This window comes from Shimazuella sp. NTD247 (genome assembly GCF_059510415.1).
Map to the genome: position 1 here is coordinate 171,969 of NZ_JCAJZU010000007.1, position 57,168 is coordinate 229,136.

The window sequence follows — 57,168 nt, forward strand, 5'->3', positions numbered from 1 at the left end:
TAATTTTGCTCCAAATTGATGGGCTTTTTTGGCAAATGACGCTAGATCTTGTTTTGCCGCATTGTAATATCCAACATGATGGATGGAGACAAGTGCCGTATTTTCGTCAATAATATGCTCCAGCTGATCGGCAGAATACAGCCCATCTTCAGAAGAAAGAAAAGTAACATCTAGTAACCCTTTTTTGGTAAAGCTATTCCATACATGTCCAACTGATGGAAACTCCGCCTCTGTAGTGATGATTTTTTTTCGATTCTGCCAAGGCAAGGTTGTTGCAATACTTGTAACAGCATCGGAAACACAACTAACTACAGCTATTTCTTCCGGCTCAGCATGGATTAATTTTGCAAAACTAGCCTTTGCTCTTTCTACTCCGGTCATCCAATAGTCCCAATCCATACCGATTGTTCTCCAGTTATGAAAATAAACTTCCATTGCGTTTAAAACTGGTATGGACTGCGGAGCTTGGGAACAGTTTCCTAAGTGGATTTTTTCATTTAAGATTGGGAACAGATCACGATATGCTGTTAGACTCATTGGTGAGCTCTCCTTCCATAAATACGATAAGAAAGTAAGACAAGGATGATCCAAGGTATGCCAAAATACCAAGCGTACTGCCAATCAGGACTAAATAACATGGTGATAATGATGCCTACCAGTAATAAAAGTCCGATTAGAGCCGGAAATGGATACATTGGTGAGTAATAGGACAACCCTGGAATTTTTCCATTTTCTTTACGAAATCGTAGAAAGGTAATGAAAATCATAATCCATACGAATATACCGCCGAAAATGGATATCCCGAATAATTGTCCAAATGCATCTGGTGTCAAGACGTTGAGTAACATTGCGATTGCTAGTCCGATACTTGAAACCAACAAGGCATTTAATGGTACACCGCGTTTGCTCAATTTCCCTAACGCTTTTGGAGTATAACCGCCACGACCGAGGGAAAACAGCATTCTGCTGCACAAATACAAGTTTGTATTCATGCTGGACAGTGCAGCAGTCAGTACAACAAAGTTCATAATTCCAGCTGCATATGGAATACCAAGGTGTGAAAATACTTTAACAAAAGGACTTTCCGTTACGGTTTGTGCTCCGGTATGTTCCCAAGGAACGACAGCGAGCATGATCCCAAGCGATAAAATATAAAACAAGATCAATCGCAATACCATGGAGCGCATTGCTTTTGGAATTGCTTTTTGCGGATCTTTTGCTTCTCCTGCTGTTACCGCTACTACTTCCACTCCGTAAAAGCTAAAGATTGCCATTAATACAGCCATCCAGACACCTGAAAATCCATTAGGCATAAACCCGCCGCTGGATGTATAGTTGCTAAAACCAGTAGGGGCAGAACCTAAACCGAAAATGGCACAGATTCCTAGAAGAATAAAAACGACGATTGCTGTTACTTTAATAGTTGAAAACCAATATTCAAACGCGCCAAAGTTGTTGACTGATCGTGCATTCACGAAGATGATGATGGCAGCAAAGATAATGATCCACAGCCAAGTAGGTGAACCAGGGAACCAATATTGCATATAAAGGGCAACTGCTGTCGCTTCTCCACCAATGGCTATCACTTGCGCTGCCCAGTACGTATAGCGAACCAAGTATCCAGCCCAGGGACCTATATATCTCTCTGCATGGGAGCCGAATGAACCAGAGGTTGGATGGGCGAGTGTCATTTCAGATAGACACATCATCATGGTCAATGCGATAATAGCCGCAATAGCATAGCTAATCAACACACCAGGTCCAGCATAACCAATGGCAATTCCTGATCCCATGAATAAACCAGTACCGATCGCTCCACCGATTGCGATCATGGTCAATTGACGTTGTGACAGCTTCCTCTGTAAATCGTTTTCTCGTTCAAAGATTGCTTCTTGTTGTTTGGACATGGTTGTCACCTCAATCGAATATGAGTATATAAAGAGGCAGATCAAATGCAAAATAAGAAACAAACATCGATGTGGATTGAAAATTTACAATTTGATTGGACATCGTTTTACACTCAGTCAAAATTGATATCGCTAGCAAAACATCAAATGATTTTTGGACAAGAGGAACCAACTGACCAAATTTATGTGGTGATAGATGGTCGAGTTCGACTATCAATTACCAATAAGTTGGGGGAAGAAAAAGCGATCATGATTATTGGTAAAAATGGTATCATCGGTGATCTCGGTCTTTATGCGACAAATACATATCTTACAAGTGCGATTACTGTTTCTCCCAGTCAATTACTTGTATTTCCCGCGGATGTGTTTCGAAAACTGCTGGAAACTCATCCACATCTCCTCCAGTTCTATCTCATGAATGTTGGAATGAAGTTCCAAGTAATGACTATGCAAATTGTGGAATTATCCTATCGCAGTGCGAGAGCGAGAGTGTTACAACTTTTCATTCAGCTTGCCCAAACTTACGGTATAGAAGAACATGGGAAAATCCGGATATCCATTCGTTTTACCCAGCAAGAGATGGCAAATGTTGCAGGTACTTCACGGGTTACTGTCGCCCAGATTTTCCAATCTCTCAAGGATCAAAAAGTTATAACAAAAGAAAACGGTTACATTGTTTTATCTTCGATTGCTACATTAGAACAATGGAGAGAGAAGTTTAAGTGACTAGCTCAATTGTAAACATTATGTGACATTGGTTCTGTAAAGTGCTTTACATTTTAGTTGGTAATAATTTGTGTAAATATAATTTGGAGTATAATAAAAATAGGATACGGCTAGAACTAGAAGGGTTGTACTCATGATCATTTTAGAGAAGTGCAAAACGGATTCACGAATGGACGAAGAGCTTCTGTCTCTGCTCGAATCAAATGTGGAGAGTTTGGTAAAAAGATTGAAGCATGCTGGTTTCCGTTATGTGGGGTACAAGAAGGCTTACCGAGAGTTCGGCAATGATGATAGTGGATCTCCTTACTATCAGACATGGAAGCTCACCTTCTTTGATCCGTGTACAGGATATCAGTGGGAATTAAGGCAGCTCTGGTATGATGGGAATGGAACATATATATACCAAACCGAGTACACAAATGAACGAGAGATCACTTGTGATACGCTTAAACTACTTGTAGAAAAAAAAGAGTATCCGGTCTATCGAGATCAAAATCTCCGCGATTTCGAAGTAGTGAATGCTATTTTGGCAACTCGTCCAAAGTCCAAAATCAAACGGAAGAAGTAATGCCAATCCTAAAAAGGACCACATCTGTGGTCCCCAAAAATTATGAACAGCAAAAGTAATTTATATGGTAATGAAAATAAATTTGGTTGGTCTGTTTTTTCCAATAGAAGCAGTCCACGTATAATAAGCAAAAAAGCTGTTCCAAAATATAATTTGGAACAGTTTTTCAGCTATTTTTGTTTAACAGAGAGGTTTTCATTGTATGCTAAGACCCAATCAACTGCATCGGAAACAGAATCTACAACGATATTTCCTTCTTCTTTGACAGAAGGTTTTGCAACACTCATTACGAAATTATGAGGAATGGCTTGAAACATAGGAATGTCATTTTCTGAGTCTCCGATACATGCTACTTCGGTTATGTCGATTCCGAGATGTTTGGCAAGATGACGGAGTCCGTTTCCTTTGTTTACTCCGAGTGGCATTACATCTAGACAGTGTGGTGCAGAGATAAATGCATCAATTTGTCCTGGGAAGGTTTGCAGCAATAATTGTTTTAGTTGTTGTAATTCTGGTCCATCACCAAGATAACAAAACTTGCTGGGGCGGAAGTTAACTCCGATTTTTTGGTCTATACTAGGATCAAAGACCAATTCGATAGCGACTTGTTCAGATTTTCGTTCTATGAATTCATTTTCTTCAGCGATATACATGGTACGAGCAGTACCGATAAAACAATACATCCCAGCTTCTTTACCAACTTTGTAAATTTGTTGAGCTAGTGCTGTTTCAAAATAACCATCATAAATTCTTTCTTCTGTATTTAAATAAATAAACGCACCATTTTGACAAACGCGATGGAAATCACCTGGCACGTTATGAATAACTTGATCTATTTCTACTTCATTTCGTCCCGATGCAACTGCAACTTCCACACCATTTTTTTGTAATCTTTCCAGTGCGTCAAGGTTATGTTGATCAATCTGTTTTTCCGCATTTAACAATGTATCGTCTAGGTCAGTAGCAAAAAGCCGTATCATAAACATAAATCTTCCTTTCCGAAGGTAAGACTGCAATATTTTATTTTTGAATGATTTGTGATATATTTATTCGCTTTCCTATGCTATTTTAAAATAAGTTAGGATAACTTGCAAAAGGAGTATGTTATATGGAAATAATCGGTTGGGCACTTCTTGCGATCTTAGCACTGTGTCTACTGAGTATTGCTCTGTTTTTGTTGATGCGTTGGCGTTTCAGTCCAAAAATTCCCTTTCAAAAACCAAATCAATATTTACAACCAACTGCGTGGAATTCTGATGAAGTGACTGTCGGCTGGGTAGGACATTCGACGATTTTGATCAATTTGTATGGATATCGTATTTTGACTGATCCTGTTTTTGGTAAAAAAGTTGGTGTTTCTCTGGGATTGTACCAAATTGGAATGAAACGGCATGTCGCTCCAGCCTTAAAGTTAGAAGATATTGGCGTAGTTGATTTAATTTTGTTGTCTCATGGTCATATGGATCATTTTGATCTTCCATCTCTCAAAAAAATAGCAAATAAAAATACAAAAGTAATCACCGCTGTTGGTACATCTAAATTGCTAAAGCGATTGCCATTTGGCGAAGTTTACGAACTTGGCGGGAAAGATAGTTTAACCATCAATGAAGATGTTACCATTCAAGCAGTTCCGGTCCGACATTGGGGAAATCGATTTCCATGGAATTCCGATTATGGATACACTGGTTATTTAATAGAACGCAAAGATACACGTATATTCTTTCCGGGAGATACCGCATATACTCCTGAATTTACTTGGCTTGCGGAAAAAGGAGAAATTGACTTGGCGTTTATGCCGATTGGAGCATATTCACCAGATGCATTTCAGCGTCATCATTGTACACCAGAACAAGCTTGGAAAATGTTTTTGGACACTGGGGCAAAGTTATTAATTCCTATCCATTGGAACACATTTGTGTTGTCCCAAGAGCCGGTGGATGAACCATTGCAAAGGCTACTCGCAGCAGCAGGAGAAGAACAAGATAAAATTGTTTTAACAGAGCATGGGCAGATTTTTCAATTTGCAAAAGGTCATGTTATTGCTTCTGGTTGAATGAAAAATGTCGCACCCGGATACATAATTGTATCCGGGTGCTTTTAGCATCCGATTGTTTGTTTTTGTAGGGTGCCTGTACACATTACTCCATATCAGAGATTTTTTGAGAAGCCAAATCCATTGCATGGAGTACGGCTTGATGATCACCATTGCTCTTCACAAGTGCATGGTATGCCCGAAGAGCCTTGACCAATTCTTCCGGAAGTATTACCGTTCTCTTTTTGCATTTGGTGACATACATCCAGATCAGCCCAAAAAGTTCATGCTGAATAAACTCGATTCCATTTTTGACTGGAATCTGTATCGTTTTTTTCTCGCATGAACGAATTGCGATAGTGATAGAGTCGGGAAGTCTGATCTGTGTTGAATGTGGATTGGAACTAATGAGCCGTACAAGTCTTTCCAAAAGGCTTTGTGCCACTGACTTTCTCATAATGAAACCTTTCCAAGTTGAAAACAACCTTATAACCTATTTTAATAAAAAAGAAAATAAAAAGAAATAATGGAAAAATAAATGTAATTTTATTTTGAGATTTTATGTGCTTGTTTCAGATAAGATCTTCATTAATTCAATCTCGAAAGCTATAAATTGAACCTTTGCTTATGCTATACTGGAGGCAATGTTTACAGATTGAGGTGAACGGAAATGAGTATAAATCGCACGCAAGTGGAGCATGTGGCAAAACTTGCTCGATTGTCGTTGTCAGAAGAAGAAAAAAATCAATTTACAAACCAACTAAATGATATCCTCCAATTTGCTGAGAAACTAAATGAGTTGGATACCGATCAAGTGGAACCAACGAGCCATGTTTATCCAATTGCTAATGTGATGCGGGAAGATACAGTGAAACCATCATTGGATAGAGAAAAAGTACTGCTTAACGCACCTGATAAAAAAGAGGGTTCATTCCGCGTTCCTGCGGTGTTTGAAGAATAGGAGGAATATCGATTGTCCATACGTGAAGTGCACCGTCAATTAGCGAAGAAAGAACGAAAAGTTAGTGAGATCGTAGAAGAATCGTTAACAAAAATCAAAGAAGTACAACCAGAAATAGGTTCTTTTCTCGCTATTAATGAAGAAGGTGCAAGGGAAAAAGCAAAAGAACTTGAAAACAAATTACATACTACTTCTGAAAGAGGATTGTTAGCTGCTATTCCTGTTGGAGTAAAAGATAATCTCTGTACCGAAGGGATTACGACAACTTGTGCAAGTCAATTACTTGCAAACTATCAACCGATCTATAATGCTACAGTTGTAAACAAATTGCTCGCCTCCGATGCGATTATTATGGGAAAAACCAATATGGATGAATTTGCGATGGGTTCTTCTAATGAAAACTCCAGTTTTCATCCTGTGAAAAATCCTTGGGATCTGACACGTGTTCCTGGAGGATCAAGTGGAGGATCTGCGGCGGCAGTTGCTTCAGGAGCGGTGACGTTTGCGCTGGGATCAGATACAGGTGGTTCCATTCGTCAACCTGCTGCCTTTTGTGGTGTTGTCGGATTAAAACCAACGTATGGACGTGTATCTCGTTTTGGTCTGGTTGCATTTGCTTCTTCTTTGGATCAAGTGGGACCTGTTACACAAAATGTAGAAGACGCTGCTTATGTTTTACAGGCGATCGCAGGACATGATGAATTAGATTCAACTTCTGTAAATAAAGAGGTTCCAGATTATTTGTCAGCATTAACAGGGGATATCAAGGGATTAAAAGTTGCAGTTCCTCGTGAGATGCTGGGGGAAGGGATCGATCCATCTGTACGGGAAAATATTGAGAAAGCTGTAAAACAATTAGAAGAATTAGGTGCACATATATCTGAGGTTTCCCTTCCGAATCTGGAATACGCTGTAGCTACTTACTATATACTCGCACCAGCAGAAGCGTCTTCCAACCTCGCGCGATTTGATGGAATTCGTTATGGTGTGCAACAAGGGAAAAATTTATTAGACATTTACGAACAAACACGTAGCAAAGGGTTTGGAGCAGAAGTGAAACGTCGAATTATGTTAGGTACATATGCGCTCAGTTCTGGTTATTATGATGCTTATTATCTCAAAGCGCAAAAAGCACGTACCCTTATTATACAAGATTTCGATCGCATTTTCGCTGACCACGATGTTATCATAGGACCAACTGCACCCACCACTGCATATCGTATTGGAGAAAAGATTTCTGATCCTTTGACGATGTACATGGATGATATATGTACGATTCCCATCAACCTAGCAGGTTTACCTGCAATCAGTGTACCAGCAGGGCTTGCTGACGGTTTACCTGTTGGGCTGCAAATTATTGGTAAGGCCTTTGCAGAAGAGACTGTCCTTCGTGTTGCACATGCTTATGAGCAATCAGCTGGGACACTTGCAATACCTGCATTAGGAGGAGTACAAGCATGAGCAAGTATGAAACAGTAATTGGCTTAGAAGTTCATGTAGAACTTGCGACAAATACAAAAATATTTTGTGGATGCTCCACTTCTTTTGGAGCTCCGCCAAATACACAAACATGTCCAATTTGTCTAGGACATCCAGGGGTTTTGCCTGTATTAAATGAACAAGCGGTTAATTTTGCCATGAAAGCGGCGATGGCACTTAATTGCCAAGTGGCTGAGAATACAAAGTTTGACCGCAAAAACTATTTTTATCCTGATTCACCGAAAGCATATCAAATCTCACAGTTCGATCAGCCGATTGGGGAACACGGTTGGATAGACATTGAAGTGGATGGAGAAACCAAACGTATTGGTATCACTCGTCTTCATCTCGAAGAGGATGCAGGTAAATTGAATCATGATGGGGATTCTTCGCTGGTGGACTTCAATCGTGTTGGGGTGCCGTTAATCGAAATTGTTTCGGAACCTGATTTGCGCTCCCCAAAAGAAGCAAAAGCATATTTAGAAAAAATTCGATCCATTATTCAGTATACAGGTGTTTCTGATGTGAAAATGGAAGAAGGTTCCTTGCGCTGTGATGCAAACATCAGCTTGCGCCTTGTTGGGGCAGAAAAATTTGGAACCAAAACAGAGTTGAAGAATCTAAATTCATTCCGCAATGTGGAGAGAGCTCTGGAATTTGAAGAAGTTCGTCAAGCTGAATTGCTGGATGACGGCGAAAAAGTCGTGCAGCAAACGCTTCGGTGGTCAGAAGAATTAAATACGATTAAGGTTATGCGTTCCAAAGAGGAAGCGCACGATTATCGCTATTTTCCTGAACCAGATCTTGTTCGTCTGCATATCGATGAAGCATGGAAGCAAGCGATTCAAGCACAACTCCCAGAACTCCCAGATAAGCGTATTGCCCGATATAAAGAAGAGTTTGGATTGTCTGCTTATGATGCTGGTGTGTTGACTTCCACTCGAGCATTAGCAGATTTCTTTGAAGACACCGTTGCAAAAGGTGCTGATCCAAAGCTGACTTCTAACTGGTTGCTTTCTGAAGTGCTTGGATATTTAAATAACAATGGATTCGAACTAAAAGATACTCCTTTAACTTCTAATCACTTGGCTGAAATGATTACACTTATTCAAAAAGGTACAATCAGTAGTAAGATAGCAAAAGATGTACTCAAAGAGGTTTTGGCAACAGGTCATACACCATCGGCGATTGTCGAGGAAAAAGGTTGGGTACAGATTAGCGATGAAGGTGCAATAAAGTCAGCTGTAATTGAGGTATTGACTGCTAATCCTTCTGTTGTGGAGGAGTTAAAAAGTGGGAGAGACAAAGTTCTGGGATTTTTGGTTGGACAAGTAATGAAAGCTACCAGAGGCAAAGCAAACCCACAATTAGTAAATCAATTAATACGTGAAGAAGTTAGGTAATAGGTTGAGATGATCATCATATAGCTCGTTCCACACTGGAACGAGTTTTTTCTAAGTAATGATGTATTATATTTTACAGTCTAGATTCCCAAAAAGTAGTTATGGCAATAATTTTGATTGCTTTTTCATTATAGGGAGAGACTTGGGAGAAGAGATACTATTGGTATATTTGGTCTATCTATTATTTGGTCTATATTTTCTCATTTATGATCCGACCATTGCGATAATTCTTTTCGTTATGTCTATCTATCATTTATTTTCTTGGATGGAACAAAAAGAAAATCGTTTTTCTAGAAAAGCATATCTATTGTTGTTGATTGGACTAATAGTGAATGCCCTCTTTTCTTTCTCACATTCTGGTTTAGTCTTCATTGCTTTAGGATTTCTAACGATTTTATATGCTGTATCAATTTGGTTTGTTTATCAGCAAATTAAAATTGAAGAGAGGAAGGAAGAAGAATGAAAAAACAAGGTGTTTTGGTTATATGTCATGGTTCGAGCAACCAGCATTGGGTGGAACAAGTGGATCGCTGTATGGAAAAAGTTAATATTTCAGTTCCGTTGGAAACAAGTTTTTTGGAAATGGTAACCGATCGAACAATTGAACATGGAATTCAAAAGCTAGAATCAATGGGTGTGTCTGAAATTATTGCCATTCCCTTGTTTGTTTCTTCCGGCAGTACCCACATAGAAGAAATAAGTTATCTATTAGGTCTGCAATCAGATCCACGTATTGAAATAGAGGAAGAGCCAATTTCACATCATGCGTCTATGGAGCTCCTCTCACCAATGAATGATCATCCGCTCATTTTAGATATATTGGTAGAGCGTATTCAATCCCTTATTGTCGCGACCAAAGAAGCAAGCATCGTATTAGTGGGGCATGGAAGTGATCTCCCTTGGTTTCAAGCGGAATGGGAACGAGTTGCAGATCGAATCGTTTCCGGCTTATATGAAAAATTGGATGCAAAATCAATATCTTATGCATTTACCCTGCCTAATAATTTACGAGAGCATCTCGAAGAAAAGATACAATCCGGTGAGGAAGTATTATTAGTACCATTATTTTTAAGTGAAGGATATTTTACCAATAAAAAGATTCCGGGGCGATTGGAAGGTCTTTCCTATCGGTATGATGGAAAAGCCTATCTTCCGCACCGTAACGTATCGCGTTGGATTGAATCAGTCGCATTAGAAAGTTTAGGTTCATAGGAGTGGAGAAGATGAAACAAAAACCACCTGTTCAGAAAGGGCAAATAGTTGAGTGTACTATATACGGATTTGGACACAGTGGGACTGGTGTTGGCCGATACGATGGCTTTGCGATATTTATTGGTGGTGCATTACCAGGCGAGCAAGTTAGCGTGAAAGTAACGAAGGTGAAAAAAACATACGCAGAAGGTAAGTTGCTTTCTGTACTTACTCCACATGCAGAGCGTATTGAACCGATTTGTCCGCATTATGAGACTTGTGGAGGATGTCAACTGCAACATATTTCATATGAGGAAGAATGCCGTTTAAAACATCAGCAAGTAACTGACCAATTAAAGCGGATTGGATTATTTTCAGATGTAATCATCCATCCGGTCAAAGGAATGGAAAATCCGTGGAATTACCGAAACAAAGTACAAGTTCCATTTGGTATGGTGAATGGAAAAGTAGTAGCAGGTTTTTATCAATTAAATACGCATCAAGTCGTTGATATGGAAACTTGTTTTATCCAAAACGATGTCCAAACACAATTAACCAAAAAAATAAAAGCAGTGGTAGAAGAATTACATATACCCATATATAACGAAACGACACACAAAGGAATTTTGCGTCATGTTCTTTTGCGTCAAGGCGTGTATACAAACGAAATGATGGTTGTATTGGTGACAAATGGAGAGCATCTTCCAAATAAAAATACATTCATTGAAGAAATGAAAGAATCGTTTCCGGTGATAACTTCTATTTATCAAAATATAAACCGAGAACGGACAAATGTTATTTTAGGTGCTAAGAACAACTTATTGTGGGGAAATCCGGTCATTTATGACATGATTGGTGACATTCGTTTTGCTATTTCTCCGCATTCCTTTTTCCAAGTTAATTCTATGCAAACCAAAATTCTTTACGATCAAGCCAAAGCATATGCAAATCTTTCAGGTGAAGAAACGGTCATTGATGCTTATTGTGGAATTGGTTCTATTTCACTCTATTTAGCTGATCAGGCCAAAAAAGTACTGGGAATGGAAGTAGTTCCTGCTGCGGTTGAAGATGCGAAACAAAATGCAAAATTGAACAATATAAAAAATGTGCAGTTTGAACTGGGAAAGGCAGAGGAGGTACTGCCTAAATGGCAAGCTGATGGCATACATGCAGATGTGTTAGTAGTAGATCCACCACGTAAAGGGTGTGATGAGGCATTTTTGGAAGCAGCCACAAAAATAAAACCGAAACGCATTGTGTATGTATCTTGCAATCCTGCAACATTTGCGCGGGACGCCAAGTATTTATCTGAAAAAGGATATGATCTAAAAGAGGTACAGCCAGTTGATATGTTTCCGCAGACGAGCCATGTGGAAGTAGTGGGATTATTCGAACCTAGTGTCTAGTGCTTTTTGCATGTTTCTAGATTATTTCCAATTGTTTTGCTAAACTTAAAGTGATTAATCGTCCCATTTTCAGGAGTGGTTATGAGTGAAGCCAAACTGAGCCTCTCACAGTATCGAAGATGGAGGTACCCCGATAAATTTACTCTCGAAATGCTGATTGAGAGAGTAAAGAGTGTGTTGTGGGATTTTGATATTCCCATCTGCAGCTTGTTCCACGAGCTTCTAGCTTCAGAAATAGCCCAAGATCTGAAGGATTATCTCGACAATCGTGGACTTCTTCAAGAGGAAGATACAACAGATAATAATCCGCTTGCTATTTACCGGCGGGGAGTAAATGTTCATACCAAAGACAATGAAGTTTACTTTAAAAAGCTTCATCAGCTTCTTGCCGAACGAGAATGTCTCGCAGCGAAAAATGCTAGACCTACTCCTTGGGCATTCTACACGATTCGTGAACTAGTCAACGAATATAACATTACACAAGCAGTAGTTACTAATAATTGTCCACAGGCAGTTGAAATTTACTTCGATAAATTCGGTATTAGTCCCTTTATTAAAAAAGAAGCAATCTTTGGTCGTTCTACTTCCGATCCTTCTTTGTTGAAGCCGAGTGCATACTTCCTAGAACAAGCGATCACTTGGTTGAATCGAGAACCTGAAGATTGTTTGATGATTGGAGATTCGGTTTCTGATTTTCAGGCTGCGGAGAAAGCAGGGGTTCCTTTCTTGGGCTTTACTTATACTGCCGACCAGTGTGCTTTGCTGCTGCAAGCAGGAGTTGAGCATGTGATTAGTGATTATGATCGATTGAGGTCTGCATTTTATATCCGAAAAAACAGAATTCGATACTAAAATAAAATTTTTATGGGATGATTAGGCACAGGTTTGCGGTTTACCCAAATTTGTGCCTAAATATATTGTTATTTTGCAAGTATAAAGTAATAAATGAATAAGACACCCAAAACAATTGCAACAAGATAAATGATACTTAGGAGAATAAGTGTCTTTTTTCTGCTTTTATCATAATGCTGATTGTGTTGTTTGTTTTGTTTTACTCCTAGGAAAAAAGTGGAGATGAGAGCAAATAAACAAATGATGATAATGAACGAAATCCCATAAACGAACATAAGCTTTCCACCTTACCTACTTCTCAAGAAATGGAGGCTACCATTTGGTAGCCTCTGCATTTTACTCAATTTTCTTCCCAAACTTGTACTTCTTTCATTATTTCCCCTTGCTTCATGTTTAAAACATGGTCTAGGCCAGAAGTAACTTTTCCAAAAACCGTATGTACACCATCGAGATGGGCTTGATTTTCATGAACGATGAAAAATTGGGATGAACCAGTATCTTTACCTGCGTGAGCCATGGAAAGAACTCCAGGTACATGTTTATGAGGGTTTCCTTCTGTCTCACATTTGATTGTATAACCAGCATTACCGTATCCAGTTCCTTGAGGGCAACCTCCTTGACTTACGAATCCAGGGATGACACGGTGGAAAGTAAGCCCATTATAGAAACCTTCATCAGCTAATTTTTTAAAGTTAGCTACAGTGTTTGGAGCTGCTTCTGGATAAAATTCTAGTTCGATTGCCTTTCCATCTTCCAGTGAAATTTTTCCTTTTACTGACATTTTGGAGCCTCCTTACAATAATCATCGTCTATTGTATCTCAATTGAACTTAGATTCATAGAGTAAAGAAAAACTCAATAAATGTGTGTTGGCCAGAAGGGTAATCTTCTGACCAACATTGGAAAGCTTTTATTTCATTTTGCTTTCTGTATTTATTAGTGCATGATCAGCACAGAGGAGCTGGTAGAAGTTCCATTTTCCAGAGCGTCCAATTGCTGTATCTTTTCATCGCGGAACATATAAAGCATGGTGATATGTTCTTCTGTATCTTCACGAATCAAGTACGGCACTGGAACGATCAATTGATTCGTTTCCACCGCAACTTTGAAAGGAAGCTTCTTTGCCCACCAGTACCAAAATTGTTTCTGGGTGAATCGCAGCATAGGGTTGACCCAGCGCAGGAAAAAGTTATTATCTGCCCCATTGATCAGGATAAAGGGCATGTTCATTTGCTTGGTCGTAAACATCCACTCTTTATTTTTGGGAAGCTTATGTGTGACCAAGAACAGAATCCACGCGTTCCACTGCTGCTGCTTGTATTCTTTCCCATACTCTCTGGAAGTGAGGCGAGCGATGATCCGGCTGAAGTTGTCGATTTCACGCTTGTACTTCTGGATTTGTTCGTGTAGGTCCATAGCTCCTACTTCTGTGAGTTGGTTGTTTAGATAGAGTATAACAAAATTTCGAGAAAATAAATATATTTCCCACCGGATTACTATGTTTTGTTTTTGTAAAGGCATACCTTAAAACGTGCGATTGAATTAGAAATTTGATAACATTTGTTGAAGCGTTTTGTATGCTCGTGTAGAATAAAAACTAATCATATTAATTGGGATCGGAAGCGGAGGACACATATGCAGCTTGATAAACTGAGCAGGCGTGAAGTAGAGCAATTATTTCAGGCAATTCTGAACCTCAGAGATATGGAAGAATGCTATGCTTTTTTTGAAGACCTGTGTACAGTAGGAGAAGTGAAATCTCTATCTCAGCGATTGGAAGTAGCAAAAATGTTGCGAATGGGAATAACATATACGCAAATCGAGAAAGAGACAGGTGCAAGCACCGCTACTATTTCACGAGTGAAGAGATGTCTAGCATATGGGATGGATGGCTACCATTTGGTGCTAGATCGCATAGAAGGTAAGTCATAGAAAAAAGCGACTATTGCGAAAGTCGCTTTTTTCTATCTTTTATCGTTTATTTTGGTTTTCTTGCTCCGTCTTATTCAGGGAGAAGGTTTGACAATTCCATACAGCTAAAGCCGTTGGTTTTTTGGGACTATAGCCTCATGACTATTTTATTACCAAGTTAACCCCATATGCCCCATGGTTTATGTTTGTTAATTTTTACTTTGCCTCGAGCAAACTTGGTTTTCGTCTGTCGCGACTATACGTATATTGCGATGGGAATGTTTGTCTGTGAACTTGCTTTTTCCGAAGGTTGAACGGCTGAAGGAAAATTCCTTACCCTCGTTCAATGCTCGCTTTCATCCTACGATTTAAACCGTGGGTTTTCTCGCTCGCAATGCTATAATGGGTGCGGAGGTTTTTGATCATGTTGCGAGAACAAGTAAAAAAATGGAGACATGTGTTTAAGTTAGATCCTGCAAACAAAATATCAGATTATGACATAGGGAAGCTAGCAACATCAGATACAGATGCTATTATCGTAGGTGGAACGGATGAGATAACATTCGAAAATTGTTTTTCCCTTCTTACCAAATTACAAAATTATTCGATTCCTATTTATCAAGAAATATCAACTCCCACTTCATTTGTGCCTGGTTTTTCAGGATATTTAACCCCAAGTGTTTGGAATACGGATGATGCGAGATGGGTTTTAGGAATGCATCATCAGACCATTAAGACATTTGGAGACTTTATTCCTTGGAATCAGATATTGTTAGAAGCTTATGTTGTATTAAATTCCGCTGCGAAAGTAGCAAAAAAAACAAATGCAAATGCATATCAAACGATTGAGGATGTAATTGCTTATGCCCAAATGGCAGAATGGTTGCAAATTCCCATTTTTTATGTAGAATATAGCGGAACGTATGGTCTATTAGATATAATTCGTAATGTTGCTCCTTATTTAAAACATACTCATTTCTGTTATGGCGGGGGAGTTACCAATCAGCAACAGGCTGAAGAGATGGCAGCATGGGCAGATATGATAGTGGTAGGAAATTTGATTTATGAAGACTTAGACCAAGCACTACACACAGTGGAATGGGTAAAATCGACGAAAAAGAGAGGAGTTTCATAAAAGTGCAGTCTGTAACAATTTCTTTAGAGGGTTTAAATGATGAACAAAGACAAGCAGTGCTCACGACAGACGGAGCAGTTCAAATAATAGCTGGTGCTGGGAGCGGTAAGACAAGGGTTTTAACTCATCGAGTAGCATATCTTTTAGGGGAAAAACGCATTCACCCATGGAACATTTTGGCAATCACCTTTACTAATAAAGCAGCAAAAGAAATGAAAGAACGGATTGCTAAACTCATTGGTTCTGCGGCACAAGATATTTGGGTTTCTACTTTCCACTCGATGTGTGTCCGTATATTACGAAGGGATATTGACCGAATTGGTTATTCTCGTAACTTTACGATTTTAGATACAACGGATCAATTATCTGTCATCAAGCAAGTAATGCGGGAAGAAAATCTGGATTCAAAGAAGTTTTCCCCTCGCAATATCTTATTTCAAATCAGTCAAGCGAAAAATCAGCTGATTGATGTACATGCATTTGAAATGAAAGCTTCTAGTTTTATGGAAGAAATTGTGGCAAAGGTATATGGTAAATACCAACAAAAACTACGAACAAATGAATCTTTGGATTTTGATGATCTTTTGATGGTAACAGTAAGTTTATTTGAGCAAGTTCCAGATGTACTGGATTACTACCAAAAGAAGTTTCAATATATCCATGTTGATGAGTATCAAGATACAAATCATGCCCAATATATGTTGATGAAACTGCTTGCTGAAGGGCACCAAAATATTTGCGTGGTGGGGGATTCTGATCAATCCATCTACCGCTTCCGCGGGGCAGACATTCAAAATATTCTACGCTTTGAAGAAGACTATCCAAATGCAAAGATAATCAAACTAGAACAAAACTATCGCTCTACCAAGCATATTTTAGATGTGGCCAATGAGATTATTGCCAATAATAGCGAACGTCGACCAAAGAACTTGTGGACCGATAAAAGCGAAGGCGAAAAAGTCGCTCTTTTTGTAGCGGAAAATGAACAGGAAGAAGCATATTTTATCGTAGATACAATTGCAAGGTTGAGTAAAGAAGGCAAATCATATCAAGATTTTGCGATTTTGTATCGAACAAATGCCCAATCTAGGGTATTAGAGGAATTTTTATTAAAAGCAAATGTTCCCTACCAGGTAGTAGGAGGGATAAAGTTTTATGATCGAAAAGAGATTAAAGATATTTTGGCTTATCTTCGTGTAGTAGTAAACCCTCATGATGACATTAGTTTAGAACGAATTATTAATATTCCAAGACGCGGAATAGGCGGAACTACGATGGATAAACTCCGCGCTCACGCTGCCAATGAAGGAGTATCTCTATTTTCGGCGATACTGGAAGTAGATTATATTAATCTTTCCAAACGAATAAAAGATGCCTTGACTGGGTTTGTGCAAATGATTCAGGCTTTCCATGGAATGGCAGATTACTTGTCCGCCGTAGAAATGACAGAAGAAATATTATCAAGATCACAATATCGTGCAGAATATCAAAAAGATAATTCGATTGAAGCACAAGCTAGATTAGAAAATATTGATGAATTCATTTCTGTAGCAAAGGAATTTGAAAATAGAAGCGAAGATAAAAGTATTCTTGCTCTTCTTACAGAATTGGCGCTTGTGTCCGAAGTCGATAACGAACCTGAAGAAACAGATGCTGTCTCTCTGATGACCGTTCATAGTGCAAAAGGTCTAGAGTTTCCACATGTATTTCTTGTTGGAATGGAAGAGAATATTTTCCCTCATAGTCGATCATTAGAAGATGAGTTTGAAATGGAAGAGGAGCGGAGACTGGCATATGTTGCAGTAACTCGTGCAGAGGAAATGCTTTATTTATCACGTGCGAGAAGTCGGACTTTATATGGATATGCTAGTATGAATACTGCATCACGATTTCTAGCGGAAATTTCTCCAAGTATGCTTCACGAAATTGGGAAAACGAATCCAAAAGTAGAAAAGCGAGTTTTTCAACGTCCAACTCCTAAACCAACAGGATTTTGGACAGTAGGAGATCAAGTAAATCACAAAAAATGGGGATTAGGTACCGTTGTAAAAGTAGATGGTGAAGAGCTTAATATCGCATTCCCAGCGCCAGTAGGAGTCAAAAAGCTTTTGGCTCAGTTTGCTCCAATTGAAAAAGTATAGGGAGGATTTTTATGCAATTTGATGATGCGAAAGCACGTGTACTGACTTTGCATCAACAACTTCAAGAGCACAACACAAGGTACTATGTGTTGGATGACCCCATTATAACAGATGCAGAATATGATAAATTGATGCGAGAGTTGATACAAATAGAAGGAGAGTTTCCTGAACTGCAAACTGCAGATTCTCCAACACAAAGAGTAGGAGCTGAACCACTGCCTTTTTTTGAAAAAGTAGAACATACAACACAGATGTTATCACTTGGAAATGCGTTTGATCGAGAAGATCTAGTAGATTTTGATCAACGAATAAAGAAATCGACTGGATTGGATCACATTACGTATGTATGTGAATTAAAGATCGATGGTTTAGCTGTCTCTGTACGATATGAAGATGGAGTGTACACACTTGGTGCGACAAGAGGAGATGGACAAACAGGGGAAAATATTACCCAAAATGTAAAAACCATTCGTTCCCTCCCATTGAAACTCGCTGAAGCTCTGACATTGGAAGTTCGTGGAGAAGCATATTTGCCCAAAAAAGAGTTTGAAAGAATTAATGCTCAACGTGCAGAACTTGGAGAAGCATTATTTGCAAACCCACGTAATGCTGCTGCAGGCTCTTTGCGTCAACTCAATCCGAAATTAGCTGCAGATCGTGCTCTTGACCTGTTTATTTATGGAATGGATGGAGAATCTGCCGAAGCATTTCAAACTCATCAAGAAACATTTCGTGCAATCAAAAAGCTGGGTTTAAAGGTAAATCCAGAATGGAAAGTAGCCTCGAGTATTGATGAGGTTTGGGAATATATTGAGCATTGGCAGTTGGAGAGAAGTAATCTCGGTTACGAGATCGATGGTATTGTTATTAAAGTCGATGATTATGCTACTCGCGAAAAATTGGGTTATACAGCAAAAAGTCCACGCTGGGCTATCGCATATAAATTTCCTGCAGAAGAAGCAATTTCTATTTTACAAGATATCGAATTGCGTGTAGGCCGAACTGGCGTGATCACACCAACAGCAATATTAAAACCAGTAATATTAGCTGGTACAACCGTAAAACGTGCATCACTACATAATGAAGATATTATTCGCGAAAAAGGGCTTTTGCTGGGAGATCATGTGGTAGTAAAAAAGGCAGGAGACATCATACCAGAAGTAGTTAGTGTGATTACGAAAGAACGTACAGGAAACGAAGTGGCGTTTCAAATGCCTACACACTGTCCGGAATGTGATAGTGAGTTAGTGCGATTGGAGGGTGAAGTCGCTCTCCGTTGTATAAATCCTGCATGCTCAGCTCAGATTCGAGAAGGAATTATTCATTTTGTATCTCGCGGTGCAATGAATATGGAGCGATTAGGGGAGAAAGTCGTTATCCAGCTTTATGAACATGGTTTGGTATCATCTGTTGCTGACTTGTATTATTTACAGAAAGAAGATTTGCTGGCATTGCCAAGAATGGGTGAAAAATCTGTAGATAATATTTTAACTTCCATTGAAAAAAGCAAAGCGAACTCACTGGAAAGATTATTATTTGGATTTGGTATTCGTTTTGTTGGGGCAAAGGGAGCTAAAATGATTGCTCAACATTTTGAAACCATAGAAGCGATTGAAAATGCAACAGAAGAAGACTTGCTGGCAGTGGATGAAGTTGGGCCCAAGATGGCTACGAGTATCGTGACATACTTTGAAAAACCGGAAGTGAAACAATTGTTAACGCGCCTAAAAGAGGCGAATGTTAATATGACTTATAAAGGTCCAAAAGTTCCAAAAAGAACAGAAGAAAATCCCTTTGCCGGAAAAACATTTGTAATTACAGGAACGCTTTCGAGTATGACCCGTCAGGAAGCAGGAGAAAGATTAGAACAACTAGGTGCACATGTAACCAATAGTGTCAGCAAAAAAACAGATTATTTGCTTGCAGGAGAAAAGGCAGGTTCGAAACTGACAAAAGCGCAGGATTTAGGTATTACCATATTGGATGAAACCGCTTTTTTAGCCGCGTTTGAAAAATAGTTAGTTGAAATGTAAGCTTTGCTCGATTCATTCATTTACAATCTGCCTCCAAACCATGTATACTATTTGTGGTGATTTATCAAAGATGACCATCATCTTTGTTACAATCACATTAGGAGGCTTTCCTTTTGGAAAGTATGAACTCAATTCTGATCTTTAGTGTTTATATATTGGGAGAATTGTCGCCTTCTGACGGTCAATTCTCTTTTTTGTATAGAAAAAGGATTTAATGGCAGTAATATGGAATGGGATAAATTGGTGGATTGGTTGTGTTTAGAAAGGTGAGGAAAACCGGTGAAACGCATCATTTTGTTATTATTCACCCTCGTTACATTTTTAGTGAGTTGTAGCAATCGATTACCTGATCTTAGCACAATGGAGCAACATTTTTATTCGAGTTTGGAAAAAGCACCTATTGATATTACCTCATTTGGAAAACAAGTAGGTGGAAAATTAACCTCTCCTAAGTATGCAGAATCCAATGTTGAGTCCATGTTACAGATTGAGGGAACAATTAAAGAGTATCGTAAGTTAGCTCTGCCATATATATGGATTCAAGTGAAATCATTAGGGTCATCAGATGTTTCATTATCCAGGACCTTTGATTACTACTCGGCATTAAAGGGAGGCAAATTTTCTGAATCTATAAAGTTATTCGCAGGGATTGGTGATTATCAAGTAAAAGTTTATGCTCCTGGAATGGGAACAAATCAAGCTTTTTACTTGTTTTCACAGTTTACGGTAACCAACCAGAGTCCTGATATACAGGCAGATGTGGTCTACAGTTTGCTCGCAAAACAACAACAACTGCAAATATCTAGTCCCTCTGAAGGTTTCCAAGCAGGTAATGGAGCAGTTTTAGTACAAGGAAGCGTAAGCGGGAAGTATGCTAAAAAGAAAATATTGATTCAAGTTCAAAAAGGAAGCAAGAAGTGGCAGCGAGTCATTTCGGTTTCCAAACAAGCTACCTTTCAAGAGAATATCCCTTTACTATACGGAGAAGGTGTTCATACAGTAGAAGTATTGCTTCCAGATGACCATCGCTCTAACTATTATTTAGATGGAGCCAAATTTTTTGTTTTAAACAGGGTAGCAAATAGTGGTTCCCCCATCCAATATTCTGCTATGTATGAACAAAGAGGCATTCATATGACAACCCCAATCGCAGGTGGAGGTCAGGGAGAGTATTACTATCGAATAAAAGGATATTTGGACAGGTCGGCAAATCAGGCAAAGGAAACCACACATCTCATTGTGCAAACGAAAAAAAATGGATTATTGGCGACTTATTTTGTACCGATTAAACAGTTTTCTTTTAACAGTTTTATTCCACTTCGATTTGGATCAGGTGACTATGATGTAATGGTATATGTCCCAGAAATAACCACGCAAAAACGAGATTATTTTCGATTTTTTATGGTAACAAAATTTCAAGTTTCCAGTTATGCAAAAGAGGATAAACGTGACCTGTTACCTAGCAGAGGAATAGAATCAGATAATCCGAAAATAATCAAGCTCGCAAAGAAAATTACACGTAATGCGGATACCAATTATGAACGTGCTAAACTCATTTATCGTTATGTTGCAAAAAATATGAACTATGATGTTAGTAAATTTGAACAAAATAGCTTTGAATGGGATGATAGTGCACTGAAGTCATTAGAAAGAAAGGAAGGGGTCTGCCAAGATTATGTATTCCTTACTCTTTCTCTACTTCGCGCACTGCAAATACCTGCTCGATTTATAGAAGGTATAGCAAATGGTCAAAATCATGCGTGGGTAGAAGCCAAAATCGATGGGGAATGGTTGATCATGGATCCTACATGGGGTTCTGGTTATATTGATCCGGGGCAAGGATTTATCAAACATTATGACAGTAAATTTTTTGACATTTCCAAGAGAATCTTAGCAAAAACACATAAACGTACTGGAATTGTCTATTGATTGCTGGTCTATTCATTAAAATTCAGTATAATAGACATAATCACTGGTTTTACATTCGATTGAGGCATCATGGAACTTTACGAGATCCGCGGCGAATCCGAACTGTTGGTCATGACAGACGACGGGGACTACTCCTTCGCTCTGGAGTACCGTGCCAGAAGCATCGTTTTGGCCAACGACGCTGTGATCACATGGTCTCCGGAATGGCAGATCCAGCCGGGTGAAAGGGAGGCGTTTTCCGATGCCACCCTTCTCTACCAAGGCGAGGTGATCGCAAGCGGTAAGACGCTCCTTATTTCTCAGTGCGGAAACAAGGTAGTTCTGCGTGTGCACAACGGACAGTACCGTAACGGATCGAAATTGGTTTCCGTGCCGTACATCGCCAATGGACCACTACTGAATAGTCTTCCTCGGTAGCAGGTCTCGCCCTCTCGCGAGGGCACAAATTCAAAAATAATGATGAACATAAATGAGAACTGGTAATAGAGCATTACCAGTTCTTTGCTTTTTCTAATATTAATGAAGAAATCATTGTTCGTTTTATTTATGTAGATTGGATATAGTCTTGTAGAGATGATTGTTAATTTTCATTAAGGATATAGTATAATGATTTTATGGAATGATTAAAAATCATATTATTGGTGAAGAAAAGGGGGATAGGATTGTTCATCCTAACTATTATTAGCTTTTTTGTTTTTGCAATCAGTGGTCTGCAACTGGTTGCTGGAGGTTATTTGGCAACCGGAGTTCCAGCGTTGCTCGTATCTGGAGCTATGCCCCTTTTTTCTTCTTTTTGGAGTAATCGACGAAAAAAGCATCATCAGTCAAGTGAAAGCAGTGGGAAGAAAAAACATGGCTGTTTGGATGACATATGCGATGGATTAGATTTGTGTGATTGTGGATGTGACTGTGATTGAGTTTTTACAAGATTCTTTATAAAATTCCATGTCATAGAAGAGCAGATCGTTCATTATTTTTTCATGGAAAACAATTTCCACTCTGTGCCCGCTGTACTGCCATTTATGCCGCATACTTAACTTTGCCGTTTTTTGCTTTGATTCAGAAGAATATTTACTTTCTTATATTTGGAATTTTATTTCAGCTTCCTATGTTTATTGATGGATATACCCAATTGTTAAAGTGGAGAGAAAGCAACAATATACTGCGTCTATTGACAGGTTTTATTAGTGGCTTAGGTCAATGTTTGTTTATATGGTTCTGGACTGACGTTATTACAAGCCATTTCAAGTGGTAGATTCCTTTTGTGCAACAGTTGTAAAAAAATAAAGGAGGAATTCTCTTGATCGGTACAATCGTCGGATGCCTTGTTATTATTCTCGTCATTGGCTTGGTGCTGGGCATTGCTGCTCTTTGGATCGCTGCATACTTTTTTGGTGATGCACTGCAATGGTTGCAAAATCCTTATATTCCCAATTGGGTTGGGGATATTTTACATTGGATTCTCACATTTAATTAACTCGTCATCAGAAATATCCCAAACGAAGTAGTTTTTGTTAGTGAAAAGCGTCTTTGTTTTTTGGAGATGAAAGATGCATAGAAATGGCTAGAAACAATATTTCGTGAACGTGCACATATTTCATTAATAGTTTAAAAACAGAGCCATAAAATAAAGCATGGCTCTGTTTTTTTCATGATTTTACAGTACTTCTAGTAGAAAACTGGTAATTTTTCTTTCTTGACATTGATTGCAGTCGCTAATAATATCCATAAAAGGGAAAACGCATACGTCTAGCGAATTATTCGTAACATTACTGTAATATTTTTTAGTCAGAAAGCACCCAAAAAATTATCTTTGCGTTATAATGTTATCATGCCAAAATGGGCATAAGTTTTAGACGGCAATTTTATAATTTAATAAGAAATTGAAATGGAAAAGCATGTTTCCCAATAAAATAGGAACCAGGTTTGGCAGGTAAGAAGTTTTATAGGAGGTAAATTGGATGGATGATTTTCAACGTGGCAACAATCACCGTCGAAATAACCAGCAATCATTTCAACCGCGAACGAGAACAGAACGATTAGGTTCGCGCGTAAGTAAGATGTCAGGAAAAAATGGCAAGAAAGGGAAGTATAGCCGCTTCTTTAATAAGAAATGGTTTATTCTTGTTGGATTAACATCATTGCTGTTAATTGTTGGCGGTTGTTCCGCAGTGATGATGTCTGCTAATACGTTTGATCTAAAAGAAATTGAAAAATTGCAGTTTTCTACAAGTGTATACGACCAAGCTGGGAATCAGATTGGAAGAATTGGTAGTGTTTATCGCGAGAACATCACGATGGATCAATTAAAAAAATATAATCCGGATCTCCCCAAAGCGTTTGTAAAAGTAGAAGACCAACGCTTTTACGAACATCATGGTGTGGACTGGTATGGTTTAGCCCGTGCAACGATTAAAAACGTTATCTCGCTCGGTAAAGGTGAAGGTGGCGGTACCATCACCATGCAGGTAGCTCGTAACGTACTGTTAAAAGACCGTGAGAAAACATACACAAGGAAATTAAAAGAAATTGGTGCAGCACTTAATGTGGAACGGAGATATTCAAAAGATAAGATTTTAGAAACCTATCTCAACTACATCGACTTTGGAAACCAAGTGGCTGGGATCGAAATGGCAGCAAAAATATATTTTGGGAAAGATTTAAAGACCCAAAAACTCGAACCGCAAGAAATTGCTTTTTTAGCTGGATTACCAAAGGCCCCATCTACGTATAATCCATATAGAGGTCCAGAAGGAGTTAAAAAAGCAATTGAACGAAGAAATGTTGTATTGATGAAAATGGCGGAAAACAATGAAGTTCCTCCGCTCATCACGGAAGCAGAAAAAGAAAAACTACAAAAATTACCATTAGGGACGAATGAGGATTATCTAGCGAAATATAGTAAACGATCCAAGTATCAAGCATATACGAACCAAGTTATGAAAGAAATCGAAAATCGATATAATCTCGATGATGAACAATTAAATTCGAATGGGTTTAAAATCTATACTGGTATTGATACAAAAGCACAAAAAGTTGTTGAAGAGGCAATGAAGAATGATGATCTATTTAAAGGAAAGCAGAGCTATGAAGGACAAGTTGATTCTGGTGTGACACTTATGGACTCGCATACTGGTTTAATTCGAGCTATTGGCGGGGGACGTAACTATAAGCCAGGCAGCCGAAATCGAGCTCGTGAGTTAATTCAACCAGGTTCTTCGATTAAACCGATTACTGTATTTGCTCCTGCGGTCGAGAAGAAAGGATATAACCCATATACTCCATTTAAAGATGAGAAATATACTTTTGGGGGCTGGACACCGAAAAACTTCTCGGGAACATATACAGGTGATGTAACTTTAGATGAAGTAGTTTATGACAGTATTAACGCTGTAACTGCGAAAATATTAATGGACGATGTTGGTTTGAATACAGCTTATAGTTATGCAAAAGATAAACTGAAACTTCCTTTGGATGCAAAAGACGAAGCTCCAGCTGCCATGGCATTAGGTGGATTAACACATGGTGTAAATACACTCAATATGGCCCAAGCATACTCGGTTTTCCCTAACGAAGGAAAAATGGTTACTGCACACACGATTACAAAAATTGTAGACAAAGATGGAAATGTAGTACAGCCAAAAGATGGGCAAGAAATTGATGCCAAGGGTAACCCAAGCGAAGTGTTCTCACCAACTACTGCTTGGTATATGATTCTAATGATGCGTGATGTTATCGAGAATCCACATGGTACAGCACACAGTGCTATTAAGTTAGGAAGACCAGTTGCTGGTAAAACAGGTACAATTCAGGAAGAAAATGCAGGTTGGTTTGTTGGTTATACTCCTGATCTTGTACTTGCAGTAAATGTTTTCAATGATACAGTGAATGGTGTAAAAGGTACTGCAAAGATTACTGGTGGATCTATGCCAGCAAAAGTATTTAATTATATTTTGAAAAACACCTTAAAAGGTACTGCTGAGAAAGACTTCCAAAAACCAGCAGGTGTAAAAGATCCAGTACCACCATTCCAGTTAAAAGCACCAAATGTATCTGGCAGCTACAATGCAGATAGCAACAGTGTTCAGTTGAGCTGGCAACAACAAGATAGCCGTGTTGCCTACACTGTTCAACGATCAGAGGATGGTGTGAACTTTACAGATTTACAATCGAACATCACTGGAAATTCCTATACAGATACAAGTGTTCAGGCACCAACTGGTGGAATCTTTGGCGGTGGCTCAGAGAAGTCTTATTACTATCGAGTAATTGCTACAGATACACAAGCTACTGATTCTACTACATCACAGCAAACATCTGGTACAGTACAGGTAAAAGTGAAAGCAAAACAACAAGAACCACAAAAATGTGATCAGTTTGGCCAACCGGAGGGTTGTGTTCCTCAAGATAATGGAACAGACCAAAATGGCAAAAATAACAATGGAAATGGCCCCAATAATGGCGGTCAAGATGGAACAACAAATGCCGGCCAGAACAACAACGCAGGCACAACAGATGGCACTACAAATGATAACAGTGGATTCTTTGGCGGAAACCGCAAAAATGGTGGAGGTTAAGAATATACAAAAAAAGACCAGTTTTTACTGGTCTTTTTTTGTTCTAACTTATTTGATAACGCATATCTATTTTATGAAAAAAACAGGACAGGATGTTGTTAGATGATCATTGTAACAACTTTACTTGCTATTGGTATTGTTATATTACCTATGTCAAAGTGGATTATCTTTCAACCGAGATATTATCGAGCATCGATAATTTTTTATTTGTTAATAGATATTGCGAAAGGGATGATAGCAACTTTTTTTGCTTATCTTATTGCTGGTTGGGTTGCTGCCTATTTAGCAGCTATTATTGTTGTACTGATCAGTTTATTTATGACGGCAAATAATACAATTGCGGTTGCTGTTGGCGCTACTTTGTCCCTTAGTCCTTTATTGATTGCATTTGCAGCAATTGTATTTTTGTGCAGTTTATTTTTTACAAGATATTATTTTCTTTCCACGTATCTTACCGTTGCAGCAATAAGTATCCTAGGATTTGTTTTTGTTGCGCATGTAGCTGTCTGGGGGACGATTGTAATTCTCGGATTGATGGTATGCTACGAACAACGGCAGCCTTTTCGCCGATACAAGCGTGGATTGGAGAAAAAGATCCATTGGTAAACTTTCGGATTGTAACCTTTTGTTCATAATATGTATAATGAAGTGAACGACAAATGTAAAAAGTAGGTTATAAAGGGAAGCTGGTGAAATTCCAGCACGGTCCCGCCACTGTGATGGGAGAGGCGACTAGTTTTTAAGCCACTGTCGATTAACTTATATTTAAGATGGGAAGGCTCTAGAAGCTAATGACCCCAGAGTCAGGATACCTGCCTATTTTTTTGGTTCGTTCTCCTTCGGGGTAAAAGGAGATGCGAATATAATCGCATGTAACCTCCCAGAAATCACACAAAAATGAGGAGGAAATAATGAAGAAGTTTGTTTTTAGTTTATTTATATTTTTGCTAACTTGGGGTTTAGTAGGGTGTCAGGCGAATATATCACAGGATGACTCTCCCGTTGATCCTGGTGATGTTCATTATCCTTTAACCATTAAAGATCAAGCAGGAAATAGTGTAACAATACCGAAAATACCGGAAAGAATTGTTTCCCTTGTTCCTAGTGATACAGAAATATTGTTTGCTATTGGAGCTGGAAACAAAGTAGTAGGAGTAACTACAAATGATGATTATCCGCAAGAAGTAAAGAAACTGCCGAAAGTCGGCGATATGACGATAAATGCAGAAAAGGTAGTAGCTCAGAAACCGGATGTAGTATTTGCATCCAGTCTCAATGGAAAAGAAACGATTGATAAATTGAAGAAATTAGGATTAAATGTCTTTGTTTTAGATGCAAATTCGATTAAACAAGTGTATCAATCGATAGATTTAGCTGGTCAAGTAACCAATGAACTTCATAATTCTGATCAACTAATAGGAAAAATGGAAGCAGAAAAGCTAAAGATTTTTCGGGAAGTTTCCCAAGTAAAAAAAGGTCAAGCTGTGAAAGTGTGGCTGGAATCAGATCCTTCATTATATACCGCTGGTAATGGCACTTTATTAAATGAGTTAGTAACCATAGCTGGCGGGAATAACGTGGCAAAAAAATTGAATGGCTGGCCACAAGTTTCATCGGAACAAGTGGTGAAGTGGAATCCTGATGTGATCATCTCCATGTATGGCGATACGTCGACGATAACGAATCGCGCAGGTTGGAATACGATAAATGCAATACAACATAAGAGGGTAGTTTCCATCGATCCAAATATCGTATCAAGACCAGGACCACGAATTATCGAGGCGATGAAACAATTAGCGAAATCTTTTTATCCAGGTCAGGTTAAATAAAAAAATGAGAAATAGGACAATGATGTGGTGGGGAGTATTTTTTTTCCTCACTCTTTTTCTAACAATGAGTATTGCCCTATCCATTGGAAGTACAGCAATTCCAATTAAAGAGGTATGGGGAAGTGTATTTGGAGTATCTAAAGTAGATCCTGCAACACAGGCGATTATTTTAAAGATCCGCTTTCCAAGAGTTTGCGTCGCAGCATTGGTTGGAGGTTCGCTAGCATTGGCTGGTGTTATCTATCAATCTCTTTTACAAAACCCATTAGCCGATCCTTATATTTTAGGGATTTCTTCAGGTTCGGCAGTTGGGGCTGTAATCGCGATAACAAGCGGGTGGGGAGCTGTATTATTTCATCAATGGCAGATCCCTGCTTTTTCATTTATTGGAGCTAGTATAGCTTTATGTACGGTATTATTACTCAGTCGAAAACAGCTGCACACGCATTCGCTGCTTTTGTCTGGTGTGGTAGTAAATGCGTTTTTTGCAGCGATTCTCACTTTTTTGTTGTCAATTTCGCAGACAGAACTTGCACGTATTCAGTTTTGGCTGATGGGGAGTTTTACCCTGCGCGAGTGGGAGGATGTCTTTTTATTATTTCCGGTCAGTTTGATAGGATCTTGTATCCTGTGGTGGAAAAGTAAAGAGTTAAATATTTTCTTGTTGGGCAATTCTTCTGCTTCTCATTTGGGTGTTGCAGTATTTCAGACGCGAATTTTACTATTAATTACGGCGTCTTTTATTACTGCCATTGCAGTATCTATTTCTGGAATGATTGGTTTTGTAGGACTGGTTATTCCTCACTTTATTCGAATGCTAATCAAGACATCCGATCATCGTTATCTCATTCCGTATGCGTTTCTCATTGGAGCTACTTTTTTGGTTGGGAGTGATGCTGTTTCTCGAGTGCTGTTTGATCCAAGAGAAATACCTGTAGGAGTAATTACAGCTAGTATAGGTGCCCCTGTCTTTGCGATTTTATTGCAGCAAACAATGGCAAGAGGTGCAAAGAAATGAAAAAGATTCTCCAAGCAAAAAATATATATAAATCTTATGGCAATAAACCGAGCTTAGTTGATATATCTTTGGAAGTATTCAGTGATGAATGGATCAGTATTATCGGACCTAATGGAAGCGGGAAAAGTACTTTATTATCTTGTATCGCTGGAAGTATGAAAGTGGATTCAGGTGAAATTTTACTTAAAGAAGTGAATATCGGTCAATATTCTGCAAAAAAAAGAGCGGGTATCATTGCCTATTTAACCCAAGAAGCATTACCTGAGCTGCCGAATACAGTAGAAGAGATTGTAAAGATGGGCAGATATCCATATCAAAAAGGTCTTATTCCATGGACCGACAATGAAGAGAGAAAAATCATTGATGAAGTATTGCATTTCACAGAGACGATCTCCCTTCGAGACAGACAAATCAATTCGTTAAGTGGAGGGGAGAAACAGAGAGTTTTAATGTCTTTGGCTTTAGTGCAAGAGCCTGAAATCCTCCTTTTGGATGAACCGACGACTTATTTGGATATTTATTACCAGCTTACATTATTTGATTTGTTACGAAGATGGAAAGATAAAAAGAAAATAACGATTATATCTGTCCTTCATGATGTCAATTTGGCAAGTTTATATAGTGACCGCTGCTTTTTACTAAAAGAAGGAAAAATAGTGAAAAATGGTGTAACTTCAGAAATGATCACTTTAGAAAATATGAAACAAGTATTTGAGATTGAACCAATTGTTATTTCGCATCCTTACCACGGGGTACCACAAATCTTGTTGAAAGGGAAAAATTTATGAGAATATACACACGAACTGGAGATGAAGGGGAGACAGGTTTAGTAGGAGAGCGGAGAAACAAAGATGATTATCGTGTTGAAGCGTATGGAACGATTGACGAGTTAAATGGCTTTATTGGTAGTGCTATAGCGACACTAGACGAATCAAATAAAGACTTAATCGATGATTTATTAGTCATTCAACACCATTTGTTCGATGCAGGGGCTGATTTAGCGAAAGTAGGTGAAAATGTAACTTATGAAGTGAAAGGTCAAATGGTAATGGATTTAGAAAAACTGATAGATCATTATACGCAAGAATGTACTCCGATTCAATTTTTTATTTTGCCAGGAGGTGACCAACAAGCATCTGCTCTGCATATATGTCGGGTTGTCGCCAGAAGAGCGGAGCGAAGAGTGGTTACTCTTTGCCGTTTGGAATCAGCAAATGTGGAAGTCAGACGATATCTCAATCGATTATCGGATCTTTTTTTCACGATGGCTCGTGTTACCAATGCACGTTCAAAAAATGGGGATATACCATACAAGAACAATCAAAAATTTAAAAAAGGACGAATGTAGAACATATGTTAATTTTTTTACAATATCCAAAGTGCGGAACTTGTCGCAAGGCAAAACAATTTTTAGATAATCATCAAATTAATTATGAGAGTAGAAATATTACAGAAGAAATTCCAACTACGAATGAACTCAAAGATTGGATTCAAGCGAGTGGCTTACCAATACAGAAATTTTTCAACACAAGTGGACAAGTTTATCGGGAGATGCAGCTGTCCCAAAAATTACCTGATATGACGGAAGAAAGTAAAATTGAATTATTGGCTTCTAATGGAATGCTTATAAAACGCCCAATACTAACAGATGGAAAGCAAGTATCTGTTGGATTCAAAGAAGAAGAATGGAAAGAAAAATGGGTATAAAAAAAGAGCTACAATAGTAGCCCTTTTTTTATATTAGTTTGTTTCGCGACGACGGTAAGCAAGTACTGCTACACCAGCTAGCGCAAGTGCTGCACCGAAAGCTACGGAACCAGCAAAATCGTTAGCGGTTTTTGGTAATTTACCACCTGGAGTTTTACCAGCATTTGCTGACCCAGCGTTACCAGCGTTAGCACCAGCATTAGCACTGCCATTACCAGCGTTAGCACTACCATTACCAGCATCAGCACCACCATTAACAGTACCAGCGTTAGCATTACCGTTGCCATTACCAGCGTTACCAGCATTAGCGCCACCGTTGTTACCAGCATTGCCAGCGTTAGTACCACCGTTGTTACCAGCATTACCAGCGTTAGTACCACCGTTGTTACCAGCATTACCAGCGTTAGTACCACCGTTGTTACCAGCATTACCAGCGTTAGTACCACCATTATCGGTACCACCGTTGTTGTGACCGCCGTTGTTGTTACCATGACATGGCTCGTTAATTTTCACACGAACAATAACTGGGATTTTAGATTGATGTTTTCCGATAACAAGATATATTTTTAATGCATAGTTACCAGCAGGTCCTTGTGGATTAGCAGTAGGATCATAAGTAATGGTGTAGAAGTCACCTTTTTGTTTGGTAGAAACTTCACCGTTTGCTACTACTTTACCTTTAAGTGCATCTAGTTTGATATCATGGTAGATATCATATTTAAGGGAAACTTTTAATTTACTAATGTCAACAATTTTATTCAATTCTTTTGTTCTTACTTGTACATAGATTTTGTCACATTTGCCGCCGACTTTCAAAATATTTAGTACATTAGCCTCGCCTAGGATTTTGAGGGTCACATCTTGTTTCACTTCAGTTGCATGAGAAACAGATGGTAAAAAGCTAAATGCAAAGATAGCCATAAGAGCTAGTAAAGAGTAACGCTTAACAAAATTTAACATTAAAGTTATACCTCCTCGTATGCCTATATATATTTGGCATACGCAGGGAATTTCCTCCCTGCAATTGAAAATAATTTACTGAAATTGCTTAAGATTAACAATTTAGACATAAAAATAGGTTATATTGTTATTTTTACAGTCTAAATATGCTTACTTTCAATGATTTTACTAATGTTTTTGTTTGTAAGGAGTAGAATCTAGGTTGAATAGTTACACAATTTCAGGAACTTTCACAGTCTAGCAAAAAAAGATTAGGAAGGGAATACTTATTTTGACTTGTACATAAAATATTTTCCAATTTGTTGCAAAATTGTGATCAAGGTAGTGATTCCATTGATAAAAGGTCAAAAGAAAAAACCATCAACAATTCGTTGATGGCAGGAATAATGCAGTTATCTCGTTGGGTTAACAACAGGAGGATGATAAATCGGATACGTAGGAGCAACCCAGACGGTTCCAGTACCTGTGAATGTTTGCAAGTAACCTTCTCCGCTGGTCATAGATCCAACAATTGATTTTGCGGAACGTTCGACTGTAAAATTGATATTTCCATTTCGTAAGATAGCAAAGTTGCCATCAACTTGTAAACGCTCATTGTTTAGTTGTAATTTCATGATTTCATGTGCAGGTACTGGACTTAACAATACTACCAAACCATACCCTTTAAGACTTGTTTGAAAGAGACCTTCTCCGCCTTTTAATGCTGCTGAGATTGATTTTTGCGCAGCTACTCCTACTGATACAGAACTTTCACATGCAACAAACATACCTTTGTCAACAATAATTTCTTCATTATTCAATTGATAAAGAAGAAAATGGTCAAAACTTGGTTCCAAATAAACTTCTCCAGAACCTGTATAGCTCGGTTTAAAAGTAGATTCTTGGGTCAGCATGGAGCTAGCTAAATTTTTAAGTAAGCCAGCAGCTCCTTTTCCTCCACCAACAGAGTTATCTGCTGAGATATGTCCTTTGGCGAATTGTAAAGCTCCTGCTTCTGTGATAACACTGCCGTTTTGTAAAACTACACGTACTTGGTGGAGACGAGAACCAGCTTTTTGTGCACTGTAAAGGCTTGCAACTTGAAGTGGTTTATAACGCAGAATCTCAAATCTTGCAGCTGCACCTTGCACAGATTCGACAACATCAAACATTTCGGACATAAAAGATTTTTCCTCCTTGAATGAAAAGAAAATAAATGGATTTCTTCTTCTATGATACATGAAAACAGGCGGGAAAGAACGAAAAATTTAACTAGTTTTTAGAGTTTGTCCCGTTTCATTAATAATAAGAAACCGTTTCTGATAAAGAGCACCTTTTTTGAATTTGATAAAAACTCTAGCGGGTTTGGCGTTTTTTGCTCCAGACTCATCCGTTTCCTTTAATTGAAGCGTTATTTTTAAAACTTCTGTACCAATTTGATCTACAGCAACAGGAAAAACATCATATCCTTTATATTTTTCCTCTCCTAATTGGATGTATAGAACCTCATCTTGATTCCAATCAAAATCATCGGAGATAGAACCAGAGTGATTATCTTTTGTATTTGGCCAAATTCCACCACTAGATCGAATAGGATACTTATCTTCTGAGGGAGGATAAGTAATAGGCTCAAACCAAACTTCTGCTCCTTGTGCATTTGGAGGAATAGCAACCGGTCCTTTTGGTACAAAATGGACTTGTGGAATAGTTTGTTCTTTATCTGCTTGAAACAAAGAACAGCCAGTCAATAGAAGTAAACAGATGAATACAATAATCAATTTTTTCAATAAAGCACACTCCTTTCCTCTATTCTAAAGGATTTTTCTATATGGAAAAACAATAATATTCACTTTAGATGAGAATGCTTTTCAAATTATATTAACTCTAACTTAGGATTGACTATCATTTAATTAGTATGTTATCGTAAATCTGCATGCCATCCGATTGGAATGGTTACTAGAGATAAGCTTACTTTGTAGGAGGAATAGAAGAAATGGCATCTCGTTTAGTCGGTTTACCAGCACCAGCGTTTGAATTGGAGAGTACAAAAAATTTAGAAACATTAGATGAAAAAGTAACATTGGCTGATTATGAAGGTAGATGGTTAGTGTTATTTTTCTATCCATTGGATTTTACTTTTGTTTGTCCAACTGAAATCACTGCTCTAAGTGATCGTTATGATGAATTTGCAGATCTCGATTGCGATATTCTCGGAGTAAGTACAGACAGTAAGTACTCACACCGTGCATGGATACATACATCTCGTGATGATAATGGATTAGGTGAAATCAATTATCCTTTAGGCGCGGACACTACACATCGTGTATGCAAAGATTATGGAGTTCTTTTGGAAGATGAAGGAATTGCACTGCGTGGATTGTTTATTATTGATCCAGAAGGAATCGTACGTTATCAAGTTGTGACTGATAATAATATTGGTCGCAGCGTTGATGAAACATTGCGTGTGCTAGAAGCTCTGCAAACTGGTGGACTTTGTGGTGCAGACTGGAAGCCTGGTCAAGAAAATTTATAAAACTGATTTGCGGCTGCTGTAAGGAGTCGCTAACTCTTTTTTTATTTTTATTAAAGGAGGACTTTTTATGCCAATGCGTTTACGTACAGAAATGCCAGCACTTTCCGGTATAACAGAATGGGTTAATGGAGAAGTTAACAAGAATGACCTAGCAGATAAACCAGTGCTGGTTCATTTTTGGTCTATCAGCTGTGGGATGTGTAAAGAAAGCCTGCCTCAAATAAATAAAATGCGTGAAGAATATCCCGATTTACAGATTGTTGGATTTCATATGCCACGATCCCAAAAAGATACAGATCTAGAAGCTGTGAAAGAAACAATCAACAAATATGAATTGAAACATCCACAAGGGATTGATAATGAGCATAATGTCGTGGATGCTTTTCAAAATGAATTTGTACCTGCTTTTTATTTATTTGATGAAGAGGGTTTATTGCGCCATCGTTCTGCAGGTGAAAAAGCATTATCGATGTTGAAAAGACCACTTGAAAGAGTGCTGCAAATGGAGGGGGCAACTTCATGAATCTACCGTCAGAGCTGCGATATACAAAAGAACATGAATGGGTAAAAGTAGATGGTAAAACAGCTATAATCGGTATCACGGACTTTGCCCAGTCTGAGCTGGGAGATATTGTGTTTGTAGAGTTACCAGAAGAGGGCTCTGAGATTCATGCGGGGGATGTGTTTGGTAGTGTCGAATCCGTAAAAACCGTCTCTGAGTTATATGCACCTCTTTCAGGAAAAGTGGTAGCAGTCAATGGTGACTTGGAAGATACACCTGAAAATGTCAACGAAGCTGCTTATGGCGAAGGTTGGATGATCAAAGTAGAGATTGCAAACGAAGGTGAGTTAGAAGATTTGCTTTCTCCTGATCAATATCAACAGAGTGTATCTGAATAAAAAACAGGAGGTTCACCGATGAGCGATTATCGTGTTAATATTACAAGAAAAATTACCGGTAAATTAGAAGACGGCAAGTTGATCTTGTATCATAATCATCAACCAGTCGGTGAGTTGCCTGTACAAGGTCAAGATATGATGATGTATGATGGGTTTGAAATAGAATCGGATCAGGCTCATGTCTATGCAGTTGGTTCATATGCTTTTGAAGACCAATATGCGGAAAATTGTGATATGGGCTGGTGTTAGCAGGTTTATAAGAAGAGTAGCAAGCTTATCATAGCTAATGGATTTTTCTTTACGAAATATATTCATTAGCTATGATTTTTTTGGTTTGATAAACGATATTTTGTGGTAAAATATTAGAAACAAACAAGTTCTTCAGACCTTTTTTGATCTATTTTGATCATTGAGGGGTAAGGAGGGAATATACATGATCTACTGTTGTGGAGCTAGCATGATTGGGATGGTTGGATCACTGAAACAAAAGTCAGTGAAAGTTCATCAAGTACCGTTGCTATTTTGTCCTGTATGCCACAATGTCGAGGTTCACCCAGCAGCCAAAGAGCAGTTTGATTTGGTGCTAGAGTATGCTTTAGAAGATCGTGTGAAAGAAACGTCCCTCTACGAACAAGTCGACCCTGAGCTGATGGCTACTTGGAAGGAATCTTGCTTTAGTTTCCAAGAAGATGATGTAGAGGCAGTGTTAAGAGAACAAATTGACTTATCTCTTGATCTTCTGCTCATCTCCAAACCTGATCAGTCGTGGGCCAATGAACTGAAGAACCGCCTCCGCGTGCTGAGTAAACGGTTAATCCAGTTGGAGAGACAAAAGGAGAGCAGTTTGTAGTACTATTAGCCCTTTGAGGGCTTTTTTTAATTCTGTTAATTCTTAATTTAAGTTCTTGTTGTTCACTTTTCTTATCCTATAAAAAAAGAGAATGGATTATCACCATTCTCTTGACGGAGACTGTGTATGGATTGTTTTGAATAGCACAGATGATGTTGAGCGAAAAAAGACTTTGAGAAAAATATAGCCTAACTGAACCCTTCAGCTTCCTAGTTCGACTTGTATTTAAGTTGCACATATATTTTGTTCCAATTTTTATATTCATCAGTTAAAAACTAAATTTTGGTTTAAAATCACCTTTATATGGCTGATGTTATGTTTGTCCAATTTTATTTTTACCAATGGAAGATCTCGTTGGCAATATTCAAGCTTACAAAATGTGGAACTAGCTGCATCGACAAGTTTAATATGGTTGAAAAACATTACCTCTCTCAAACCGCGCAAAACTTTGTAAATCGTTTAACTGTACTTAAGAGCGATTGATATGTCGGGTATAAATAATTGTGAATATTGTTTATAAGATAGAGTTATGTTAATGTCAATTTGTAAGTACGAATCTACTGCTAGGAGAAGTAATGGCGAACAAGACTTATGAAGGTGTGCTGACACTTTCTGCCGATACCGATGGGATTGCCAAGGGTAAGTATGTAGTCAGTCTTGTTGACTATGGTTATGCAATTACCATCTCAGTTCTGGAGAGTCCAACTGGAATTACTCCTAATGAAAAAGATAAAAAGGCAATCGTCAAGAATAAATTGACGCATTGGAATCCACGCCTTCCTAATGAAGTAAAAGATCGGTATCTGGAACAGAAGTAGCACAAAACCTATGGCTTAGTGAAAAAGAGAAATCTTCTAAGCCATAGGGAAAATATGAAGTGAAAAATAAGCTCAATTATTTGGGCTTTTTAATTTGGATTTCAACGATAAGAACAAGGAGATTCCTATTCATAATATTTGAAAATATATTTGCTTATGATAGAATTTATTATGCAATTGTTCGATCTCTGCTAGGAGTAGAAATGGAAAAGACTTACACTGGTACCCTTATCGTTCGCATTCCTAAGTCTCTCAATATCAACAATATTCCTAGGGGAGAGTATGTGGTTACTCTCACTGATTATGGTACTGCAATTGGTCATAATGTAACAAAGAGTCCAGTAGGCGTTCCAGTGCTGGTTGCAAGTGTTGTTGGTGCAGTTGTTAGGAATGGCAGTTGGAGTCCGCCTCTTCCTAAGGATGTAAAGAATCGTTACCTGCAAAAGAATTAAAGGAGTACCTAGAAAACCTGTGGTTTAGAGAACAAAGACAAACATCTAAACTACATGGGAAATCCATTTAATAAACTAAAAAAATACGTTTGATATAAATAAAACAACTCTCCTGAATAGAAGAGTTGTTTTATTATTATATCTTTGGACCTGCTGCAACAATTTTCTCATCCACATGAGCAAATTTGGTAAAGTTCTTTTGGAAGCGTTCTGCTAACGCTTTTGCTTGATTGTCATAAGCGGCGTGATCGCTCCATGTATTGCGTGGATTTAATAGTTCTGCAGGGACACCAGGGCAACGGGTAGGAACAGCAAATTGGAATACAGAATCATGGATATATCCTACTTTGTTTAATTCGCCATTTAATGCTGCTGTTACCATTGCCCGGGTGTATTTGAGGTTCATGCGTTTGCCTACACCGTATGCTCCTCCAGTCCATCCAGTGTTAACAAGGTACACTTGTGTTTGATGTTCTGCGATTTTCATTCCTAACAGGTCAGCATAAACATGGGCTGGCCGTGGGAGGAACGGAGCTCCGAAACAAGTGGAGAAGGTTGCTTCTGGTTTTGTGACTCCACGTTCTGTTCCTGCTAATTTACTGGTATAACCAGAAAGAAAATGATACATTGCTTGTTCTGGAGTTAATTTCGAGATGGGAGGCAATACCCCAAAAGCGTCTGCAGTTAAAAATAAGATAACTTTTGGATGTCCGGCTTCACCAGGGATCACTGCTCCATCGATAAAGTCAACAGGATATGCTGCTCTTGTATTTTCGGTCAGTGTATTATCGCTGTAAACAGGAATTCGATTGTTATCTAATACAACATTTTCTAAGACGGTGCCAAAACGTATCGCATTCCAAATTTGCGGTTCTTTTTCTGCGGAAAGTCCAATACATTTGGCATAACATCCGCCTTCAAAGTTAAATACTCCATTTTCAGACCAGCCATGTTCATCGTCTCCGATCAAGCCGCGTTCTGGATCAGCTGATAGTGTTGTTTTCCCAGTTCCAGACAGCCCAAAGAACAATGCCACGTCGCCAGCTTTTCCTACATTTGCGGAGCAGTGCATTGGCATAACATTTTGATCTGGCAGTAAGTAATTCATTACAGTGAAGATTGATTTTTTCATCTCTCCTGCATAGTGTGTACCAGCAATAATTACTACTCGTCGTTCAAAGTTAACCGCAATAAGTGTTTTGGAACGAGTCCCATCTTCTTCTGGATTGATCTCGAAATGAGGCACACAAATAACTGTAAAGGATGGGGTGTGTGCTTCAAGTTCTTCTTCTGTTGGGCGAATAAATAATTGATGAACAAATAAATTATGCCAAGCATATTCATTAATAACACGAATAGGTAAACGATAGTCTTGATCAGCCCCAGCGTATCCATCAAAGATGAACAGCTCTTTTTCTTTTAGGTAAACTTCCAAACGTTTATAAATTTGTTCGAATTTCTCAGGATCCATCGCTTGGTTTGTAGTAAAGTCCATTTTTTCAGTAACAGATGATGTATTTACGGTATATTTATCCAGTGGAGAACGACCAGTAAATTCTCCTGTGACAGCTCGCAGGGCACCATTTTCTGTTAAGACAGCTTCTTTACGCAAGACAGCCTGTTCTGTTAGTTGGGCAACGGAAAGATTTTTATGTAATGTTCCGTTTAGTGGAATATTGTTAGAAGTCTTCCCAAGAACCATATCCATCTGCATCCTCATTCCTTTGTTTTAAATTAATTGTCCAGTCTGAATGCATTCAGCCTAGTATAACAAAATTCATGGTGTTGTTAAACAGGAGACAGCTTATATAGTATATTATTGAAAATTCAAATAATAATCTGTCTCTTCTTGCTTGAATATGAAAAGTGTTGTTTGCTTAAGAAAAACGCGTGTAAAGAGTCATAAACGCCCATTGACAAGGAATAAAAATAATGATATCTTCTTACAGAACTGATTATCTATCGGGAGTGTTATAATGAGCGAGTTAAAGGAAGGGGCCATCGTTACTGGAGTAGTGATGTCAACAAAACCCTTTGGTGCCTTTATAAAGCTAGAATCAGGAGAAAGTGGATTGGTTCATATTTCTCAGATTTCTAGTAAATATGTAGAAAAAGTTGAAGACGTTCTCCAAGTAGGACAAAGTGTAAAATTAAAGGTACTATCCATTGATCAGAACGGAAAAATATCCCTTTCTATCAAGGCATTGAGTGATGATCGACCTGCTCGCGACAACAAGCGGGGCGGAGGAGACCGCCGTGGTGGATCACGGAGAAACAACAATAATAATCCTACCGATTTTGAAGATATGATGAAAAAGTGGATGAAAAGTAGCGAGGAGCGTCTAAGTGCTTTAGCTGCAAAACAAAAGAAAAACCGTTAACTATCGGTTTTTTCTCTTTTTCTATTCTCAAAAAAACATCCCCAAATGGACAGGGATGTTTTTTTTGAGTCTTACACTTGAAGATTTTTGTGATTTGATGTGACTGGTGAAATAAAGAATGCCTTTGATAAACATATGCCCATTTTCATATTATGAATTATCATATAAGTTGACACAATCTATTTACTCAGAAAATGGATTTGATATACTTAAAATTAATCCCAATGGTCACAGATAGAAGAAAAGGATCTAGCTATGTATACATCGTTTGATGTGTTCGATCCAGCAGATTATACAACATACAGCCAAGAGGGTTTCAGAAAAGTTGACCGTGCGACTACGGTGTCTGCTTTCAAGAAACTCCATAAGTTGAAAGTTATGCCTAAGAGTATTGAAGGCCTTGGAATTGATATGGGTGCAGGTCCATATCCTCTTTGGTCTATGATTCTCCTGCGATTTCTGAAATCTGGAATGGTTTATGCAGTGGATAAGAGTCAGAACAATCTAGAATATCTGATGAGTTTCCTTTCAAACGGGGGTCCTCACCTCTACCATGGTCGAGATATGCTTGATTGTGAGGTAAAGGCAGATACCCGTGCGATCTGGCGAGAGCATGGTGCTCATATTCTGCGAAAAGGCGATGAGATTTACGGTAACGCAGGTCTTTTTAATAACGTACTCTTCCATGACTACCGCCGGATAAAGGGCGTTCGGGGTGATATCGATACAGTAGGGGAGAGATTCCCGAATTATTTCGGATTTGGATCCTCTGGTTTTTGTGCCGAATCGATCAAAAGAACCAAGGATGATTGTTTTGCGGCGTGGAGGTCGTTTATCAACTCCTTGCGGGTTGGTGCTCCCTTTGTGATCACAGTAGTTCTTGGGTCAACAGGCTACTCAGCAGGCCAGTTCACTCTCTTTCCAGCGGTTAGTCTAACCATAGAGGATGTGGAGGAAATGTTCCGACTGCTCCCTGTGGAATGCACGGTGGAGGAAATTCGAATCAACTTCCGTGAGGATCATGGTGGAGTAGCCCTTGTTGTTGGACGACGAATTGGATAAGTTCATAATTCAGAGGGAAATAAAAAGATAATCCTCTGAAAACCTACCAAAATTCTAGGAAAGAAGATCCTAGGATTCGATCCATTAACAGCAACTAGAAAAGGAGTCAGTCGTGGAAAGTTCTACGACACTTTCGAACAACCTCCCTCTGTGGTCTAAATATTGCAATACGATCAGTTACCTGAAAAGTTACTCCTGTCCTAAGGACGATCAGGAAAGCTTGGAATTTGTTTTGCATGAGTTTCCTGCAAAACCAAACAGCCTCGAGTCGGTTGGGGTATTCAATCTAGGTGCGAGTTTCCTAGGCCCGATGGCAGCTGTCGGATACATCACTCCAGATGGTGTCATTGATCAGCTTGAGGCTCTTCCAGACGATCGTGCATATATGAGTGATCTTCTAGGTCTCGATGACCAGGTGTACCATGGTCGTGATGTTCGAGGAAACGAACAGGAAATTTACACTCCGGAGACGTGGTTTCCTTACGACACGTTCATTGGTCATACAGGAGGGAAGCGCTTTCGCGATTCCTTCCATAGAGCCGTTCCTTCTACCCGCGTAATTAAAGGTAATCCGTTTTGGACACCAGAGTACCAATACGATGCAGTAATGGGTCTTTATATCGGGGAAGCTTTGAGCAGGAACAAGTTCACGGGTGAGTGGACATGGGGAAACATACTTCGGTATGTCAGGAGCGGCGGATTTTTCGCCATCACTGTTGTACTGGAATCAAGCCCCTACCTCACTCCTTATGGAGTGGAAATTCCTATGGCGGGTTTCACCGTGGAGGAAATAGAAAAAGCATTTGAGAGTATGCAGATCGTAAAGAATTATAAACTGTTTGTGACTTCTGGTGCGAATGACGTTAGATCCGGTTATAACCGGATTGCCGTTGTCGTGGGTCGTGTAAAGTAAAGAGAATAAGACAAGGAAGGTTTTCCTTAACGCTTGGGTGGCTTGCTCCCTTCATAAGATAAAAAATAGTGTTGTGAGCATTTCGCCTCGTACCCCTCACGCTGGACTCTTTGGGAGTCCAAGCGTGGGGGGTACATGATTATTGACACAAAAAAAGGCTTTGTTTCTTTTCAGAATCGCTGGACAATGAGGTCAATGTATGTGAACCTGATCAGCTGAAGGGGAAGCTGCCTTCGTTGCACCTGTTCTGTGGAATAGCCAAAAATGAGAAAGCAACGAGCGTCTGTTTTGAGTGAAAGCAATTTTGCTACAAATGAGTTTGAAAATTATTCATAAAATCCTTTGGTTTCCGGAAAGATGACCGAAAGGAAGAAGGACGAGTTCATACCATTATTGGGGAAAGTCTACATTCACCGAGGATAAGATGATACGCTTTTGGATTTCGTAATTTTATTTTAATTTCTTATAGTTCAAGCATATATTTATATATGAATCTTATTATTTAAAATATATGATTTGAAACGAATGTGAAAGGAAATATCCATATGCATCCCAGAAATAACCTCATATGGAACCTCAATATTATTTTTGCGATGTGCACGGAAACAGCTATTGTATATAACATGGATGCATATTTGGCATCACTTCCCGTATGGTTTCAACAGAAAGGACAGCTTTCTTCACTAGGGATTGTAATGGGGGTCGTTATTTTAGCAACGATGTTTGGTGGATTTGCCGCCGGCTATTTATTGGATCAATTTGGAACAAGAAAGGTTCAAAGAATGAGCCTTGTCGTTATGCTGTTTGTTGGTATTGCAACTTCATTTGCACAGAGTTGGGTGGAGATGATGATTCTTCAAAGCGTAAGGGATTTTACTTGTGCGGTTGGCATTGTGACATGCGGGATGCGAGTTCGTTCACTTTTGCCTTCTGATAATTTGGAACAACTTCGAGGATTAGGGCAACTAAACATTTGGAGCTATGCTGCAAGTGCGTTATTCGTGTGGATGGGTCCTGTGCTTTTGATTCATTCATTTAGTTGGTGGGGTTGGTTAGGCCCAATTATTACAATCGTTGGGCTTTTGGAAGTTATACTCAACAAACAGGATTTTCTGCCGGAAAAGAAAAATCAGCGTGTGGGGGTTTGGGATTGGGATATATTTAAATTGGTAACCCCTGTGTTAGGTATTTCAATTGTCTATGGTGTTGTTACCACCTATTTGATTGTTGATGTTGGGGTTAACATAGGTGCCCCAGTTCGAGCTATGATGAATATCGCAGCGGGTTTTGCAGGGGTGTTTATTCCCATTATGGTCTGGAAGTGGGGGGATAAAATGGTTGTGAGGGTTTTAATGAGTTTGTTAATGCTTGCAGTCCCCTGTCTAATCTGGCCAAAGTGGTATACATTGGTTTTTGTTGGTATGTGTATTGGTCTTGCTCAAGTAGGTTTAAACATTATTTTAACGATCAAACGACCAAATACTGGTCGCAGTGCTTCGATGCATGCAGTTGTGGATTATGGAGGAGCGGCATTTGCTTCAAGTTTTTGGGGAGTGTTAAGAAATTTGGCAGGGAATTCTTTTGCTTATGCCCTTCTTTTCGTTCCTCTTCTTATATTTTTCTTTGTATTTGAATTGATTTTTCGTTCCGAAAGATGGGAAGTACAAGAATAATTGATGGGCTGGAGTTAAAGTCACCAGCCCGTTATCATGTTTAACTGGAGGGTGGTTTAGGTGAACTAGTACGAGTTTTTGTCAAATATATTTATTTTATAGGAGATAGAACTCGTTACAATGAACAGAACTTATCTTTTATTCATAATAGCTGTGGATAATTGTTTACTATTTCTAGGTTTTGAAAATTTCCCCTGCCAAGAACCCCTTCTTGTCATTTCTTTATCAATCGCATTTAATACTTCCCATTTTTTTGTGCTCCACATCGGTCCCATCATGATCTCCGGAGGGCCATCCCCAGTGATACGATGGATGATCACATCAGGTGGCAGGATTTCAAGAGAGTCACATACTAAGTTTACATATGTGTCCTTATCTAAAAACTCCAAGAGTCCTGATTCGTATTGTTTTACCATTGGAGTGTTGCGTAGGAGATGCAGAAGATGAATCTTAATTCCCTGAAGATCCATGTTTGCACATGCTTTGACTGTTTCTCGCATCTCATCTGTTGTTTCTCCTGGTAATCCATGAATAATATGTGCACAAGTACGAATCCCATGTTTGCGCAACTTGGCAACTCCTTCAATAAAACAATTGGAGTCATGCCCGCGATTAATTAAATCAGAAGTATGTTCATGGATTGTTTGCAATCCAAGCTCCACCCATAGATAAGTGCGTTTATTTAACTCAGCTAAATATTCCACTACATCATCTGGCAGGCAATCAGGGCGGGTTGCGATTGATAACCCAATTACATCCTCTTGCTCTAAGATCGCTTCATATTTTTCCTTTAATTCATCTACAGGAGCATAGGTATTACTAAATGCTTGGAAATATCCGAGATATTTCGCTTGAGGCCATTTTTCTTGCATCATTTTTTTCCCGGATGCAAACTGCTTCACCATATCATCTCTGCGGTATCCAGCAAAGTCTCCAGATCCTCTAGCGCTGCAAAAAGTGCATCCGCCTACTGCAACCTCCCCATTCCGGTTTGGACAAGTGAAGCCCCCGTCTAATGGGATTTTACAAATTTTTTGTCCATGAACTTTTCTCAAATGATAATTCCATGTATGGTAACGCTTATCTCCCCACATTAGGGGATTTTTCTGTATTTGATCCATCAAACCGACCCTCTTTCTGTTTGAGTACAGTTTTATTTTTTTATTGGTATTTTGGAAGAATTCAGCACTCAAATAGTAATATAGTATCATATATTAAGGAGAGCAAAAAACGAGTGGTAATTATATCCTGATTTTTTACTGCTTAATCTAGTTGTAAATATGGAAATCCTTAAATAAAGGGTATTGTAAAGGAATTCCAGTAAATCATCTCTATAAATAAAATAGAACACCATACAAAAATACTATTTTTTTATGTATTGTTTCTTTCCGCTGAAAGCAGTAGAGTTATAGAGGGTATCATCTATTTTTCGGTAATCTACTATTTGGCTGTATAATTGGTATAGTGGCTGTTTATTAAGTAAATGCTACAAATAAACTATCATTTCGTACAGGTGTGTACTTCTGTGGTGTACGCATTCTTTCTCTGCGCTTTGAAGATGAGGTTGGGTTACGGTATGATAGACATGAGCGAAATCATTAGTTGCATCTGTATTACATAAGAGCTTTTCTCAAGCAGGATACTACACCAAATACCAGCTCTAAATAGTTTGTTTGAATCATACTTAATTTTGTTGATATTTTTTTCGAGGTGATCTTTCATGGCCAGAACCAAACAGAAAGCACACAGCCTACTTGATTCAGAAATTAAAGTAGCTCCCATCCATACTTTTTCTGTGCTTTCACCAGAAGGGAAAGTCGTCAATGAAGATGAACTTCCTAATCTGAGTGATGAACAATTGCAAGAGTTGATGAAACGCATGGTATTTACACGTGTTTGGGATCAACGAGCTACAGGACTCGCGCGACAAGGGCGTTTAGGTTTTTATGCTCCTGTAGCGGGACAAGAAGGAACAATGATTGGTAGTCAATTTGTTTTAGACAAAGAAGACTTTATTTTACCAGGTTATCGTGATATCCCACAGCTTCACTTCCATGGTTACCCAATGTACCAAGCATTTTTATGGTCTCGTGGCCACCAGCATGGAGGAGAAATTCCAGAAGGTGTTAATGTACTTTTACCACAGATCATTATTGGGGCACAGTATGTACAAGCATCGGGTGTTGCTATGGCGTTGAAAAAACGCAAAACGAAAAATATTGTCATTACCTACACTGGTGACGGTGGAAGTTCACAAGGTGACTTTTATGAAGCAATGAACTTCGCAGGTGTCTATAAATTACCTGTTGTTTTTGTAGTTCAAAACAACCGCTATGCTATCTCTACTCCTGTGACCAAACAAACTGCTGCAGAATCACTTGCGCAAAAAGGTATTGCTGCGGGTATTCCTTCAATCCAAGTAGATGGTATGGATGTACTTGCAGTATATCAAGCTGTATCAAAAGCGAAAGAAAGAGCTGCTGCTGGAGAAGGACCGACACTTATTGAAGCGTTAAATTACCGAATTGGACCACATTCCATGTCAGGTGATGATCCAACAAGATATCGTACCAAAGAAGAACCTACGGAATGGGAACAGAAAGAGCCACTTACTCGGTTCCGCAAATTTTTAGAAGATAAAAAGCTTTGGACAGAAGATATGGAAACAGAAGTTATTGAGCAAGCAAAGAAAACAGTGGCGGATGAAATTAAAAAAGCAGATCAATATCCGAAAATGAAAATAGTGGATTTGATTGACAGCATGTATGAAACCACTCCTCCCCATCTGGAAGAACAAAAAGCGGAGTATGCGGAATAGGAGGATATAAAAGATGGCACAATTAACAATGGTGAAAGCGATAAATGATGCATTGCGTGTAGAATTAGCCAAGGATGAGAATACACTGATTTTTGGGGAAGACGTAGGAGTAAATGGCGGGGTATTTCGCGCGACAGAAAACTTACAAAAAGAATTTGGTGAAGAACGCGTCTTCGATACACCACTTGCAGAATCTGGTATCGGTGGTCTTGCTGTAGGATTAGGTTCACAAGGTTTTCGTCCGATTGCAGAAATTCAGTTTATCGGTTTTATATTCGAAGCGATGGATTCTATCTTAGTCCAGGCACCTCGTCTTCGTTATCGTTCTGGTGGACGTTATAACTGTCCTGTTACATTCCGTGCTCCTTTTGGTGCAGGTGTAAAATCACCAGAACTACATAGTGATAGTTTAGAAGGACTTATTACACAAACTCCTGGTATTAAAGTCGTTTGTCCTTCTAATCCATATGATGCAAAAGGATTGCTCATCTCTGCTATTCGTGATAATGATCCTGTCTTCTTTATGGAACATTTGAAACTATACTTCTCCGTTAAAGGGGAGGTTCCAGAAGGCGAATATACTGTGCCGATCGGAAAAGCAAATGTAATCAAAGAAGGAAAAGATGTTAGTATATTTACTTACGGTGCAATGGTTCATACATCATTAAAAGCTGCTGAAGCTGCTGAAAAAGAAGGCATTAGCGTCGAGGTTGTTGATTTACGTACATTGAGTCCATTGGATATGGATACAGTAGTTGCATCCATCGAGAAAACCAATCGTGCAATTGTCGTACAAGAAGCACCAAAACAAGCTGGAATCGCTGGAGAATTGATTGCTCAAATCAATGAAAAAGCCATATTCCATTTGGAAGCACCAGTTCTTCGTGTAGCAGGCCCAAGTACCGTTCTTGGGTTCCCACTAATTGAAGAAGAATGGATTCCTAGCCCTGACCGTGTGAAAAAAGCGATACAAAAAGCAATGTCTTACTAAAGTAAGGCGGTGGACATACCACCGTCTCTTAGGAGCTTTTAGAATGATTGGAGGACTTACATATGGCAGCATATCAGTTTAAACTGCCTGATGTGGGTGAAGGTATCCACGAAGGTGAAATTGTTAAGTTATTTGTAAAACCTGGAGATAAAATTGAAGAATTTGCTCCTTTTGCAGAAATTCAAACAGATAAAGCAGTCGTAGAGATTCCTTCTCCTGTAACAGGTACAGTTAAAGAAGTAAAAGTAACCGAAGGTGAAATTGCAATTGTTCATTCTGTTATTGCGGTGATCGATGCCGAGGGTGAAGTCCACCATGATCAAGAAGAGGATCAAGCAGCATCAGAAGAACCAGCAAAACCAGAAGCAACAACAGAAGAAGCAAAGCCAGAAAGTAATGTGCAAGCTGCTGAAAAGTCTGCTTCAGGAAAAAAACAAAAAGTATTAGCATTACCGTCAACAAGAAAACTGGCGCGGGAACTTGGTGTAGATATTCATCAGGTTACTGGTTCAGCAGAGAACGGCAGAATTACAGCGGAAGATGTGAAAATATTTGCCAATGGAGGAGCTTCTAACAAGTCTTCAGAAGCAGAGGAAGTCAAATTATTAACAGAGAAATCTTCTGATATCAGTACAGCTAATGAAACTCCTGTTGAAAAAGGTCCAGAAGAACGTCTCCCACTACGAGGCATTCGCCGTACTATTGCAAAACGAATGGTGGAAAGTAAGCACACTGCCGCTCATGTTACGATTATGGATGAGGTAGATGCTACCGAATTGATCGCTCTACGTAGCTGGGCAAAACCAATTGCCCAAGAGCGCAATACAAAGTTGACATATTTGCCGTTTATTATGAAAGCAGTGATTGCTGCACTTCGTCAATTCCCAACATTAAACGCATCAATTGATGATGAAAAACAAGAAATTGTTTTGAAAAACTATTATCATATTGGTATGGCAACTGCGGCTGATAAAGGATTGATTGTTCCTGTTCTACGTGATGCAGATCGAAAATCTATTTTTGATTTAGCTGATGAAATCAATGATAAAGCGACACGTGGTCGGGAAATGAAATTAGATGCATCTGAAATGAAAGGCAGTACATTTACCATTTCAAATATTGGTAATTATGGTGCTCAATATTTTACTCCGATCATTAATTTGCCAGATGTTGCAATTTTGGGTGTCGGCACAATTAAAGAAAAACCAGTCGTTTATCAGGGCGAAATTGTAGCTCGTTCGATCATGTTTCTATCTTTAACGTTTGATCATCGTTTAGTCGATGGTGATGTGGCTGCTCGTTTCCTCAGCCAAGTAAAACGCCTCATAGAGAGTCCTAACTTATTGATGATGGAGATGAGATAAATGGTAGTAGGAGATTTGGCACAAGAAGTAGATGTATTGGTAGTAGGAGCAGGTCCTGGCGGATATGTTGCAGCAGCACGTGCTGCTCAGCTCGGTCGCAGTGTAACAATTGTAGATAAAGACGAATTAGGCGGCGTTTGTTTAAATCGTGGATGTATTCCAAGTAAAGCAATCATCAGTGCAGCAGAACGTTTTACGCAAATTAAAGAAGCAGACGAAGTTGGTATTGAAGTAAACGGCGAAGTTGCTGTGAACATGCAAAAACTGATGGAATGGAAAAATGGAGTTGTTCAGAAACTTACTGGCGGCGTTGGACAGTTAATGAAAGGCAACAAAGTAGAGGTAATTTCTGGTGATGTTTTCTTTAACGCGAAAGATGCAGTGCGTGTAGTTGGTGAAAACTCAAGTCAAACCTATAAATTCAAAGATATTATCATTGCCACAGGTTCCCGTCCTTTTGAATTAAAAATACTTCCTTTTGATGGGAAACGTATTTTATCTTCAACAGAAGCACTCAATTTGCAAGAAGTCCCAAAAAGATTGGTTGTTGTTGGTGGTGGATATATCGGTCTTGAACTTGGAACTGCTTATGCAAAACTAGGTGCACAAGTTACCATTTTAGAAGGAACGAAGTCCCTTCTGCCAGGTACAGATGAAAAATTAACACGTATTGTTTCTCGTAAACTGAAAAAAATTGGTGTAGAAGTTATTACAGAAGCAATGGTACAAGGCGGAGAAAACAAAGGCGAGGAAGTTTCCGTCAAAGCTACCATCAACGGTGAAGAAAAAGAATTTACTGCTGACTATTGCCTAGTGGCGGTTGGCCGTAAACCCAACACCGATGAAATCGGTTTAGAAAATATTGGCGTAGAATTGGATGAACGCGGTTTTATTAAAATCGACGACCAATGCCGTACAAGTGTAGACCATATCTATGCAATCGGTGACTGTGCAGGCGGCGCTCTTCTTGCACATAAAGCTAGTTATGAAGGAAAAGTAGCAGCAGAAGTCATTGCTGGACAGAAAAGTGCAATTGATTACCAAGCAATGCCATTTGTTATCTTTAGTGATCCAGAGATCGCCTATACTGGACTAACGGAAGCACAAGCAAAAGAAGAAGGATACAATCCTGTTGCAACTCGCTATTCTTTCACTGCCAATGGACGGGCCTTGTCCATGAACCAATCCGAAGGATTTGCTCAAGTAGTAGCTGATAAAGACACTGGCTTACTCTTAGGTGTTCAAATTGTCGGACCTGAAGCTTCTTCCTTGATTGCAGAAGCAGCGTTTGCTATTGAAATGGGGGCACTGGCAGAAGACTTGAGCCTAACCATTCACGCACACCCAACATTACCAGAAGTAATCATGGAAGCTGCTGATTCTTTGGTATTGCGATTGAATAAGTAGAGATAATTAATATTGAGCATTGTCATGGCAACTTCCCTTATGGGATATGCTTTTGATGATGCTTTTTTTTTAATCGGTTGTTGGGTGTATAGAATGAGATTGAGGGTATTAAAAAAGAAAGGGTTATTTTTTGAAAAAGGACATAATCAACTTTATACCTTTTATTTGAAAAGCGCGAGGTTAATTAGAGGGAAGGTATTCATTCAATTTATTATGTTAAGTGGGATGGACAACTGAATGTATCAGTTGTCCGCTTTAGGATTATGTCTTTGGCAAAAACCCTAAAGGAGGGCTCACAGAATGGTGGGGTAACCCACCGTTCTGTGAGTTTTGTTCAGAATCTCTCAACAGCGAGAAATGTCATTGCATACGAGGGTTGATCTTCTTGGCACGAATCAGGAATGTCGGGTCGGGCTGGTTGTCCCGGTACTCGCCCGTATTCGGGTCGATGTAGCCCCACTGACCCTTGTTCCCACGACCACAGACCATCAACGTCAGCGTCCGGCCGGGGGCGTGGATGTAGGTTACCTCGTGGAAGAGGTCGATCGGAACGTTGTTCTTGTCTCCGGCATGGTGCTCCTCCGTGGTGGTGATGACCCTGCCATCGACCACCTTGTACCGACTCTCCGTGTAACCGCCCATCAGCACATAAGCCGTGAAGGGCCACGGGTGGTTGTGAGGCATCGGAGTTTCACCGTCACGGAGATCAGGGGACATCCAGAGGTTGATCTTGACCGTCCGCTCCTCCGATCGGTGGACCAGGTACTCCGCCTTGTACCCGAACTCGTCAGGGTCAGGTACGAGCAACCAGTTGTTCTGATCGATGAAGTTCTCCCAGGTGATTCCCAGGTCCGGCGTGTGCGCTGTGAGTCCCTCCGTTGCTCGTTCGAACATCTCCTTGTCTACAGTGAGACCACGGATGATCTGAACTGATTCCATGACTTTTCTCCCGTGGTGGGGAACAATGACAGTTTCATTATATAGCATTAGTTATGAACCGTATATAAAAAGAGAATTGATATTTAACATAAGAATAAATACATAGATATGTAATTAATTTTAAAAAAATAGCCATTTGCAAAGTTGAAGGAAGCAGTTCATCAAAGAGATGTTAATAAAAATGCCTATTATCGAGTTAAAACGAAATCTATTGTACAGTTTGTACTAATTCCATCTCCTAAGTTGAAAAAAAGCTATTCTTTTTTTGGGGATAAAAGGAAGGATCGCGTAGGATAATGATTGCGAACACATGCAGAAAACAGGAGATTATCCTCCCGCTTCATTGGAATGTTTTGTATTTCTCTCTTGTTGTTACAACATCCAACTCACGATCAACATGTATATTACTGTTACGATGTGAACCTATGATAGTGTTTTATCTTTCACCACTCTTTTATGATAGTTATTAACAACTATCATCATCACAGCACAATATGGCGAGAAGTCAAAGATATTAAATTCAGTCATATCCAATGTGATAGAAGAACCGTCCTTATATCGCATAGAGGGAATTAGCAATCTTGCGTTTAAATAACTAAAGGTGAAGTCTAATTATAATTTCCCAATTTTTTGTATAATGGGAAAAGGAGAGGTTAGGAAAGAAGGAAATATAGTGCCAAGTTCCAAAGGATTGTTAGAGAGTCGACTAGAAACTTTTGCAAGGCAAGCAACCCGAGAAAAACTGGCGAAGATGAAAAGAAATCGTATGTTTGTGAGTTCGATAGGATTAAGTATTTTTTCATTTTTGGCTTATTCTATTATTTTCCCTACGACTGTTGATGAAGAGCTTTTTTATACGAAAAAGGACAACCAAGCTAGCAAACTTCCCATTGTATTAGTACATTTGCCAGAAACAAACAAGAAAAAAACTCCCACTCCAAAAGAAGCGAAAGTCACCATAGAAAGCCCAATCGTAAATCCTATACAATTTTCACCTCAAATGGATAAAAATAGATCGATAACATCAATGAAAACCTCAGCGGATAATGAAACAACCACGTCAACAAAGAAAACTGATCAAACAAGAAGTACCAAACCAATTCAAACATATCCAGTTTGGAATGAAGATCAAACCTATCAAGTAGGAGATCGAGTTATTTATAAAGAAAAAATTTATGAAGCCAATTCAACAAACGCTGGAAATCCTCCCGATCAAAAAAGTGTTCTATTTGGAGGTCCTTGGGATGAAGTGAAAAATTAAGTGCACTCGATAACTAGCAGAAGTTGATCTAAAAAGATTCGCTTTGTCAATGTCCCATTTTCTACACAAATCCACTGATTGCTCGAGGCGATTTCTGTGATGTATCCACTAAATTGATGATGCCCAAAAGGACTTTGAAAGAGAAGAAGCAACGGTTTCTCAAATGCAAATGCTTGTTCCAATTTATGCAAAATATCTGTTTCCATGGTGATATAAGGTACAGCAGGAGTGGCTAAACTTTGCGTAGATTCAAGTAGAGAACGATACATAACAAAACTCCCTCCGAACGAAAGTTCTATATTCTCATTATATCAGAATATACGTTCTAGTCAAGAGGTTTATTATCATGCAAAGATGAGTGAGGCGCTTTAAATGCAAAGTTGCCTCTGTGACCCCATTAGGATGACGGATAGATTTTACCATAATAGCATGAAGTCACGGTTTTTTTAAAAAAATCGAATAAATTCCTACAAGTAACAAAAACTATTGGCATCTTTCTAAAGGGCTTGCCAATAGGCAAGTTTTCTATATAAACTGAGGGGAAAGGAGCGTGATAAGGTGGAAGTTTGTCTAACAATCGAAGTGAGGTCAACAGAGATCGACGTGATGGGACATGTGAATAATGCGAAGTATTTGGAGTATCTCGAGTGGGGCAGAGAAGAATGGTACAATCAAGTGGCTCTGCCATTTGAGGAGTTCAGTCAGATGGGTATTGGGACTGTAACCGTTAGCATTCATATTCAATATCGCAAAGAAGCGACTTTGGGAGAACGTCTGACGATTATAACCAAACCTCTCCGATGTGGGAGAAGTAGTTTTACATTTTTTCAGGAGGTAAGAAATGTAAAGGGAGAAGTAGTTGCAGATGCGGAGGTTACCAGCGTGACCATCAATTTAGAAAGCCGCAAAAGCACACCACTTCCCGAATTACTGAAGCGCTACTTCGATTGACGTAAGGAACGAAGTTCGTCCAGCACACCATCTATCTCCATCAGTGTTAATTTCCCTTGTTTTTTCTTTACATAGTCGTACAATTCAACAATGTCATCATAACTAGCTGAGGTATAATCTTCTGGTTGAATTAACGCTGCATTGACAACATTCAGCTGATTTTTGATTTCTAAGACCATTGTAGTTAAATCAAGATTGTTTTTGTTCAACAGTACTCATCCTTTTTATTTGAGGTAATGCGATGTATGAACGACAGTATATCACATTTTTGCGTACCTTTAACGAGCGGAGAGATTATTATTTGTGCCACGATCTTTTAGAAGATTTATGGTTAGAAGAAGGCAGAGAACCTTTTTATCAAGGTTTGCTGCAAGTAGCTGTTTCTTGCTATCATTTGGATAATGGTAACGTTGCTGGCGCAAGAAAATTAATGGAATTAGCTATCGCCAAGTTAACCCTTTATCCGAGTATATGGATGGGGATAGATGTAAATAAACTTGTCACTGATGGCAATCGCTTTCTACATGAATTGCCATCCAATCCCCATTTAAATGCTAAATTAATCACCATTCATATTTGTGATAAGGAGTTACTCCAACTAGTCAAACAAGTAGAACTTCCATAACGCTGCACATTCTCGCAGTTTATGATAAGGCACAAACAAAACAGTAGAATGAGCGGGAGCTGGGGTAACCGTTAGGTTGACTTGTTCTGCATACAATAATGCGCGTGTCATATGGTAATCATGCGTGACAAGGTAGAGAGATGTAATTGATTTCTTTTCTAAGATATATTTTGTATTTACTAGGTTTTCTTTGGTATTGCGTGATTGGTCTTCTAAAATCATTTTGTTTTCTGGAATGCCATATCGCAGGAGATATGTTCTCATCGCGTTTGCTTCCGATTGTTGCTCATCATTACCAAGACCACCGGATAGTATTAGAACATCTACCTTTCCTGCTCGGTACAATTGCATCGCTTTGTTTAGCCGTTCTCGAAGTGCAGGCGAAGGTTGATTGTGCCACAAAGCGGCTCCTAAAACAATCGCTGCTTGACGGTGTTTATTATCAGTTGTTGTCTGATCAAACTGAGAAACCTTGATGTAAAAATAGATGATAGATATACAAAATAATAGAAATATCCCTAATAAAACCCATATTATTTTATTCATTTCTTTGTAAGTCCACTCCTTGTGGTTCCATTGGGCAGTTTGTTAATTGCGAAGAATTAGGATGATCAATAATAAATTTTCCGTTTTCCCGATTAATATCGATGGAAATGCCATTGAGCCATTTTTCATCATCTTCAAACCATACAAAAGGGATATTGTGTATTCGAATGGAGTTTTGCTTGTCTTTTTGTTCCATTACTTCTAAACCAAATGATGGAGTATTGCATCCTGATGTCAGCAATACAACGCGGATTGCAAGTGGAACATCAATGGTTTCATACCATAGATGATATCGCAGTTTTGCGGCTGCTAATTTTGTTAATTTGATTTCCATGTTTATCACCATCTATATTTTAACGCAAGTAACTTCCTGTATCTACTCGGAAGTGAGATATGATGGAGATGCTTGAACAAGTTTCATTTCTTTTTTGATCATAATTCGAAATATCGAATTCGCAAAGAAATATGATAAACTAATGTTTGAAACGTTAATAATAGAAATGGAATCCATGTTTGTACATAAGTAGGGGGTATTTTGATGTCAATTGAACGTGAAGCAGCTATTACTTTTAAAGGCGTAGCGAAAACACTTGTAGGTCCAGAGGTAAAAGTAGGCGATCAAGCGCCTGCATTTACAGTATTAGCAAATGATTTGTCTCCTGTTACCCTAGATGATAGCAAAGGTCAAGTTCGAATTATTAGTGTTGTTCCATCACTAGATACGGGTGTTTGCGATGCACAGACTCGTCGTTTTAATGAGGAAGCTAGTAAATTAGATAATGTAAAAGTACTTACTGTTAGTGTAGACCTGCCTTTTGCTCAGAAACGCTGGTGTGGTGCTGCTGGTATTGATCAAGTTCAAACTGTTTCTGACCACCGTGATCTTTCTTTCGGTACTGCTTATGGGGTTGTGATCAAAGATCTTCGCTTGCTTGCTCGTGCTGTTTTTGTAGTCGATAAAAACGATAAAGTGGTTTATGTTGAATATTGCTCAGAAGCAACCAACCATCCAAATTATGAAGCTCCAGTTGAGGCTGCAAAAAAAGCGAATCAAGCATAAGAGAAACCAATCGATCCTATATAAAAATAGAGTCGATTGGTTTCTTTTTTAAAATTACCATTGTTATAAATAAATGACATTATAACCTATTATTTACATTTTTGTGTTTTTTGTATCTAGTATCTTTTCTTTTTTTTAATTCATGATAAGATAATTACAAGATAGAATTATTTACCATTGAGATAAAATTTTAGTTGCGTGGAATTTCTAATGAAGTGAAGAAGATTAGGAAATTAGTGCAAGTAGGTTATAGAAAGGAAGGGAGTCTGCATTGTGGATTGAATGGTCTCATATCACAAAAAAGTACAATTCTCAAAACGATTCAAATACAAATCTGGGGCTGTTGGACTTTTCAGCTACTATAAGAGCAGGTGTGACAGTAGTTTTAGGACCAGAAGGCGCGGGGAAATCTACATTATTGCGATTAACAGCGGCTACAACATTACCGGACGATGGAAGAATAACATATGGAAGCAGAGAAGGAGAGCGATTTATCTGGTCAAGAGGAAGTGTGGTAGCTAGTGATTCTACCAGCTTAAGTGACTGGAGAGATAAAATTGCTTACCTGCCAACAGTTCCAGCTTTTCGTTATGATGAAACAGTAGAAGAAACATTACTCTATTTTGCCCAGGTACGGCGGGTAACTTCTCCAAAAAAGTATGCAGCAGAATGTATTGCGAAATGGGGTTTAGCAGGCTGGAGGAAAACTGCCGTTTCCAAATTAATCGGTCCTGTATTAAAACGTTATTATTTGGCAGAATGTTTCGTGAAAAATCCAGGTATTCTTTTGCTTGATGAGCCAACAAAAGGTTTGGACCCGATCGGAAAACAAATTCTCTGGCAAGAGATTATGCATCAACCAAAAGATCGAATTGTGTTGATCAGTACGAACAATCTGGCATTTGCAGAATGTGCAGATGACTTGATTTTATTGGAAAAAGGTTCTTGTCGTCGATTAGGAAGGAAGAAATACCTAACCGCGAGCGTATCAGAAGGAACAGTAGAGGCGTGGTATAAAGCAATGCAAACGTTTTCTACTTTGAAAGTGCAAGAGAATGGATAAATGAAACAAAATGTGCACCCCAAAAGTTAGACCAGAAATCTAACTTTTGGGGTGCGTTTCATATCGTGAAATATAATGCTACAAATTGACGTACTTGATTGATGTGAGGCTTTTGAAATTGATGCCTTTCTACTTTTTATCTGCCTAGGGAAGGTATCAGTCTTCCGTCAGAAGGTGATAAATAAAAAGAAGTATATGATCATAATGAAATACGGTCAATCTTCTGACAGGTATATAGAAATTCCACTAGATGTATGATAAATTACCTTTGCAGTTAGACATTCCTAACTGTTCGGCCGATATATGTAGAAAAAATGGCTAAGACTGAGATTAAGACTGCAAAGGAACTTCTTGGGGCCATTGATGCTCTTACGGAGAAGGTCAAGGCCAGTAAGTCAAAGAACTATTCGTCCTCAAAGAAGCTTGAGATGTGGGATGGAAACAATCGTTGAACAAGAGGGGATTCATCTCATTGTCTCTTAGCATAGGGTAGTTTGTCCTCTTCGATTGTAAATATTTGCAATGAATTTTGCTAATTTACTGCTAAATCATTAACTTCAAAGAAATCAAAAGGGGGATTAAAAAGTGCTAAAAAAGAACATCATATTTGATATAGAAGATAAAATTGGCATTAAAATTAAGAATACTCAGTTGACAAGTGCATTGGGAATATCACCTCAAATAATGGGGGATTATGTCAAAGGCATAAGCGTTCTACCATCTGATAAATTATTAAAACCCGTCTATCAACAGATGATTGTCTCGAATATCCGGACACCATCCTCCAGTGACAGGAACAGCGAATGAGCAGTTCCGTT

The 57,168-nt window shown here is 38.8% G+C and carries 65 protein-coding genes and 1 riboswitch (2 of these 66 running past the window's edge); of the genes, 48 read left to right on the top strand and 17 right to left on the bottom strand.

Annotated features, from left to right (window positions below):
* Together AC5WOC_RS17340 and AC5WOC_RS17345 are read right to left on the bottom strand one after the other, a co-directional pair.
* A protein-coding gene (locus tag AC5WOC_RS17340; protein ID WP_496056678.1) for an aminotransferase class V-fold PLP-dependent enzyme crosses the window boundary here: on the bottom strand, positions 1–537 show its beginning. Its footprint begins 594 nt before the window's first position; only the first 537 of its 1,131 coding nucleotides appear in the window; the start codon lies at positions 535–537; its stop codon lies beyond the left edge, outside the window.
* A complete protein-coding gene (locus AC5WOC_RS17345; protein ID WP_496056679.1) occupies positions 534–1,907 on the bottom strand; it encodes an amino acid permease in 1,374 nt (457 codons plus the stop codon). The genes AC5WOC_RS17340 and AC5WOC_RS17345 overlap by 4 nt, the downstream gene beginning before the upstream one ends.
* A 45-nt stretch (positions 1,908–1,952) precedes the next feature.
* Between AC5WOC_RS17345 and AC5WOC_RS17350 the strand changes: the two genes are divergently transcribed.
* Positions 1,953–2,633 (top strand): Crp/Fnr family transcriptional regulator, encoded by a 681-nt coding sequence (locus AC5WOC_RS17350; RefSeq protein WP_496056680.1) that lies wholly within the window; start codon positions 1,953–1,955, stop codon positions 2,631–2,633.
* Positions 2,634–2,766: 133 nt separating this feature from the next.
* A complete protein-coding gene (locus AC5WOC_RS17355) occupies positions 2,767–3,201 on the top strand; it encodes a hypothetical protein (protein WP_496056681.1) in 435 nt (144 codons plus the stop codon).
* 170 nt (positions 3,202–3,371) lie between these two features.
* On the opposite strand, the gene AC5WOC_RS17360 is transcribed toward AC5WOC_RS17355, so the two are convergent.
* Complete coding sequence (locus AC5WOC_RS17360) at positions 3,372–4,181, bottom strand: HAD family hydrolase (protein WP_496056682.1); 810 nt, start codon at positions 4,179–4,181, stop codon at positions 3,372–3,374.
* 128 nt (positions 4,182–4,309) lie between these two features.
* Here AC5WOC_RS17360 and AC5WOC_RS17365 point away from each other — a divergent pair, with 128 nt between their 5' ends.
* Complete coding sequence (locus AC5WOC_RS17365; protein ID WP_496056683.1) at positions 4,310–5,254, top strand: MBL fold metallo-hydrolase; 945 nt, start codon at positions 4,310–4,312, stop codon at positions 5,252–5,254.
* 85 nt (positions 5,255–5,339) lie between these two features.
* Here AC5WOC_RS17365 and AC5WOC_RS17370 read toward each other — a convergent pair whose 3' ends face one another.
* Positions 5,340–5,690, bottom strand: a complete 351-nt coding sequence (locus tag AC5WOC_RS17370; protein WP_496056684.1) for a hypothetical protein — start codon at positions 5,688–5,690, stop codon at positions 5,340–5,342.
* A gap of 213 nt (positions 5,691–5,903) precedes the next feature.
* Here AC5WOC_RS17370 and gatC point away from each other — a divergent pair, with 213 nt between their 5' ends.
* From gatC to AC5WOC_RS17405, 7 genes are all read left to right on the top strand, one after another.
* On the top strand, positions 5,904–6,194 hold the full coding sequence (gene gatC, locus AC5WOC_RS17375) for an Asp-tRNA(Asn)/Glu-tRNA(Gln) amidotransferase subunit GatC (protein ID WP_496056685.1): 291 nt from the start codon (positions 5,904–5,906) through the stop codon (positions 6,192–6,194).
* A gap of 12 nt (positions 6,195–6,206) precedes the next feature.
* Positions 6,207–7,655 carry an Asp-tRNA(Asn)/Glu-tRNA(Gln) amidotransferase subunit GatA gene (gene gatA / locus AC5WOC_RS17380; RefSeq protein WP_496056686.1) on the top strand — a complete coding sequence of 483 codons (1,449 nt, stop codon included), beginning with the start codon at positions 6,207–6,209 and terminating at the stop codon, positions 7,653–7,655.
* Positions 7,652–9,076 (top strand): Asp-tRNA(Asn)/Glu-tRNA(Gln) amidotransferase subunit GatB, encoded by a 1,425-nt coding sequence (gene gatB / locus AC5WOC_RS17385; RefSeq protein ID WP_496056687.1) that lies wholly within the window; start codon positions 7,652–7,654, stop codon positions 9,074–9,076. The genes gatA and gatB overlap by 4 nt, the downstream gene beginning before the upstream one ends.
* A gap of 142 nt (positions 9,077–9,218) precedes the next feature.
* A complete protein-coding gene (locus AC5WOC_RS17390) occupies positions 9,219–9,539 on the top strand; it encodes a hypothetical protein (RefSeq protein WP_496056688.1) in 321 nt (106 codons plus the stop codon).
* Positions 9,536–10,288 carry a sirohydrochlorin chelatase gene (locus AC5WOC_RS17395; protein WP_496056689.1) on the top strand — a complete coding sequence of 251 codons (753 nt, stop codon included), beginning with the start codon at positions 9,536–9,538 and terminating at the stop codon, positions 10,286–10,288. The genes AC5WOC_RS17390 and AC5WOC_RS17395 overlap by 4 nt, the downstream gene beginning before the upstream one ends.
* Positions 10,289–10,299: 11 nt before the next feature.
* Positions 10,300–11,673 (top strand): 23S rRNA (uracil(1939)-C(5))-methyltransferase RlmD, encoded by a 1,374-nt coding sequence (gene rlmD / locus AC5WOC_RS17400; RefSeq protein ID WP_496056690.1) that lies wholly within the window; start codon positions 10,300–10,302, stop codon positions 11,671–11,673.
* 81 nt (positions 11,674–11,754) lie between these two features.
* Positions 11,755–12,525: an HAD family hydrolase gene (locus AC5WOC_RS17405; protein WP_496056691.1), complete on the top strand. Its 771-nt coding sequence runs from the start codon at positions 11,755–11,757 to the stop codon at positions 12,523–12,525.
* Between the two features lie 68 nt (positions 12,526–12,593).
* Here AC5WOC_RS17405 and AC5WOC_RS17410 read toward each other — a convergent pair whose 3' ends face one another.
* The 3 genes from AC5WOC_RS17410 to AC5WOC_RS17420 all read right to left on the bottom strand — a co-directional run bounded on the left by AC5WOC_RS17410 (position 12,594) and on the right by AC5WOC_RS17420 (position 13,940).
* Positions 12,594–12,800: a hypothetical protein gene (locus AC5WOC_RS17410; protein WP_496056692.1), complete on the bottom strand. Its 207-nt coding sequence runs from the start codon at positions 12,798–12,800 to the stop codon at positions 12,594–12,596.
* A gap of 65 nt (positions 12,801–12,865) precedes the next feature.
* Positions 12,866–13,306, bottom strand: a complete 441-nt coding sequence (locus tag AC5WOC_RS17415; RefSeq protein ID WP_496056693.1) for a peptidylprolyl isomerase — start codon at positions 13,304–13,306, stop codon at positions 12,866–12,868.
* A 154-nt stretch (positions 13,307–13,460) separates the two neighbouring features.
* Positions 13,461–13,940, bottom strand: a complete 480-nt coding sequence (locus tag AC5WOC_RS17420; protein WP_496056694.1) for a hypothetical protein — start codon at positions 13,938–13,940, stop codon at positions 13,461–13,463.
* 219 nt (positions 13,941–14,159) lie between these two features.
* Between AC5WOC_RS17420 and AC5WOC_RS17425 the strand changes: the two genes are divergently transcribed.
* The 16 genes from AC5WOC_RS17425 (at position 14,160) to AC5WOC_RS17500 (ending at position 30,804) form a co-directional block, all read left to right on the top strand.
* On the top strand, positions 14,160–14,456 hold the full coding sequence (locus tag AC5WOC_RS17425; RefSeq protein ID WP_496056695.1) for a YerC/YecD family TrpR-related protein: 297 nt from the start codon (positions 14,160–14,162) through the stop codon (positions 14,454–14,456).
* A gap of 403 nt (positions 14,457–14,859) precedes the next feature.
* Positions 14,860–15,570: a heptaprenylglyceryl phosphate synthase gene (pcrB, locus tag AC5WOC_RS17430; RefSeq protein WP_496056696.1), complete on the top strand. Its 711-nt coding sequence runs from the start codon at positions 14,860–14,862 to the stop codon at positions 15,568–15,570.
* Positions 15,571–15,572: 2 nt separating this feature from the next.
* The gene (gene pcrA / locus AC5WOC_RS17435; RefSeq protein WP_496056697.1) at positions 15,573–17,711 is read left to right on the top strand and encodes a DNA helicase PcrA; all 2,139 of its coding nucleotides are present in this window, start codon (positions 15,573–15,575) and stop codon (positions 17,709–17,711) included.
* Between the two features lie 11 nt (positions 17,712–17,722).
* The gene (gene ligA / locus AC5WOC_RS17440) at positions 17,723–19,729 is read left to right on the top strand and encodes an NAD-dependent DNA ligase LigA (protein ID WP_496056698.1); all 2,007 of its coding nucleotides are present in this window, start codon (positions 17,723–17,725) and stop codon (positions 19,727–19,729) included.
* Between the two features lie 294 nt (positions 19,730–20,023).
* Positions 20,024–21,673, top strand: a complete 1,650-nt coding sequence (locus AC5WOC_RS17445; protein WP_496056699.1) for a transglutaminase domain-containing protein — start codon at positions 20,024–20,026, stop codon at positions 21,671–21,673.
* A gap of 69 nt (positions 21,674–21,742) precedes the next feature.
* Positions 21,743–22,090 carry a hypothetical protein gene (locus AC5WOC_RS17450; RefSeq protein WP_496056700.1) on the top strand — a complete coding sequence of 116 codons (348 nt, stop codon included), beginning with the start codon at positions 21,743–21,745 and terminating at the stop codon, positions 22,088–22,090.
* Positions 22,091–22,335: 245 nt separating this feature from the next.
* Positions 22,336–22,590, top strand: a complete 255-nt coding sequence (locus tag AC5WOC_RS17455; protein WP_496056701.1) for a hypothetical protein — start codon at positions 22,336–22,338, stop codon at positions 22,588–22,590.
* Positions 22,587–22,928: a DUF2085 domain-containing protein gene (locus AC5WOC_RS17460; RefSeq protein ID WP_496056702.1), complete on the top strand. Its 342-nt coding sequence runs from the start codon at positions 22,587–22,589 to the stop codon at positions 22,926–22,928. The genes AC5WOC_RS17455 and AC5WOC_RS17460 overlap by 4 nt, the downstream gene beginning before the upstream one ends.
* Positions 22,929–22,973: 45 nt before the next feature.
* Positions 22,974–23,150 (top strand): hypothetical protein, encoded by a 177-nt coding sequence (locus AC5WOC_RS17465; RefSeq protein ID WP_496056703.1) that lies wholly within the window; start codon positions 22,974–22,976, stop codon positions 23,148–23,150.
* Between the two features lie 484 nt (positions 23,151–23,634).
* Complete coding sequence (locus AC5WOC_RS17470) at positions 23,635–26,250, top strand: transglycosylase domain-containing protein (RefSeq protein ID WP_496056704.1); 2,616 nt, start codon at positions 23,635–23,637, stop codon at positions 26,248–26,250.
* A gap of 102 nt (positions 26,251–26,352) precedes the next feature.
* On the top strand, positions 26,353–26,856 hold the full coding sequence (locus tag AC5WOC_RS17475) for a glycerol-3-phosphate acyltransferase (RefSeq protein ID WP_496056705.1): 504 nt from the start codon (positions 26,353–26,355) through the stop codon (positions 26,854–26,856).
* A gap of 47 nt (positions 26,857–26,903) precedes the next feature.
* Positions 26,904–27,084, top strand: a riboswitch (cobalamin riboswitch).
* A 77-nt stretch (positions 27,085–27,161) separates the two neighbouring features.
* On the top strand, positions 27,162–28,079 hold the full coding sequence (locus AC5WOC_RS17480; protein ID WP_496056706.1) for an ABC transporter substrate-binding protein: 918 nt from the start codon (positions 27,162–27,164) through the stop codon (positions 28,077–28,079).
* Positions 28,080–28,098: 19 nt separating this feature from the next.
* The gene (locus AC5WOC_RS17485; protein ID WP_496056707.1) at positions 28,099–29,097 is read left to right on the top strand and encodes a FecCD family ABC transporter permease; all 999 of its coding nucleotides are present in this window, start codon (positions 28,099–28,101) and stop codon (positions 29,095–29,097) included.
* Positions 29,094–29,885, top strand: coding sequence for an ABC transporter ATP-binding protein (locus AC5WOC_RS17490; protein ID WP_496056708.1), 792 nt, complete (start codon positions 29,094–29,096; stop codon positions 29,883–29,885). Before AC5WOC_RS17485 ends, AC5WOC_RS17490 begins: the two co-directional genes overlap by 4 nt.
* Positions 29,882–30,445, top strand: a complete 564-nt coding sequence (locus AC5WOC_RS17495; protein ID WP_496056709.1) for a cob(I)yrinic acid a,c-diamide adenosyltransferase — start codon at positions 29,882–29,884, stop codon at positions 30,443–30,445. Before AC5WOC_RS17490 ends, AC5WOC_RS17495 begins: the two co-directional genes overlap by 4 nt.
* Positions 30,446–30,450: 5 nt before the next feature.
* Entirely contained in the window at positions 30,451–30,804 is a 354-nt protein-coding gene (locus AC5WOC_RS17500) for an arsenate reductase family protein (RefSeq protein ID WP_496056710.1), read from the top strand.
* Between the two features lie 33 nt (positions 30,805–30,837).
* Here the strand turns inward: AC5WOC_RS17500 and AC5WOC_RS17505 are convergent, their stop codons facing one another.
* The 3 genes from AC5WOC_RS17505 to AC5WOC_RS17515 all read right to left on the bottom strand — a co-directional run bounded on the left by AC5WOC_RS17505 (position 30,838) and on the right by AC5WOC_RS17515 (position 33,530).
* Entirely contained in the window at positions 30,838–31,764 is a 927-nt protein-coding gene (locus tag AC5WOC_RS17505; RefSeq protein WP_496056711.1) for an LPXTG cell wall anchor domain-containing protein, read from the bottom strand.
* A gap of 392 nt (positions 31,765–32,156) precedes the next feature.
* Complete coding sequence (locus tag AC5WOC_RS17510; protein WP_496056712.1) at positions 32,157–32,924, bottom strand: AIM24 family protein; 768 nt, start codon at positions 32,922–32,924, stop codon at positions 32,157–32,159.
* Between the two features lie 87 nt (positions 32,925–33,011).
* Positions 33,012–33,530 carry a hypothetical protein gene (locus AC5WOC_RS17515; RefSeq protein WP_496056713.1) on the bottom strand — a complete coding sequence of 173 codons (519 nt, stop codon included), beginning with the start codon at positions 33,528–33,530 and terminating at the stop codon, positions 33,012–33,014.
* A gap of 206 nt (positions 33,531–33,736) precedes the next feature.
* Between AC5WOC_RS17515 and AC5WOC_RS17520 the strand changes: the two genes are divergently transcribed.
* The 7 genes from AC5WOC_RS17520 (at position 33,737) to AC5WOC_RS17550 (ending at position 37,296) form a co-directional block, all read left to right on the top strand.
* Positions 33,737–34,276, top strand: a complete 540-nt coding sequence (locus AC5WOC_RS17520; protein WP_496056714.1) for a peroxiredoxin — start codon at positions 33,737–33,739, stop codon at positions 34,274–34,276.
* 73 nt (positions 34,277–34,349) lie between these two features.
* Positions 34,350–34,799, top strand: coding sequence for a TlpA family protein disulfide reductase (locus tag AC5WOC_RS17525; protein WP_496056785.1), 450 nt, complete (start codon positions 34,350–34,352; stop codon positions 34,797–34,799).
* Complete coding sequence (gcvH, locus tag AC5WOC_RS17530; protein ID WP_496056715.1) at positions 34,796–35,176, top strand: glycine cleavage system protein GcvH; 381 nt, start codon at positions 34,796–34,798, stop codon at positions 35,174–35,176. The genes AC5WOC_RS17525 and gcvH overlap by 4 nt, the downstream gene beginning before the upstream one ends.
* A gap of 18 nt (positions 35,177–35,194) precedes the next feature.
* A complete protein-coding gene (locus tag AC5WOC_RS17535; RefSeq protein ID WP_496056716.1) occupies positions 35,195–35,425 on the top strand; it encodes a DUF2553 family protein in 231 nt (76 codons plus the stop codon).
* A gap of 184 nt (positions 35,426–35,609) precedes the next feature.
* The gene (locus AC5WOC_RS17540) at positions 35,610–36,026 is read left to right on the top strand and encodes a hypothetical protein (protein ID WP_028777849.1); all 417 of its coding nucleotides are present in this window, start codon (positions 35,610–35,612) and stop codon (positions 36,024–36,026) included.
* Positions 36,027–36,601: 575 nt separating this feature from the next.
* Positions 36,602–36,844 carry a hypothetical protein gene (locus AC5WOC_RS17545; RefSeq protein ID WP_496056717.1) on the top strand — a complete coding sequence of 81 codons (243 nt, stop codon included), beginning with the start codon at positions 36,602–36,604 and terminating at the stop codon, positions 36,842–36,844.
* Positions 36,845–37,047: 203 nt separating this feature from the next.
* Positions 37,048–37,296 carry a hypothetical protein gene (locus AC5WOC_RS17550; RefSeq protein WP_496056718.1) on the top strand — a complete coding sequence of 83 codons (249 nt, stop codon included), beginning with the start codon at positions 37,048–37,050 and terminating at the stop codon, positions 37,294–37,296.
* Between the two features lie 136 nt (positions 37,297–37,432).
* On the opposite strand, the gene pckA is transcribed toward AC5WOC_RS17550, so the two are convergent.
* A complete protein-coding gene (gene pckA, locus AC5WOC_RS17555) occupies positions 37,433–39,004 on the bottom strand; it encodes a phosphoenolpyruvate carboxykinase (ATP) (protein ID WP_496056719.1) in 1,572 nt (523 codons plus the stop codon).
* 268 nt (positions 39,005–39,272) lie between these two features.
* On the opposite strand from pckA, the gene AC5WOC_RS17560 reads away from it, so the two are divergent.
* From AC5WOC_RS17560 to AC5WOC_RS17575, 4 genes are all read left to right on the top strand, one after another.
* On the top strand, positions 39,273–39,677 hold the full coding sequence (locus tag AC5WOC_RS17560; protein WP_496056720.1) for a S1 RNA-binding domain-containing protein: 405 nt from the start codon (positions 39,273–39,275) through the stop codon (positions 39,675–39,677).
* Positions 39,678–39,932: 255 nt separating this feature from the next.
* Complete coding sequence (locus AC5WOC_RS17565) at positions 39,933–40,739, top strand: hypothetical protein (protein ID WP_496056721.1); 807 nt, start codon at positions 39,933–39,935, stop codon at positions 40,737–40,739.
* Positions 40,740–40,851: 112 nt separating this feature from the next.
* Complete coding sequence (locus AC5WOC_RS17570; protein WP_496056722.1) at positions 40,852–41,652, top strand: hypothetical protein; 801 nt, start codon at positions 40,852–40,854, stop codon at positions 41,650–41,652.
* A gap of 545 nt (positions 41,653–42,197) precedes the next feature.
* Entirely contained in the window at positions 42,198–43,325 is a 1,128-nt protein-coding gene (locus AC5WOC_RS17575) for an MFS transporter (RefSeq protein WP_496056723.1), read from the top strand.
* Positions 43,326–43,456: 131 nt separating this feature from the next.
* Here AC5WOC_RS17575 and mnmL read toward each other — a convergent pair whose 3' ends face one another.
* Complete coding sequence (gene mnmL, locus AC5WOC_RS17580; RefSeq protein WP_496056724.1) at positions 43,457–44,446, bottom strand: tRNA modification radical SAM protein MnmL/YtqA; 990 nt, start codon at positions 44,444–44,446, stop codon at positions 43,457–43,459.
* Between the two features lie 599 nt (positions 44,447–45,045).
* Here mnmL and pdhA point away from each other — a divergent pair.
* The 4 genes from pdhA to lpdA all read left to right on the top strand — a co-directional run bounded on the left by pdhA (position 45,046) and on the right by lpdA (position 49,905).
* Positions 45,046–46,143: a pyruvate dehydrogenase (acetyl-transferring) E1 component subunit alpha gene (pdhA, locus tag AC5WOC_RS17585; RefSeq protein WP_496056725.1), complete on the top strand. Its 1,098-nt coding sequence runs from the start codon at positions 45,046–45,048 to the stop codon at positions 46,141–46,143.
* A gap of 13 nt (positions 46,144–46,156) precedes the next feature.
* Positions 46,157–47,134 carry an alpha-ketoacid dehydrogenase subunit beta gene (locus AC5WOC_RS17590; protein ID WP_496056726.1) on the top strand — a complete coding sequence of 326 codons (978 nt, stop codon included), beginning with the start codon at positions 46,157–46,159 and terminating at the stop codon, positions 47,132–47,134.
* 62 nt (positions 47,135–47,196) lie between these two features.
* Positions 47,197–48,498: a dihydrolipoamide acetyltransferase family protein gene (locus AC5WOC_RS17595; protein WP_496056727.1), complete on the top strand. Its 1,302-nt coding sequence runs from the start codon at positions 47,197–47,199 to the stop codon at positions 48,496–48,498.
* Positions 48,499–49,905, top strand: a complete 1,407-nt coding sequence (gene lpdA / locus AC5WOC_RS17600; RefSeq protein ID WP_496056728.1) for a dihydrolipoyl dehydrogenase — start codon at positions 48,499–48,501, stop codon at positions 49,903–49,905.
* Positions 49,906–50,265: 360 nt separating this feature from the next.
* On the opposite strand, the gene AC5WOC_RS17605 is transcribed toward lpdA, so the two are convergent.
* Positions 50,266–50,844, bottom strand: coding sequence for a hypothetical protein (locus AC5WOC_RS17605; protein WP_496056729.1), 579 nt, complete (start codon positions 50,842–50,844; stop codon positions 50,266–50,268).
* A gap of 673 nt (positions 50,845–51,517) precedes the next feature.
* On the opposite strand from AC5WOC_RS17605, the gene AC5WOC_RS17610 reads away from it, so the two are divergent.
* Positions 51,518–52,105, top strand: coding sequence for a carbohydrate-binding protein (locus AC5WOC_RS17610; protein ID WP_496056730.1), 588 nt, complete (start codon positions 51,518–51,520; stop codon positions 52,103–52,105).
* Here the strand turns inward: AC5WOC_RS17610 and AC5WOC_RS17615 are convergent.
* Positions 52,102–52,374 (bottom strand): hypothetical protein, encoded by a 273-nt coding sequence (locus tag AC5WOC_RS17615; RefSeq protein ID WP_496056731.1) that lies wholly within the window; start codon positions 52,372–52,374, stop codon positions 52,102–52,104. The two genes, AC5WOC_RS17610 and AC5WOC_RS17615, sit on opposite strands and share 4 nt — an antisense overlap.
* A 289-nt stretch (positions 52,375–52,663) precedes the next feature.
* Here AC5WOC_RS17615 and AC5WOC_RS17620 point away from each other — a divergent pair, with 289 nt between their 5' ends.
* Positions 52,664–53,056: an acyl-CoA thioesterase gene (locus tag AC5WOC_RS17620; protein ID WP_496056732.1), complete on the top strand. Its 393-nt coding sequence runs from the start codon at positions 52,664–52,666 to the stop codon at positions 53,054–53,056.
* Here AC5WOC_RS17620 and AC5WOC_RS17625 read toward each other — a convergent pair.
* Entirely contained in the window at positions 53,044–53,265 is a 222-nt protein-coding gene (locus AC5WOC_RS17625) for a DUF1128 family protein (protein WP_496056733.1), read from the bottom strand. The genes AC5WOC_RS17620 and AC5WOC_RS17625 overlap by 13 nt on opposite strands.
* 32 nt (positions 53,266–53,297) lie before the next feature.
* Here AC5WOC_RS17625 and AC5WOC_RS17630 point away from each other — a divergent pair, with 32 nt between their 5' ends.
* A complete protein-coding gene (locus tag AC5WOC_RS17630; protein WP_496056734.1) occupies positions 53,298–53,681 on the top strand; it encodes a DUF309 domain-containing protein in 384 nt (127 codons plus the stop codon).
* On the opposite strand, the gene AC5WOC_RS17635 is transcribed toward AC5WOC_RS17630, so the two are convergent.
* Together AC5WOC_RS17635 and AC5WOC_RS17640 are read right to left on the bottom strand one after the other, a co-directional pair.
* Complete coding sequence (locus AC5WOC_RS17635) at positions 53,655–54,227, bottom strand: YdcF family protein (protein ID WP_496056735.1); 573 nt, start codon at positions 54,225–54,227, stop codon at positions 53,655–53,657. The genes AC5WOC_RS17630 and AC5WOC_RS17635 overlap by 27 nt on opposite strands.
* The gene (locus AC5WOC_RS17640; protein WP_496056736.1) at positions 54,220–54,561 is read right to left on the bottom strand and encodes a hypothetical protein; all 342 of its coding nucleotides are present in this window, start codon (positions 54,559–54,561) and stop codon (positions 54,220–54,222) included. Before AC5WOC_RS17640 ends, AC5WOC_RS17635 begins: the two co-directional genes overlap by 8 nt.
* 204 nt (positions 54,562–54,765) lie before the next feature.
* Between AC5WOC_RS17640 and tpx the strand changes: the two genes are divergently transcribed.
* The 4 genes from tpx to AC5WOC_RS17660 form a co-directional block, all read left to right on the top strand.
* Positions 54,766–55,287, top strand: coding sequence for a thiol peroxidase (gene tpx / locus AC5WOC_RS17645; RefSeq protein ID WP_496056737.1), 522 nt, complete (start codon positions 54,766–54,768; stop codon positions 55,285–55,287).
* Between the two features lie 271 nt (positions 55,288–55,558).
* Complete coding sequence (locus tag AC5WOC_RS17650) at positions 55,559–56,350, top strand: ATP-binding cassette domain-containing protein (RefSeq protein WP_496056738.1); 792 nt, start codon at positions 55,559–55,561, stop codon at positions 56,348–56,350.
* 585 nt (positions 56,351–56,935) lie between these two features.
* Complete coding sequence (locus AC5WOC_RS17655) at positions 56,936–57,157, top strand: hypothetical protein (protein WP_496056739.1); 222 nt, start codon at positions 56,936–56,938, stop codon at positions 57,155–57,157.
* Positions 57,154–57,168, top strand: the start of a protein-coding gene (locus AC5WOC_RS17660; RefSeq protein ID WP_496056740.1) for an SUKH-4 family immunity protein. 576 nt of this gene lie beyond the right edge of the window; the window shows 15 of its 591 coding nt (coding positions 1–15); the start codon lies at positions 57,154–57,156; its stop codon lies off the right edge, out of view. The genes AC5WOC_RS17655 and AC5WOC_RS17660 overlap by 4 nt, the downstream gene beginning before the upstream one ends.

Coding starts and splice junctions, on each gene's coding strand:
- AC5WOC_RS17345 (WP_496056679.1), bottom strand. CDS start 1,907: ATGTCCAAACAACAAGAAGCAATCTTTGAACGAGAAAACGATTTACAG.
- AC5WOC_RS17350 (WP_496056680.1), top strand. CDS start 1,953: ATGCAAAATAAGAAACAAACATCGATGTGGATTGAAAATTTACAATTT.
- AC5WOC_RS17355 (WP_496056681.1), top strand. CDS start 2,767: ATGATCATTTTAGAGAAGTGCAAAACGGATTCACGAATGGACGAAGAG.
- AC5WOC_RS17360 (WP_496056682.1), bottom strand. CDS start 4,181: ATGATACGGCTTTTTGCTACTGACCTAGACGATACATTGTTAAATGCG.
- AC5WOC_RS17365 (WP_496056683.1), top strand. CDS start 4,310: ATGGAAATAATCGGTTGGGCACTTCTTGCGATCTTAGCACTGTGTCTA.
- AC5WOC_RS17370 (WP_496056684.1), bottom strand. CDS start 5,690: ATGAGAAAGTCAGTGGCACAAAGCCTTTTGGAAAGACTTGTACGGCTC.
- gatC (WP_496056685.1), top strand. CDS start 5,904: ATGAGTATAAATCGCACGCAAGTGGAGCATGTGGCAAAACTTGCTCGA.
- gatB (WP_496056687.1), top strand. CDS start 7,652: ATGAGCAAGTATGAAACAGTAATTGGCTTAGAAGTTCATGTAGAACTT.
- AC5WOC_RS17395 (WP_496056689.1), top strand. CDS start 9,536: ATGAAAAAACAAGGTGTTTTGGTTATATGTCATGGTTCGAGCAACCAG.
- rlmD (WP_496056690.1), top strand. CDS start 10,300: ATGAAACAAAAACCACCTGTTCAGAAAGGGCAAATAGTTGAGTGTACT.
- AC5WOC_RS17405 (WP_496056691.1), top strand. CDS start 11,755: ATGAGTGAAGCCAAACTGAGCCTCTCACAGTATCGAAGATGGAGGTAC.
- AC5WOC_RS17410 (WP_496056692.1), bottom strand. CDS start 12,800: ATGTTCGTTTATGGGATTTCGTTCATTATCATCATTTGTTTATTTGCT.
- AC5WOC_RS17415 (WP_496056693.1), bottom strand. CDS start 13,306: ATGTCAGTAAAAGGAAAAATTTCACTGGAAGATGGAAAGGCAATCGAA.
- AC5WOC_RS17420 (WP_496056694.1), bottom strand. CDS start 13,940: ATGGACCTACACGAACAAATCCAGAAGTACAAGCGTGAAATCGACAAC.
- AC5WOC_RS17425 (WP_496056695.1), top strand. CDS start 14,160: ATGCAGCTTGATAAACTGAGCAGGCGTGAAGTAGAGCAATTATTTCAG.
- pcrB (WP_496056696.1), top strand. CDS start 14,860: ATGTTGCGAGAACAAGTAAAAAAATGGAGACATGTGTTTAAGTTAGAT.
- ligA (WP_496056698.1), top strand. CDS start 17,723: ATGCAATTTGATGATGCGAAAGCACGTGTACTGACTTTGCATCAACAA.
- AC5WOC_RS17450 (WP_496056700.1), top strand. CDS start 21,743: ATGGAACTTTACGAGATCCGCGGCGAATCCGAACTGTTGGTCATGACA.
- AC5WOC_RS17470 (WP_496056704.1), top strand. CDS start 23,635: ATGGATGATTTTCAACGTGGCAACAATCACCGTCGAAATAACCAGCAA.
- AC5WOC_RS17475 (WP_496056705.1), top strand. CDS start 26,353: ATGATCATTGTAACAACTTTACTTGCTATTGGTATTGTTATATTACCT.
- AC5WOC_RS17480 (WP_496056706.1), top strand. CDS start 27,162: ATGAAGAAGTTTGTTTTTAGTTTATTTATATTTTTGCTAACTTGGGGT.
- AC5WOC_RS17485 (WP_496056707.1), top strand. CDS start 28,099: ATGATGTGGTGGGGAGTATTTTTTTTCCTCACTCTTTTTCTAACAATG.
- AC5WOC_RS17490 (WP_496056708.1), top strand. CDS start 29,094: ATGAAAAAGATTCTCCAAGCAAAAAATATATATAAATCTTATGGCAAT.
- AC5WOC_RS17495 (WP_496056709.1), top strand. CDS start 29,882: ATGAGAATATACACACGAACTGGAGATGAAGGGGAGACAGGTTTAGTA.
- AC5WOC_RS17500 (WP_496056710.1), top strand. CDS start 30,451: ATGTTAATTTTTTTACAATATCCAAAGTGCGGAACTTGTCGCAAGGCA.
- AC5WOC_RS17505 (WP_496056711.1), bottom strand. CDS start 31,764: ATGTTAAATTTTGTTAAGCGTTACTCTTTACTAGCTCTTATGGCTATC.
- AC5WOC_RS17510 (WP_496056712.1), bottom strand. CDS start 32,924: ATGTCCGAAATGTTTGATGTTGTCGAATCTGTGCAAGGTGCAGCTGCA.
- AC5WOC_RS17520 (WP_496056714.1), top strand. CDS start 33,737: ATGGCATCTCGTTTAGTCGGTTTACCAGCACCAGCGTTTGAATTGGAG.
- AC5WOC_RS17525 (WP_496056785.1), top strand. CDS start 34,350: ATGCGTTTACGTACAGAAATGCCAGCACTTTCCGGTATAACAGAATGG.
- gcvH (WP_496056715.1), top strand. CDS start 34,796: ATGAATCTACCGTCAGAGCTGCGATATACAAAAGAACATGAATGGGTA.
- AC5WOC_RS17535 (WP_496056716.1), top strand. CDS start 35,195: ATGAGCGATTATCGTGTTAATATTACAAGAAAAATTACCGGTAAATTA.
- AC5WOC_RS17540 (WP_028777849.1), top strand. CDS start 35,610: ATGATCTACTGTTGTGGAGCTAGCATGATTGGGATGGTTGGATCACTG.
- AC5WOC_RS17545 (WP_496056717.1), top strand. CDS start 36,602: ATGGCGAACAAGACTTATGAAGGTGTGCTGACACTTTCTGCCGATACC.
- AC5WOC_RS17550 (WP_496056718.1), top strand. CDS start 37,048: ATGGAAAAGACTTACACTGGTACCCTTATCGTTCGCATTCCTAAGTCT.
- pckA (WP_496056719.1), bottom strand. CDS start 39,004: ATGGATATGGTTCTTGGGAAGACTTCTAACAATATTCCACTAAACGGA.
- AC5WOC_RS17560 (WP_496056720.1), top strand. CDS start 39,273: ATGAGCGAGTTAAAGGAAGGGGCCATCGTTACTGGAGTAGTGATGTCA.
- AC5WOC_RS17565 (WP_496056721.1), top strand. CDS start 39,933: ATGTATACATCGTTTGATGTGTTCGATCCAGCAGATTATACAACATAC.
- AC5WOC_RS17575 (WP_496056723.1), top strand. CDS start 42,198: ATGCATCCCAGAAATAACCTCATATGGAACCTCAATATTATTTTTGCG.
- mnmL (WP_496056724.1), bottom strand. CDS start 44,446: ATGGATCAAATACAGAAAAATCCCCTAATGTGGGGAGATAAGCGTTAC.
- pdhA (WP_496056725.1), top strand. CDS start 45,046: ATGGCCAGAACCAAACAGAAAGCACACAGCCTACTTGATTCAGAAATT.
- AC5WOC_RS17590 (WP_496056726.1), top strand. CDS start 46,157: ATGGCACAATTAACAATGGTGAAAGCGATAAATGATGCATTGCGTGTA.
- AC5WOC_RS17595 (WP_496056727.1), top strand. CDS start 47,197: ATGGCAGCATATCAGTTTAAACTGCCTGATGTGGGTGAAGGTATCCAC.
- lpdA (WP_496056728.1), top strand. CDS start 48,499: ATGGTAGTAGGAGATTTGGCACAAGAAGTAGATGTATTGGTAGTAGGA.
- AC5WOC_RS17605 (WP_496056729.1), bottom strand. CDS start 50,844: ATGGAATCAGTTCAGATCATCCGTGGTCTCACTGTAGACAAGGAGATG.
- AC5WOC_RS17615 (WP_496056731.1), bottom strand. CDS start 52,374: ATGTATCGTTCTCTACTTGAATCTACGCAAAGTTTAGCCACTCCTGCT.
- AC5WOC_RS17630 (WP_496056734.1), top strand. CDS start 53,298: ATGTATGAACGACAGTATATCACATTTTTGCGTACCTTTAACGAGCGG.
- AC5WOC_RS17635 (WP_496056735.1), bottom strand. CDS start 54,227: ATGAATAAAATAATATGGGTTTTATTAGGGATATTTCTATTATTTTGT.
- AC5WOC_RS17640 (WP_496056736.1), bottom strand. CDS start 54,561: ATGGAAATCAAATTAACAAAATTAGCAGCCGCAAAACTGCGATATCAT.
- tpx (WP_496056737.1), top strand. CDS start 54,766: ATGTCAATTGAACGTGAAGCAGCTATTACTTTTAAAGGCGTAGCGAAA.